Origin of the sequence: Hydrogenophaga taeniospiralis (assembly GCF_020510445.1) — a bacterium.
Taxonomy (GTDB): domain Bacteria; phylum Pseudomonadota; class Gammaproteobacteria; order Burkholderiales; family Burkholderiaceae_C; genus Hydrogenophaga.
Window position 1 is genome coordinate 1,782,137 of sequence record NZ_JAHBAG010000001.1, and the last position, 55,301, is coordinate 1,837,437.

Annotated in this window: 53 protein-coding genes and 2 tRNA genes (2 of these 55 running past the window's edge); 31 read left to right on the top strand and 24 right to left on the bottom strand. The window is 68.7% G+C overall.

The features are described 5' to 3' along the window. The 7 genes from miaB to KIH07_RS08590 all read right to left on the bottom strand — a co-directional run. Nucleotides 1-182, bottom strand: the 5' portion of a protein-coding gene (gene miaB, locus KIH07_RS08560) for a tRNA (N6-isopentenyl adenosine(37)-C2)-methylthiotransferase MiaB (RefSeq protein WP_226491569.1). The gene continues 1,156 nt to the left of window position 1, outside the view; 182 of the gene's 1,338 nt are visible here — the first part of the coding sequence; its start codon is at nt 180-182; its stop codon lies beyond the left edge, outside the window. A gap of 119 nt (nt 183-301) precedes the next feature. Further along, nucleotides 302-682, bottom strand: a complete 381-nt coding sequence (locus tag KIH07_RS08565; protein ID WP_226491570.1) for a hypothetical protein — start codon at nt 680-682, stop codon at nt 302-304. Between the two features lie 116 nt (nt 683-798). Continuing rightward, on the bottom strand, nt 799-1,425 hold the full coding sequence (locus tag KIH07_RS08570) for a class I SAM-dependent methyltransferase (protein WP_226491571.1): 627 nt from the start codon (nt 1,423-1,425) through the stop codon (nt 799-801). A gap of 68 nt (nt 1,426-1,493) precedes the next feature. After that, nucleotides 1,494-2,054: a YaeQ family protein gene (locus KIH07_RS08575; RefSeq protein ID WP_226491572.1), complete on the bottom strand. Its 561-nt coding sequence runs from the start codon at nt 2,052-2,054 to the stop codon at nt 1,494-1,496. A gap of 96 nt (nt 2,055-2,150) precedes the next feature. Further along, a tRNA-Met gene (locus tag KIH07_RS08580) sits at nt 2,151-2,227 on the bottom strand. 65 nt (nt 2,228-2,292) lie between these two features. Continuing rightward, complete coding sequence (locus tag KIH07_RS08585) at nt 2,293-2,709, bottom strand: high-potential iron-sulfur protein (protein WP_413465722.1); 417 nt, start codon at nt 2,707-2,709, stop codon at nt 2,293-2,295. Between the two features lie 150 nt (nt 2,710-2,859). Further along, nucleotides 2,860-3,648 carry an enoyl-CoA hydratase gene (locus tag KIH07_RS08590; RefSeq protein ID WP_226491573.1) on the bottom strand — a complete coding sequence of 263 codons (789 nt, stop codon included), beginning with the start codon at nt 3,646-3,648 and terminating at the stop codon, nt 2,860-2,862. A gap of 175 nt (nt 3,649-3,823) precedes the next feature. On the opposite strand from KIH07_RS08590, the gene KIH07_RS08595 reads away from it, so the two are divergent. The 4 genes from KIH07_RS08595 to KIH07_RS08610 all read left to right on the top strand — a co-directional run bounded on the left by KIH07_RS08595 (nt 3,824) and on the right by KIH07_RS08610 (nt 7,052). Continuing rightward, nucleotides 3,824-4,630: an enoyl-CoA hydratase-related protein gene (locus KIH07_RS08595; RefSeq protein ID WP_226491574.1), complete on the top strand. Its 807-nt coding sequence runs from the start codon at nt 3,824-3,826 to the stop codon at nt 4,628-4,630. A 6-nt stretch (nt 4,631-4,636) separates the two neighbouring features. Continuing rightward, a complete protein-coding gene (gene paaI / locus KIH07_RS08600; protein WP_226491575.1) occupies nt 4,637-5,077 on the top strand; it encodes a hydroxyphenylacetyl-CoA thioesterase PaaI in 441 nt (146 codons plus the stop codon). Then, the gene (paaK, locus tag KIH07_RS08605; RefSeq protein ID WP_226491576.1) at nt 5,074-6,369 is read left to right on the top strand and encodes a phenylacetate--CoA ligase PaaK; all 1,296 of its coding nucleotides are present in this window, start codon (nt 5,074-5,076) and stop codon (nt 6,367-6,369) included. Before paaI ends, paaK begins: the two co-directional genes overlap by 4 nt. Nucleotides 6,370-6,503: 134 nt before the next feature. Next, nucleotides 6,504-7,052: a hypothetical protein gene (locus KIH07_RS08610; RefSeq protein WP_226491577.1), complete on the top strand. Its 549-nt coding sequence runs from the start codon at nt 6,504-6,506 to the stop codon at nt 7,050-7,052. Nucleotides 7,053-7,060: 8 nt separating this feature from the next. On the opposite strand, the gene KIH07_RS08615 is transcribed toward KIH07_RS08610, so the two are convergent. Genes KIH07_RS08615 through KIH07_RS08630 form a run of 4 tightly spaced genes read right to left on the bottom strand, consistent with a single transcriptional unit; the run spans nt 7,061 to nt 11,425 of the window. Next, nucleotides 7,061-8,974: a M61 family metallopeptidase gene (locus KIH07_RS08615; protein ID WP_413465723.1), complete on the bottom strand. Its 1,914-nt coding sequence runs from the start codon at nt 8,972-8,974 to the stop codon at nt 7,061-7,063. Continuing rightward, a complete protein-coding gene (locus KIH07_RS08620; RefSeq protein ID WP_226491578.1) occupies nt 8,971-9,459 on the bottom strand; it encodes a DUF3429 domain-containing protein in 489 nt (162 codons plus the stop codon). The genes KIH07_RS08615 and KIH07_RS08620 overlap by 4 nt, the downstream gene beginning before the upstream one ends. Nucleotides 9,460-9,476: 17 nt before the next feature. Next, the gene (locus KIH07_RS08625; RefSeq protein WP_226491579.1) at nt 9,477-10,190 is read right to left on the bottom strand and encodes a DsbC family protein; all 714 of its coding nucleotides are present in this window, start codon (nt 10,188-10,190) and stop codon (nt 9,477-9,479) included. A 50-nt stretch (nt 10,191-10,240) separates the two neighbouring features. Beyond that, complete coding sequence (locus KIH07_RS08630; protein WP_226491580.1) at nt 10,241-11,425, bottom strand: FAD-dependent monooxygenase; 1,185 nt, start codon at nt 11,423-11,425, stop codon at nt 10,241-10,243. 84 nt (nt 11,426-11,509) lie between these two features. Here KIH07_RS08630 and KIH07_RS08635 point away from each other — a divergent pair, with 84 nt between their 5' ends. The 3 genes from KIH07_RS08635 (at nt 11,510) to KIH07_RS08645 (ending at nt 14,415) form a co-directional block, all read left to right on the top strand. After that, the gene (locus tag KIH07_RS08635; RefSeq protein WP_226491581.1) at nt 11,510-12,403 is read left to right on the top strand and encodes an MOSC domain-containing protein; all 894 of its coding nucleotides are present in this window, start codon (nt 11,510-11,512) and stop codon (nt 12,401-12,403) included. A 138-nt stretch (nt 12,404-12,541) separates the two neighbouring features. Continuing rightward, entirely contained in the window at nt 12,542-13,633 is a 1,092-nt protein-coding gene (gene ychF, locus KIH07_RS08640) for a redox-regulated ATPase YchF (RefSeq protein WP_226491582.1), read from the top strand. Nucleotides 13,634-13,641: 8 nt separating this feature from the next. Beyond that, nucleotides 13,642-14,415, top strand: coding sequence for an RNA pseudouridine synthase (locus KIH07_RS08645; protein WP_226491583.1), 774 nt, complete (start codon nt 13,642-13,644; stop codon nt 14,413-14,415). Here the strand turns inward: KIH07_RS08645 and KIH07_RS08650 are convergent. Together KIH07_RS08650 and KIH07_RS08655 are read right to left on the bottom strand one after the other, a co-directional pair. Continuing rightward, complete coding sequence (locus KIH07_RS08650; protein WP_226491584.1) at nt 14,400-15,572, bottom strand: MFS transporter; 1,173 nt, start codon at nt 15,570-15,572, stop codon at nt 14,400-14,402. The two genes, KIH07_RS08645 and KIH07_RS08650, sit on opposite strands and share 16 nt — an antisense overlap. A gap of 59 nt (nt 15,573-15,631) precedes the next feature. After that, entirely contained in the window at nt 15,632-16,111 is a 480-nt protein-coding gene (locus KIH07_RS08655) for a YqaA family protein (RefSeq protein ID WP_226491585.1), read from the bottom strand. Nucleotides 16,112-16,259: 148 nt separating this feature from the next. Between KIH07_RS08655 and dusB the strand changes: the two genes are divergently transcribed. The 3 genes from dusB (at nt 16,260) to purH (ending at nt 19,302) form a co-directional block, all read left to right on the top strand. Then, on the top strand, nt 16,260-17,300 hold the full coding sequence (gene dusB, locus KIH07_RS08660) for a tRNA dihydrouridine synthase DusB (protein ID WP_226491586.1): 1,041 nt from the start codon (nt 16,260-16,262) through the stop codon (nt 17,298-17,300). Further along, a complete protein-coding gene (locus KIH07_RS08665; protein ID WP_226491587.1) occupies nt 17,297-17,533 on the top strand; it encodes a helix-turn-helix domain-containing protein in 237 nt (78 codons plus the stop codon). The genes dusB and KIH07_RS08665 overlap by 4 nt, the downstream gene beginning before the upstream one ends. A 170-nt stretch (nt 17,534-17,703) precedes the next feature. Next, nucleotides 17,704-19,302 carry a bifunctional phosphoribosylaminoimidazolecarboxamide formyltransferase/IMP cyclohydrolase gene (gene purH, locus KIH07_RS08670; RefSeq protein ID WP_226491588.1) on the top strand — a complete coding sequence of 533 codons (1,599 nt, stop codon included), beginning with the start codon at nt 17,704-17,706 and terminating at the stop codon, nt 19,300-19,302. 598 nt (nt 19,303-19,900) lie between these two features. Here purH and hemL read toward each other — a convergent pair. Both hemL and thiD read right to left on the bottom strand, forming a co-directional pair. Further along, on the bottom strand, nt 19,901-21,202 hold the full coding sequence (gene hemL, locus KIH07_RS08675; protein ID WP_226491589.1) for a glutamate-1-semialdehyde 2,1-aminomutase: 1,302 nt from the start codon (nt 21,200-21,202) through the stop codon (nt 19,901-19,903). Nucleotides 21,203-21,215: 13 nt separating this feature from the next. Beyond that, a complete protein-coding gene (thiD, locus tag KIH07_RS08680; RefSeq protein WP_226491590.1) occupies nt 21,216-22,157 on the bottom strand; it encodes a bifunctional hydroxymethylpyrimidine kinase/phosphomethylpyrimidine kinase in 942 nt (313 codons plus the stop codon). Nucleotides 22,158-22,299: 142 nt separating this feature from the next. Here thiD and KIH07_RS08685 point away from each other — a divergent pair, with 142 nt between their 5' ends. The 6 genes from KIH07_RS08685 (at nt 22,300) to KIH07_RS08710 (ending at nt 32,493) form a co-directional block, all read left to right on the top strand. Then, nucleotides 22,300-22,473, top strand: coding sequence for a rubredoxin (locus KIH07_RS08685; protein ID WP_084235834.1), 174 nt, complete (start codon nt 22,300-22,302; stop codon nt 22,471-22,473). Nucleotides 22,474-22,543: 70 nt separating this feature from the next. Continuing rightward, nucleotides 22,544-22,939, top strand: a complete 396-nt coding sequence (locus KIH07_RS08690; protein ID WP_068167268.1) for a response regulator — start codon at nt 22,544-22,546, stop codon at nt 22,937-22,939. Further along, entirely contained in the window at nt 22,939-23,304 is a 366-nt protein-coding gene (locus KIH07_RS08695; protein WP_226491591.1) for a response regulator, read from the top strand. Before KIH07_RS08690 ends, KIH07_RS08695 begins: the two co-directional genes overlap by 1 nt. 45 nt (nt 23,305-23,349) lie before the next feature. Continuing rightward, complete coding sequence (locus KIH07_RS08700; RefSeq protein WP_226491592.1) at nt 23,350-23,886, top strand: chemotaxis protein CheW; 537 nt, start codon at nt 23,350-23,352, stop codon at nt 23,884-23,886. Between the two features lie 63 nt (nt 23,887-23,949). Next, nucleotides 23,950-26,235 (top strand): methyl-accepting chemotaxis protein, encoded by a 2,286-nt coding sequence (locus KIH07_RS08705; RefSeq protein ID WP_226491593.1) that lies wholly within the window; start codon nt 23,950-23,952, stop codon nt 26,233-26,235. Between the two features lie 39 nt (nt 26,236-26,274). After that, nucleotides 26,275-32,493: an Hpt domain-containing protein gene (locus KIH07_RS08710; protein WP_226491594.1), complete on the top strand. Its 6,219-nt coding sequence runs from the start codon at nt 26,275-26,277 to the stop codon at nt 32,491-32,493. A 106-nt stretch (nt 32,494-32,599) separates the two neighbouring features. Here KIH07_RS08710 and KIH07_RS08715 read toward each other — a convergent pair whose 3' ends face one another. Continuing rightward, nucleotides 32,600-34,120 carry a cryptochrome/photolyase family protein gene (locus tag KIH07_RS08715; protein WP_226491595.1) on the bottom strand — a complete coding sequence of 507 codons (1,521 nt, stop codon included), beginning with the start codon at nt 34,118-34,120 and terminating at the stop codon, nt 32,600-32,602. 64 nt (nt 34,121-34,184) lie between these two features. Between KIH07_RS08715 and KIH07_RS08720 the strand changes: the two genes are divergently transcribed. From KIH07_RS08720 to KIH07_RS08745, 6 genes are read left to right on the top strand one after another with little or no spacing between them, the layout of a single operon-like run. Further along, complete coding sequence (locus KIH07_RS08720; protein ID WP_226491596.1) at nt 34,185-34,775, top strand: YqgE/AlgH family protein; 591 nt, start codon at nt 34,185-34,187, stop codon at nt 34,773-34,775. Continuing rightward, the gene (ruvX, locus tag KIH07_RS08725; RefSeq protein WP_226491597.1) at nt 34,772-35,173 is read left to right on the top strand and encodes a Holliday junction resolvase RuvX; all 402 of its coding nucleotides are present in this window, start codon (nt 34,772-34,774) and stop codon (nt 35,171-35,173) included. The genes KIH07_RS08720 and ruvX overlap by 4 nt, the downstream gene beginning before the upstream one ends. Continuing rightward, nucleotides 35,170-35,685, top strand: a complete 516-nt coding sequence (gene pyrR, locus KIH07_RS08730) for a bifunctional pyr operon transcriptional regulator/uracil phosphoribosyltransferase PyrR (protein ID WP_226491598.1) — start codon at nt 35,170-35,172, stop codon at nt 35,683-35,685. Before ruvX ends, pyrR begins: the two co-directional genes overlap by 4 nt. Then, nucleotides 35,682-36,644, top strand: a complete 963-nt coding sequence (locus tag KIH07_RS08735; protein WP_226494657.1) for an aspartate carbamoyltransferase catalytic subunit — start codon at nt 35,682-35,684, stop codon at nt 36,642-36,644. Before pyrR ends, KIH07_RS08735 begins: the two co-directional genes overlap by 4 nt. A gap of 10 nt (nt 36,645-36,654) precedes the next feature. Then, nucleotides 36,655-37,992, top strand: coding sequence for a dihydroorotase (locus KIH07_RS08740; RefSeq protein ID WP_226491599.1), 1,338 nt, complete (start codon nt 36,655-36,657; stop codon nt 37,990-37,992). Next, nucleotides 37,989-38,741, top strand: a complete 753-nt coding sequence (locus KIH07_RS08745; RefSeq protein WP_226491600.1) for a lysophospholipid acyltransferase family protein — start codon at nt 37,989-37,991, stop codon at nt 38,739-38,741. The genes KIH07_RS08740 and KIH07_RS08745 overlap by 4 nt, the downstream gene beginning before the upstream one ends. Nucleotides 38,742-38,765: 24 nt before the next feature. Here KIH07_RS08745 and KIH07_RS08750 read toward each other — a convergent pair whose 3' ends face one another. Continuing rightward, nucleotides 38,766-39,419: a glutathione S-transferase family protein gene (locus tag KIH07_RS08750; protein ID WP_226491601.1), complete on the bottom strand. Its 654-nt coding sequence runs from the start codon at nt 39,417-39,419 to the stop codon at nt 38,766-38,768. A gap of 141 nt (nt 39,420-39,560) precedes the next feature. On the opposite strand from KIH07_RS08750, the gene KIH07_RS08755 reads away from it, so the two are divergent. The 6 genes from KIH07_RS08755 to KIH07_RS08780 all read left to right on the top strand — a co-directional run bounded on the left by KIH07_RS08755 (nt 39,561) and on the right by KIH07_RS08780 (nt 42,652). Next, nucleotides 39,561-39,947, top strand: coding sequence for a DUF2946 domain-containing protein (locus tag KIH07_RS08755; RefSeq protein WP_226491602.1), 387 nt, complete (start codon nt 39,561-39,563; stop codon nt 39,945-39,947). A 65-nt stretch (nt 39,948-40,012) separates the two neighbouring features. Next, a complete protein-coding gene (locus KIH07_RS08760; protein WP_226491603.1) occupies nt 40,013-40,672 on the top strand; it encodes an SCO family protein in 660 nt (219 codons plus the stop codon). A 55-nt stretch (nt 40,673-40,727) separates the two neighbouring features. Continuing rightward, on the top strand, nt 40,728-41,204 hold the full coding sequence (locus tag KIH07_RS08765) for a copper chaperone PCu(A)C (RefSeq protein WP_226491604.1): 477 nt from the start codon (nt 40,728-40,730) through the stop codon (nt 41,202-41,204). Nucleotides 41,205-41,251: 47 nt separating this feature from the next. Then, nucleotides 41,252-41,641, top strand: coding sequence for a DUF2946 family protein (locus KIH07_RS08770; RefSeq protein WP_226491605.1), 390 nt, complete (start codon nt 41,252-41,254; stop codon nt 41,639-41,641). An 85-nt stretch (nt 41,642-41,726) separates the two neighbouring features. Continuing rightward, the gene (locus KIH07_RS08775; RefSeq protein WP_226491606.1) at nt 41,727-42,380 is read left to right on the top strand and encodes a hypothetical protein; all 654 of its coding nucleotides are present in this window, start codon (nt 41,727-41,729) and stop codon (nt 42,378-42,380) included. Nucleotides 42,381-42,451: 71 nt separating this feature from the next. Further along, nucleotides 42,452-42,652: a hypothetical protein gene (locus tag KIH07_RS08780; RefSeq protein ID WP_226491607.1), complete on the top strand. Its 201-nt coding sequence runs from the start codon at nt 42,452-42,454 to the stop codon at nt 42,650-42,652. Nucleotides 42,653-42,750: 98 nt separating this feature from the next. Here the strand turns inward: KIH07_RS08780 and KIH07_RS08785 are convergent, their stop codons facing one another. Then, complete coding sequence (locus KIH07_RS08785) at nt 42,751-43,875, bottom strand: ABC transporter ATP-binding protein (RefSeq protein ID WP_226491608.1); 1,125 nt, start codon at nt 43,873-43,875, stop codon at nt 42,751-42,753. Nucleotides 43,876-44,026: 151 nt separating this feature from the next. On the opposite strand from KIH07_RS08785, the gene KIH07_RS08790 reads away from it, so the two are divergent. Then, nucleotides 44,027-45,634 carry an ABC transporter permease gene (locus KIH07_RS08790; RefSeq protein ID WP_226491609.1) on the top strand — a complete coding sequence of 536 codons (1,608 nt, stop codon included), beginning with the start codon at nt 44,027-44,029 and terminating at the stop codon, nt 45,632-45,634. 43 nt (nt 45,635-45,677) lie between these two features. Here the strand turns inward: KIH07_RS08790 and KIH07_RS08795 are convergent, their stop codons facing one another. Continuing rightward, nucleotides 45,678-46,106, bottom strand: a complete 429-nt coding sequence (locus tag KIH07_RS08795) for a VOC family protein (RefSeq protein ID WP_226491610.1) — start codon at nt 46,104-46,106, stop codon at nt 45,678-45,680. A gap of 257 nt (nt 46,107-46,363) precedes the next feature. On the opposite strand from KIH07_RS08795, the gene KIH07_RS08800 reads away from it, so the two are divergent. Beyond that, nucleotides 46,364-46,804, top strand: a complete 441-nt coding sequence (locus KIH07_RS08800; protein ID WP_068167234.1) for a nucleoside deaminase — start codon at nt 46,364-46,366, stop codon at nt 46,802-46,804. 67 nt (nt 46,805-46,871) lie between these two features. On the opposite strand, the gene KIH07_RS08805 is transcribed toward KIH07_RS08800, so the two are convergent. Beyond that, nucleotides 46,872-46,946, bottom strand: a tRNA-Arg gene (locus tag KIH07_RS08805). A gap of 43 nt (nt 46,947-46,989) precedes the next feature. Next, the gene (locus KIH07_RS08810) at nt 46,990-47,925 is read right to left on the bottom strand and encodes a LysR substrate-binding domain-containing protein (RefSeq protein ID WP_226491611.1); all 936 of its coding nucleotides are present in this window, start codon (nt 47,923-47,925) and stop codon (nt 46,990-46,992) included. Nucleotides 47,926-48,063: 138 nt separating this feature from the next. Between KIH07_RS08810 and KIH07_RS08815 the strand changes: the two genes are divergently transcribed. Next, nucleotides 48,064-48,708, top strand: a complete 645-nt coding sequence (locus KIH07_RS08815) for an FMN-dependent NADH-azoreductase (RefSeq protein WP_226491612.1) — start codon at nt 48,064-48,066, stop codon at nt 48,706-48,708. Between the two features lie 5 nt (nt 48,709-48,713). Here KIH07_RS08815 and KIH07_RS25340 read toward each other — a convergent pair whose 3' ends face one another. The 3 genes in view from KIH07_RS25340 to KIH07_RS08835 are tightly spaced (at most 16 nt apart) and all read right to left on the bottom strand, a layout consistent with a single transcriptional unit that may run on beyond the window. Continuing rightward, nucleotides 48,714-52,961, bottom strand: coding sequence for a translocation/assembly module TamB domain-containing protein (locus tag KIH07_RS25340; RefSeq protein WP_264181822.1), 4,248 nt, complete (start codon nt 52,959-52,961; stop codon nt 48,714-48,716). Between the two features lie 16 nt (nt 52,962-52,977). Beyond that, nucleotides 52,978-55,038: an autotransporter assembly complex protein TamA gene (locus tag KIH07_RS08830; RefSeq protein ID WP_226491613.1), complete on the bottom strand. Its 2,061-nt coding sequence runs from the start codon at nt 55,036-55,038 to the stop codon at nt 52,978-52,980. Between the two features lie 7 nt (nt 55,039-55,045). Then, nucleotides 55,046-55,301, bottom strand: the 3' portion of a protein-coding gene (locus KIH07_RS08835; RefSeq protein WP_226491614.1) for a vWA domain-containing protein. The gene runs 932 nt beyond the window's last position; 256 of the gene's 1,188 nt are visible here — the last part of the coding sequence; its start codon lies beyond the right edge, outside the window; the stop codon is at nt 55,046-55,048.

Sequence of the window (55,301 nt, forward strand, 5' to 3'; positions counted from 1 at the left end):
GAAAACACCTTTTCCTGCGCCTTCTCGCGCACCGAGCAGGTGTTGAACAGGATCAGGTCGGCTTCTTCGACGTCCTGGGTCTGCTCGTAGCCCTGGGCCGCGCCCAGCACGTCGGCCATCTTGTCCGAGTCGTACTCGTTCATCTGGCAGCCGAAGGTTTTGATGAAGACTTTTTTGCTCATGGGAATCGGGGCTCCGAAAGGGGCGTGCGGGCTCTGGCACACCGGTCGGTGGGGAGCGGGGGTGTCGGTGTGACGGCGGCGCTGGCGCTGGGGCGGGTCCGGGCGCGGACCCACGGGCTTCAGTTCTTGAGGTCGGCGGCCGTGGGTCGTTTTTCCTCGGCCTCGGCGGCGGTCAGGATCCAGACCTCGTGCACCAGGCCATGGGGCTCACGCAGGTAGTTCACGGTCAGTTCCTGCTTCACCAGCGAACCCGACATCACCAGCATGTTGTTGGTGCCGCGGATGCGCGCGCCGGGCGAGAGTTGCGCGGGCTGGCCGTCGAGCGTGATGACGGGCGGTTGTGCCACCACCATGACGCCGCGCAGGGCCTGGGGTGGGAACGGGCGCTGTCCGGCGGTCTGTGCCTGGGCGGCGCCGGCCCACAGGCCGAGCGTGAGCAGGCACAGGGCCAGCACCGTGGGGCGCCGGCTGGGGGCTGAGAGGGCATTGCAGCGGTTCATGGTGTAGATCCAGAGGCTGTGGGGCTGAAGCGGGGGGGCCAACCGGGGTTGGAAGGGCCGCATTGTCTCATGCGGCCCGAGCCGCCGCGAGTCCCTGTCGCCTGGGCCGGAGCCGCTCAAAGCACCGGTTTGTACATCAGGGCCACGTTGGGCGCCGGGATCTCGCAGGCCCAGCCGTGGTGCTCGGCCAGCCAGCGCAGCGTGGCCTCGCGGTAGAACACCACGTGGGTCGGGTCGCGCCGGTAGTGCCATTGGGCAAAACGCGCGTCATCGGTCTGGAAACGCGTCATCAGCCCGAGCCAGCCGCCGGGCCTGAGCAGGCGGTTCAGGCGGAGGAATTCGTCGGCCGGGTGGTGGAAGTGCTCGGCCACCTCGGTGCAGGTGATGAAGTCGTAGCGCTGTGCCAGCGCCCCGGCGTCCGGCTGGAAAAACGGGTCGTACAAGGCCACCGCGTGGCCGGCCTCGCGCAACATGCCGGCCAGCGCCGGGCCGGGGCCACAGCCATAGTCCAGGCCGCTCTGCGCCGGCGGCAGGCGCTGCAGCAGCGGGGTGGCCAGCTGTGCCAGATGGCGCCGGTAGCCCGGGTCCTGCGCATCGTTGTGGTGCCGCCGGTATTCGGCCAGCTCGGCCTCGGCGCTGGGTCGCTGGTCCGGTCGCACGAAGGTGCAGTGGCAGTGCTCGCAGCGCCGGTAGTGCCGCCCGCCGACTTCCAGGAACGCTCGGCTGCCGGGGGCTGTGCACACCGGGCACGGCAGGCTGGCCGGTTCGGTGTCGACCGGGGCCGGGCGTGTCGCGCGTTGGCCGGCGGGCGTCACTTCCAGCGCAGCGGCTCGATGTGCACGCTGCCCAGCGTGCTGCTGAGGGTGAGCGCGCCCTCCTGCACCGTGGCCTGCAGCTGCATGCTGCGCTCGGCCATGCCCGCCAGGGCGGGCGCCACTTCGGTGGGCAGGCGCCAGACCTGCAGCTTGTCCAGCCGGGTCAGCTTGGTTTCGATGCCGCGCCACCACACGTCGGCCGCCGGGCCGAAGGCGTAGACGAACACCGCGTCGGCCTTGCTGCAGGCCTTGGCCATGGGTTTGTCTTCGGGCTGGCCCACTTCGATCCAGATGCGCTTGCGGCCGGTGAAATCGGTCAGTGACACGTCCGGGTCGTCCGGGTCCGACAGACCGGCGCCGAAAGTCAGGGTGCCGTCGCCGTGGCAGGTGTCCTGCAGTTCGTGGGCGTGGATGGCCAGCGCCACCAGCCGCACCATCATGCGTTCGTCGGTCTCGCTCGGGTGGCGGGCCAGGGTGAGCGCATGGTCGGCGTAGTAGCCGTGGTCGATGTCGGCGATCTGCAGGTGCGCCTTGAAGATGGTGGATTTGATGGCCATGGGTGAGAAGGGTAACCCCGCGCTGCGCCTCCGCGCGGGTGGCGGCCCGGCAACGAAAAAAGCGGGTTCCGTTGCCGGAACCCGCTTCTGAAATGCTGGTGGCGATAGGTGGACTTGAACCACCGACATCAGCATTATGAATGCTGCGCTCTAACCAACTGAGCTATATCGCCAACGAGGTCGGCATTGTAGCCCAATTCGGAGCCCGAAAAATCGCCGGGGCGGGCCGCGTGCGCGGTCAGGCCGGTTTTTTCACATAGGACGAGCACCAGCCCTGGGCGGCGACCTGTTTGCCCGGGAACAGCGGGCAAGGTCCGGCGTCCGCGCCGGCCGTGCCCTGGTACAGCGCGCAGTTGGAGCAGGTCTGGTCGGCGGCGTGTTTGGGGTACTTGGTCTTGTCGGCACGGGCGGTGTCCACGACGTAGCCCAGTGCCACGGCCGCGGCGTCGGCCTCGTCGAGCATCGGGCCGGCCCCGGCTTCGGGCGGGGTGGCTGGTACGGGCTCCTCCTGGGGCGCCATCGGCGCTGCGGGAGGGGCGGCTGGCGCCGCCTCGGGCGTGGCGGCGGGTGGCGGCGTGGCCTGGTCCGAACAGGCCGCGGCCAGCACGGCTCCTGAAGCGGGAATCATGAACATGAATCGGCGGCGCGTGGTCATGGGGCATCTCCTTGTTGGGATCGGCCGGGATGCACGCCCCATGCTCAGACCCCATCGGTCATCGCTTGCCAAGGGCGTGGAGCCGAAGCTTCTTATAAGTCCATGCCGCCGGGCGGCTTGTTACAGCCTGTGTGATGCCCGACAAGACGCTCACTGGTGCCGGAACGCCGCCTTGCGCTTGTTCACGAACGCGTCCATGCCTTCCTTCTGGTCGTCGGTGGCGAACAGCGCGTGGAACATCCGGCGTTCGAACATCACGCCGTCGGCCAAGCCGCCCTCGAAGGCGCGGTTCACGCATTCCTTGGCGGCCATCACGCTGGGCTGCGAGAACTCGCAGATCATGAGCGCGGCGCCCAGGGCTTCGTCCATCAGCTTGTCCAGCGGCACCACGCGGCTCACCAGCCCGGCGCGCTCGGCTTCGGTGGCGTCCATCATGCGGCCGGTCAGGGCCATGTCCATGGCCTTGCTCTTGCCCACCGCGCGCGGCAGGCGCTGCGTGCCGCCGGCGCCGGGGATGATGCCCAGCTTGATCTCGGGCTGGCCGAATTTCGCGTTGTCGGCGGCGATGATGAAGTCGCACATCATGGCCAGCTCGCAGCCGCCGCCCAGCGCGAAGCCGCTCACCGCCGCGATCACCGGCTTGCGGATGCTGCGGATGGTTTCCCAGTTGCGGGTGATGTAGTCGCCCTTGTAGACGTCGGCGAAGCTGTACTTGGCCATGGCGCCGATGTCGGCACCGGCGGCGAAGGCCTTTTCGCTGCCGGTCACGATCATGCAGCCGATGGCTTCGTCGCCGTCAAACGCCTTGAGCGCGGCGCCCAGTTCGTTCATCAGCTGGTCGTTGAGCGCGTTGAGCTGCTTGGGGCGGTTCAGCGTGACGATGCCCACGCGGCCTTGCGTGCTTACGGTGATCAGTTCGGGGGTTGTGGTGTCGCTCATGGTGTTTCCTCGGGTGGTGTGTGATGATTGACGTAAACGTCAACTATAGCGGGCCGTCCGATGCCGGGCCATCCAAGGGAAAACATTAACCGACCGATGGGTCGGTTAATGGTAGATTGCCGTTCCAGGCCAACCACGAGCGCTGCGGAACGACGGCGCCAGGAGACAGACACCCATGAACATCCCCGCCGCGGGCAGCACCGTGCTCTATGAAGAGCGTGGCGCCGTCGCTCTGATCACCCTGAACCGCCCCGACGCTCTCAACAGCTTCACGCGCCAGATGCACCACGATCTGTGGGCCGCGCTGGACCGGGCGGAGGCCCATCCGCTCGTGCGCGCGCTGGTGCTCACCGGCGCCGGCCGCGGCTTCTGTGCCGGGGCCGACCTGGCCGAGTTCGATTTCGAGCCGGGGCCGGACCTCGTGAAACGCGCCGACCCCGGCCCGGTGATCGATCAGGCCTTCAACCCCACGGCGCGGCGCATCCAGTCGCTGCGCATGCCGGTGATCGCGGCGGTGAACGGCGTGGCTGCAGGGGCCGGCGCCTCGCTGGCCATGACCTGCGACATCGCCATCGCCGCGCCGGGCGCGAGCTTCATCCAGGCGTTCAGCAAGATCGGCCTGATCCCGGACGCGGGCGGCAGCTGGTTCCTGGTGGAGCGGCTGGGCCTGGCGCGCGCCATGGCGCTGGCCATGACGGGCGACAAGCTGCCCGCCGCCCAGGCGAAAGAGTGGGGAATGATCTGGGACGTGCAGGACGACCCGCTGGCCGCCGCCATGGCCCTGGCCGAAAAACTGGCCACGATGCCGACCAAGGCCCTCGTCGCCACCCGCGCCCTGTTGCGCGACGCCGGCACCCGCACACTGAACCAGCAGCTCGACGTGGAGCGCGACACCCAGTCGGCCCTGGGCGCCACGCACGACTACATCGAAGGCGTGATGGCGTTTCGCCAGAAGCGCCCGGCGCAATTCAAGGGGGAGTGAATGCGCATGACGCCGCAAGAACGCGCCGCCAAGGTCGGTGAAACCATGTTCGCGGCCGACGTGGCGACGCGCGAAACCATGGGCATCGAGATCCTGAGCGTGATGCCCGGCCGCGCCGTGCTGCGCATGGCCGTCAAGCCGCTGCACCTCAATGGCCACCGGATCTGCCACGGCGGCTTCATTTTCACCCTGGCCGACACCACCTTCGCCTACGCCTGCAACAGCCACAACCGGAACGCGGTGGCGGCGGGCTGCAGCATCGAGTTCCTCAGGCCAGGCCACGAGGGCGACGTGCTGACCTGCGAGGGCGTGGAGCAGACGCTGCAGGGCCGGCACGGCATCTACGACATGAAGGTCCGCAACCAGAAGGGTGAGGTGATCGCGATGTTCAGAGGCAAGAGCGCCGTCATCCCCGGCGCCATCTTTCCGGAAGAGGAGGGTGCATGAACCACTTCCCGCTCGAACCCATCGAAAAGGCCAGCATTGACGAACTGCGCGCGCTGCAGCTCAAGCGCCTTCAGGCCACGCTGCGCCACGCCTACGCAAACTCGGCTGTTTACAAGGCCAAGTTCGACGCCGCCGGGGTGCACCCGGACGATTGCCGCACGCTGGCCGACCTCGCGAAGTTTCCGTTCACCACCAAGAAGGACCTGCGCGACAGCTACCCCTTCGGCATGTTCGCCGTGCCGCGCGAGCAGTGCGCGCGCATCCATGCGTCCAGCGGCACCACCGGCAAACCGACCGTGGTGGGCTACACACTGAAAGACATCGACACCTGGTCTGGTGTGGTGGCGCGCAGCATCCGCGCCAGCGGCGCGCGGCCGGGCGACATGGTGCACGTGAGCTACGGCTACGGCCTGTTCACCGGGGGCCTGGGCGCGCACTACGGCGCCGAGAAGCTGGGCCTGACGGTGGTGCCCTTCGGCGGCGGCCAGACCGAGCGCCAGGTGCAGCTGATGCAGGACTTCCGGCCCGACATCATCATGGTCACGCCCAGCTACATGCTGGCCATCGCCGACGAGTTCGAGCGCCAGGGACTGAACCCGCGCGAGAGCAGCCTGCGCATCGGCATCTTCGGCGCCGAACCCTGGACCAACGACATGCGGGTGGCGATCGAGGCCCGCATGGGCATCGACGCGGTGGACATCTACGGCCTGTCGGAAGTGATGGGGCCGGGCGTGGCCAACGAATGCGTGGAAACCAAGGACGGCCCGACGATCTGGGAAGACCACTTCTACCCCGAGATCATCCACCCCGAGACCGGCGAACCCGTGGCCGACGGCGAGATGGGCGAGCTGGTCTTCACCAGCCTGACCAAGGAAGCGCTGCCCATCATCCGCTACCGCACGCGCGACCTCACCCGCCTGCTGCCGGGCACGGCACGCACCATGCGCCGCATGGAGAAGATCACCGGCCGCAGCGACGACATGATGATCGTGCGCGGTGTCAACGTGTTCCCGACCCAGATCGAGGAACTGATCCTCAAACGGCCCGAGCTCAGCGCGCACTACCAGTGCGTGCTGACCCGCGAAGGCCCTATGGACAGCCTGACCGTGCTGGTGGAGACGCAACCCGGCCTGGACCCGGCGAGCATCGAGGCGAGAGCGGCCGCCAAACGGCTGCAGCACGAGGTGAAGGTGTTCGTGGGCAGCCATGTGGAGGTCGAGTTGCGGCCCGAGGGTGGCGTGGAGCGCAGCCAGGGCAAGGCCAAGCGGGTGCTGGACCTGCGCGGGCGGTAGGACGAAATACCTCCCGCCGTGCCCGGCGCGGCGTGTCCGCAACAATTCCCTTCAAAAGTCCGGCCGCTCGGGGCTAACCCGGTTGGCAGCGCGCGCCTGCGGGCCTACATTGCGCAGGCAATCAATGGGAATCCATGGACAACAACACCCTGCTCGCCAAGACAGACAAGGGCCGTGAGGCCCTGGCTGCGCGCTCGCCCGAACTCGGGCCGAAGCTGCGCACGGTGCTGATCATGGTCGATGGCAAGAAGAGCGTGGCCGAACTGGGCAAGTTCGGCGGCGCGCTGGCCGTGCTCGAGCAGCTGGAGGCGGGTGGCTGGGTGCTCGAGGTGGATGCCAGCGGTCAACCGGTGGAGCGCGCCTCGGCCTCGGCCGAGGCGGTTACGGAGCCGGCCGCAGCGGCCACGGCCGAGGAGGTGGCGCCCGCCGTGGCGTCGGCACCCGCGGCCCCGGCCCCGCAGACCCTGCCGTATTCCGAGGCTCGGCGCATGGTGGTGCGTTACATCAACGACCAGCTCGGCCCCATGGGCGAGCTCACCGCCATCCGTGTCGAGGGTTGCAAGAGCCCGGCCGATCTGCAGGCCCTGCTGCCACGCATCCGGGACGCGCTGAGCAACTACCGCAACGCGGCCGCGGTGCAGCGTTTCGACCAGGAACTCGTGCCCCTGTTGCCCAAGCACTGAGTGCTTGATCAGCGCCCGAGCAAGCCGGCCACGGGCGCCAGCCATTGCGCCAGACGCGCCGCGTCGCCCACGCCCAGCCGCACGGCCTGGGTCGGGGCGGGCCATTCCAGCGGGCAGCGCAGCAGGCGTTTGTCGCGCGAGACCAGCGCCACCAGCTGCGTCCGCTGACCCCGCAACAGGTTGACCTCGTCGAGCTTGTGGACGCGCCAGGCTTCGGCGGCGGCACCGCGGCGGGGTGCCGCGAATTCCACGCCCAGCCATTCGTCTCCGGCGGCCATGCCCGCGGTTTCGGCGGCGCCACCGCGCAGCACGGTCTTGAGGGTGAGGCCGCCGGCCTCGCTCACACGCAGGCCCAGCTGTTGCGCCAGCGGGGCTTTGTCCTGCGTCGCTTTGGCGCCCTGGGCCTGCAGCAGGTCGACCGTGGGCAGGTCATCCGTGCCGTGCACCCAGTGGGCGATCTCTTCTTTGAAGCTGCGCCGCCCCAGTTGCTGCAGCACCCGCAGCACGTCGGCTTCGCGCAGCGGGCCACCTTTGCAACGCGCCCAGAGCGCGCGCATCACCGCGTCCAGCGTGGTGTGGCCCTCGGCGCGCAGGGTCAGGTCCAGGCAGAGCGCCACGAGCGAGCCCTTGGTGTAGTAGCTCACCGTGGCGTTGGCGGTGTTTTCGTTGACCCGGTAGTACTTCACCCAGGCGTCGAAGCTGGCCTGGGCCACGCTTTGCACCAGGCGTCCGGGCGTCTGCTGGACCTGGTTGATGGTCTTGGTCAGCAGCTGCAGGTAGGTGTTGTCGTCGATCAGGCCCGCGCGGCGCAGGATCAGGTCGTCGTAATAGCTGGTGAAGCCTTCGAAAAACCACAACAGCTCGGTGTAGTTCTCGCCGGTGTAGTCGTAGCGCTTGAACTCGGCCGGGCGCAGGCGCTTGACGTTCCAGGTGTGGAAATACTCGTGGCTGATCAGGCCCAGCAGCGTGGTGTAGCCATCGGTGGCTTTCAGCGGCGCGGGTTTGTCGGTGGGGGGCGCAGGCGTTTCGCCGCCGGGTCGCCCCGAGGCGGCGCGTGGCGGTTCGCTGACTTTGGGGAGATCGGCCCGCTGGCAGATCAGCGCGGTGGAGTTGCGGTGTTCCAGCCCGCCGTACCCGTCGTCGCTGGCGTACAGCATGAACACGTAGCTCTGGAACGGTGGCGTGGGGGCATCGCCGTGCCAGAACGCCATCTGTTCCTCACAGATCCGGCGTGTGTCGCGCAGCAGGCGATCGCCGTCCATCCAGGCGCCGGCGCCGCTGACGACGAAGCGGTGGGGCACGCCGTGGGCGGTGAACTCGCCGCTCCAGAAATGACCCAGCGTCACCGGGCAGTCGGCCAGCTCGTCGTAGTTTTGCGCGCGGTAGTGGCCAAAGCCGTCGCCGTCCACGCTGTGGGGGGGCAGCCCGGTGGCCACCTGCCAGCCGGGCGTGGCCGGGCTGCACACCAGCTCCAGCGCCTGCGGCTGGTCTTCCTGGCCGAGCACCCGCAGGCACAGGCTGGTGGCGTTGAAAAAGCCCCGGGTACTGTCCAGAAAGGCGGTGCGCACCGAGTGGTCGAAAGCGTAGACCTGGTAGCGCAGCACCAGCGCCTCGTCGGGGCGGGCCTCGACCTGCCAGGTGTGTTTGTCGAGCTGGCGCATGGGCACCGGCTCACCGCCCTGGGTCGCTTCCAGGCTCTGCAGGTGTTGTGCGAACTCGCGCACCAGATAGCTGCCCGGTATCCACACCGGCAGGCTCAGCCGCTGCTTGGGCGCGGGGCGGTCGATATTGAGCGTGACTGCGAACAGGTGGGCCTGGGTGCTGTGCACTTCCACCCGGTGGTGCACCCCGGGGCTGGGCTGGGCCGGTGCGCTCGCGCGGGAAGAGCGAGAGGCGCTTGTTGGGTTGGTTTTTTTGCTCACAGGGCTCCTGCGCCAATGAAACAGCCGAGGGAGGCCACGGCCGAGAGCCGGAACCTCAGGGTGAGCCAGCGCTGCAGACCGGCCCGGGCGTACAGCCGGCGGTCCACCAGATAACACAGCACGAACAGCAAACCGAGCCAGGCCAGACCGGCGAACGGGGGCATCAGCAGGCCCGGCCAGGCCAGCAGCGAGGGCACGATGCCCCATAGGAAATGGTGGCGCTGGGCATGGTACGGGCGCTCGGCAGCCGCGGGCTGGCCTGCCCGGAGGCCGGCCAGCCAGCCCATGCCCCAGTGAATCCCGCCCAGAAACGAGACGATCAGCCCCGCATACGCGGCCAGTGCGATGGCGACCCAGGTTTGCAGTTCCGGCGTCACCAGCCAGAGCAGGGCCGCCAGCAGCACAAAGGGGATCAGCCCCGCGTGGCCCAGGGTCCGGACGAGCGCGGTGTCATGCGGGTCGTCCAGTCCGGCGCGGTCGGTCATGGGGCGGCGGCGTGGGATCAGGGTTTGGCTTCGGCCAGGAGCTTCTCGATGCGGTCGGCTCCGATGGCGCCGGGCACCCGCGAGCCGTCGGCAAAGATGATGGTGGGCGTGCCGGTGACGCGGGCCTTTTTGCCGAACTCGAAGTTGCGCGCCACGGCGGAGGCGTCGCACTTGGCCGTGGGCGGGGTCACGTCGTTCACCATCCAGTCGATGAAGGTCTTGCCCTTGTCCTTGGCGCACCAGATGTTGCGCGACTTCTCGCCCGAGTCCGCGCTCAGGATGGGGTACAGCAGCACGTGCACGGTCACGTTGTCGATCTTGATCAGGTCGCGCTCGAAGCGTTTGCAGTAGCCGCAGTTGGGGTCTTCGAACACGGCCATCTGGCGCTTGCCGTTGCCGCGCACGATGGTGAAGGCGTCTTTCAGCGGCAGGTCCTTGAAGGCGATCGCGGTGAGTTTTTCCACGCGTTGCTCGGTCAGGTCCACGCGGGCCTTGGTGTCGATCATGGTGCCCTGGAGCACGAAGTTGCCTTCGGCGTCGGTGTAGAACAGTTCGCTGTGGTTGATGCGCACTTCGTACAGGCCCTCCATCGGCGTCTTGCGGACCTCGTCGATCTTCGGCAGGTTGGGCAGGCGCTCGGCCAGGTTCTTGCGGATGGTGGCTTCCTGCGCCAGCGCGCCCAGCGAGAGGGTGGTGATGAGCGCGAGCAGGAGGGTTTTGAGGGGTTTCATGGTGTGGCCCGTGGGCGTTGAAGGGTCAAAAAAAGTGGTGGGGCAGGCTTTCAGCCCGCCTGCCCCATGGCCTGGCGGGCCAGCCAGTGCTTCAGCGGGCCCAGGCGGTCCACGCCCTGCATGCCCCAGTTGCGCAGGGACTGGATGCGGCTGTCGGTCTGGGCGAACAGGCCAAACAGACCGTCGGTCACCCAGGCCATGGCGTTCACATCGGCCTGCCGCGCGCGCTCGTAGCGCCGCAGCAGCTTCAGGTCGCCCAGCTCGCGCCAGTACTCGCGCTCGTGCAGCACGCGGGCCAACTCGGCGGCGTCGGCCAGGCCGACGTTGAGTCCTTGTCCGGCCAGCGGGTGCATGGCGTGGGCCGCGTCACCGGCCAACGCCACACCGCCTTGGGCGGTGCGGGCGATCCAGCGGGTGGCGCGGGCCAACTCCAATGGCCAGGCCTGGGCCGGGCTTTCCAGCTGCATCTCGCCCAGGGCCTGCCCACAACGTTCCTGCACCGCCTGCGCCAGGGCGTCCGGGGCAGCCGCCAGCCAGGCATCGGCCTGCTGTGTTTCCAATGACCAGACCAGCGCCACGGAGTTCCCCTGCGCGCCACCCAGCGGCAACAAAGCCATGATTTCGCCGTTGCGGAACCACTGGCGGGCCACGCCGCCGTGCGGTCGGGCGCAGCGCAGCCGGGTGGCCAGGGCCTTGTGGGGGTAGGGTCGCACCTCGAATTCCATGCCGAGCTCGGCGCGGGTCGCGCTGCGTTTGCCTTCGCAGATCACCGTGAGCGCGGCGGGCGGGGCCTCGCTCAGGCATTCGATGCCACCCTGGAAATGCACCGCGTGGGCCAGCCGCTGCTCCAGCGCCGGCACGTCCACGATCCAGGTCAGGGCGTCCGTGCCCTGGTCGGCGGCGCCAAAGCGCAGTTCGCCGTGGCCGTCGCCAAACACCTCCATGCCGGTCACCGGCGTGATCGCGGGCGGGGCGTCGGCCACGCTGGCGCCAGCGGGCGCGAGCGCATCCTCGGGCCATGCGCGCACCGAGCGCAGCAGATCGCGCGCGGCGGCGTTGAGCGCATAGGCCCGCACGTCGCCGCCGCCGGTGGCCGGGCGCGACGGGGCACCGACCAGCGCCACCCGCAGGCGGTCGCGCGCCAGCAACAGGGCCAGGGTGTGTCCGACCACGCCACCGCCTCGGATGGTCACGTCAAAACGCCGGTGCGTGGAACGGGGGGAAGCTTGCGACATGGCTGGATTTTAGGAGCAGGGCACAATCTGGCCCCGCGATGGCGGCGCAATGCCCTTGCCGCCCCGACAACCCTGGGTCCCGCCATGATCGACACCTCTCCACCGGCCGATGTCCAGGCCACCATCGAACAGCTCTGGATCTACCCGATCAAGTCCTGTGCCGGGATTTCGCTCACCGAGGCCGAACTCACCGAGACCGGGCTGGCCTACGACCGCTCCTGGATGGTGGTGGACGCCCAGGGCGATTTCGTCACCCAGCGCGAACTGCCGCGCATGGCGCTGATCCAGCCGGCCTTCAAGCTGGGCCAACTGGTGCTGCGCGCGCCCGGCATGCTGGCGTTGCACCTGGCGCTGGACGCGGCCGAGTCGCCGTTGCGCGTGCGGGTGTGGGGCGACACGGTGGACGCCTACGACATGGGCGAGGTGGCAGCGCAGTGGTTCAGCGACTTCCTGGGGCCGGACGCGCCGGCCGGTCTGAAACGCCTGCGCCTGGCGCGTTTCGACCCCGAGGTGCGCCGCCTGTGCAGCCTGAAATGGACCGGCGGGCGCGAGGCCGTCACGCAGTTCGCCGATGGTTTTGGTCTGCTGGTGACCAGCAGCGCCTCGCTGGTCGAGCTCAATGCCCGGCTGGCGCAGGCCGGCCACGCGACGGTGGACGGGCGGCGCTTCCGGCCCAACATCGTGCTCGGTGGCCTGGAGGCGCACGACGAAGACCGGGTCGGCCCGATGCACATCACCACCGCCGAGGGTGTGGCGGTGATCGAAACCGTGAAGCCCTGCGCGCGTTGTCCGATCCCCAACATCGATCCCGCCACCGCCGTCTCCAGCCCGGCGGTGGGCGACGCGCTGCAGACCTACCGCCAGGACCCGCGCATGGACGGCGCCATCACCTTCGGCATGAACGCCATTCCGCTCGAAGGCCACGGCCAATGGCTGCGCGTGGGGCAGGCGGTGCGGGCCGACTGGCGCTTCGACTGAGGTTTTTGCCGGCCAGCGCGCCGCGCTCCGGTCGGGTGCGCAACGGGGCTCCACCACCGGGCCGCTTCTGGCCGGCGAGGCGCGCGACGGCCCGCCCTTTAAAATCCTGGGTTTCCCCCAGAATCTGAAAGCCCCGCCATGAGCCTCCAATGCGGCATCGTGGGCCTGCCCAACGTCGGCAAGTCCACCCTTTTCAACGCGCTGACCAAAGCCGGCATCGCCGCCGAGAACTACCCCTTCTGCACCATCGAGCCCAACACCGGCGTGGTGGAGGTGCCCGATCCGCGGCTGGCGCAGCTGTCGGAGATCGTCAAGCCCGAGCGCGTGGTGCCGGCCATCGTCGAGTTCGTGGACATCGCCGGCCTGGTGGCCGGGGCCAGCACGGGTGAAGGCCTGGGCAACAAGTTTCTCGCGCACATCCGCGAAACCGACGCCATCGTCAACGTGGTGCGCTGCTTCGAAGACGACAACGTGATCCACGTCGCCAACAAGGTGGACCCGATCGCCGACATCGAGGTGATCCAGACCGAACTCTGTCTGGCCGATCTGGCCTCGGTGGAAAAAGCCATCCACCGCGTGAGCAAGACCGCGCGGTCGGGCGACAAGGAGTCGATCAAGCAGCTCGCCATTCTGGAAAAATGCCAGACCGCGCTGAACGACACCCAGCCGGTGCGCACCATCGACTTCAGCAAGGAAGAGCAGGCGCAGCTCAAGCAGTTCTTCCTGATCACGGCCAAACCCGCCATGTTCGTGGCCAACGTGTCGGAAGACGGTTTCGAGAACAACCCGTTCCTGGACCGCCTGCGCGCCTTCGCCGAGAAACAGAACGCGCCCGTGGTGGCCATCTGCGCCAAGATTGAGGCCGAACTCTCCGAGATGGACGACGCCGACCGGCTGGAATTCCTCAAGGAGCTGGGTCAGGACGAACCTGGCCTGAACCGCCTGATCCGCGCGGCCTACAAGCTGCTGGGTCTGCAGACCTACTTCACCGCCGGTGTGAAGGAAGTGCGCGCCTGGACCATCCACGTCGGCGACACCGGCCCGCAGGCGGCCGGCGTGATCCACACCGATTTCGAGAAGGGCTACATCCGCGCCCAGACCATCGCCTTCGACGACTTCATCGCCTACAAGGGCGAGCAGGGCGCGAAGGATGCCGGCAAGATGCGCGCCGAAGGCAAGGACTACGTTGTCAAGGATGGCGACGTGATGAACTTCCTGTTCTCGTCCTGAACGCGCCCATGTCCGACACCGGCCGGTCCGAACCCCAACGCCTGGCCAAACGCCTGGCCGCCCAACTGCCCTGTTCGCGCAGCGACGCCGAGCGCTACATCGCCGGGGGCTGGGTGCGCGTGGACGGCGTGGTGGTCGAAGAGCCCATGGCGCGGGTGCACGACGGCCAGACCGTGGCGCTGGACCCCAAGGCCAAGCTGGAATCGCTCGACTCCGTGACGCTGATCTGGCACAAGCCCGCGGGCCGGGCGCTGCCGGATGGCTCGCCGCTGCCCGATGCGCTGGCGGCCGAGCTGTTCACCAGCCAGAACCGGTTCAAGGGCGACCGGTCGGGCGTGCGCCCGCTCAAGGCCCACCGCCACAAGCTGCTACCGGTGGCGCCCTTGTCCACCCCCATGAGCGGCCTGATGGTGTTCACCCAGAACCCTGGCGTGGCGCGCAAGATCTCGGACGAATCGGCGCAACTCGAACACGAGTGGCTGGTCGAGGTCGCGGCCGATCCCGAACTCGACGACGAAGCCCGGCGCGAGGCGGTGTTGAAGTCGATCGGCAAGGCCCTGTTTTTCGACGGCTGGAGCCTGCCTTCGGCGCGCGCGAGCTGGCAGAGCGAACACCGCCTGCGCCTGGCCATCAAGGGCACGCGGCCGGGCCAGGTGGAGCACCTGTGTGAACGGGCGGGCCTGCAACTGGTGGCGGTTCGGCGCCTGCGCATGGGCCGGGTCGCGCTCGCGGGGTTGCCTGTGGGCGAGTGGCGCTACCTGCTGGGTTACGAACGTTTTTGAAATCGGCTGGCCCAGACGCTCAGGGCCATCGCGAGGATCAGCACCACCAGCCCCACCTGGTGCAGGCGCAGCATGTGCCCTTGCGCGATCAGGAGGCCGCCCAGCGCGGCGCCCAGCGCCTGTCCACCGTACATGGCGGAGGTGTTGAGCGCGACCGTGGCCGGGGCCAGTGCCGGCGAGAGGTGGACCAGTCGGGCCTGCTGCGCCGAGTTGCAGGCGAAACAGCCCAGCGCCCAGGGCACCAGCACCAGCGCCTGTTGCCAGACGCCCGCTCGACCCAGCGGCCAGAACAGCAGGCTCAGCACCATGGCACCGAGCGTGAGCAACACGGCGCGCGCTGCGCCGATGCGGTCGATCCAGCGCGAAAGACCCACGTTGCCGGCCAGGCCAAAGGCGCCGAACCACAGGAACATCAGCGAGAGCGCTGCGCCGCCCAGGCCGAGGGTCTGGAGGAAATACGGTGCGAAGTAGGAAAACAACGCGAACTGGCCAAAGGCCGAGAGCAGCGTGACACCCACGGCGAGCATGAGCGACGCCGAGCCCAGGGCCTGCCCCCAGGCCTGGCGCGACAGCGCCGCCGGGCGGATGCCGTCGGGCATTTCGCGCCACACCCATGTGGCGCTGACCAGCGACATCAGGGCCACCAGACCAAAGGCCCAGCGCCAGCCCAGCGTGCCGCCGATCCAGGCCGACAGCGGCATGCCCATGACGGACGCCACCGACCAGCCGAGGAAGACAAAGGTGATGGCGCGCCCGCGCTGGTGGGGCGGCACCAGCAGACCCACGCTGGCGGCGGCCTGTGGGGTGAAGACGGCGGGCGCGATCACCGCGAGCACCCGCAGCGGCAACAGCGTGGCGTAGTTCGGGGCCAGCGCGCAGATGCCGGTCAGCAGGGCGTACCAGAGCAGCGAGAGCGTGAGCAGGCGCCGGCGGTCCCAGCCCGCCACGAGGGTGGCGAAGGCGGGTGCGCCCAGACCCATGAGGATGGCGGCTGCGGTGATGAGTTGACCGGCCTGCGGAATCGACACATTCAACGAGGCGCTGATGTCGTTGAGCGTGCCCGGCACCACCATGACGCCGGTGCCGATCACGAAGTTGCCCAGCATCAGGGCCCACAGGGCGCGGGGCAGGGGGGCTTCGGTGGGCGGACGGGTCATGGGTGTGGTGCGGCAGGGACAGGCGCAGTATCGACGCGATCGCGCCGGGAGCGCACGGCTCAGAGTCCCCCGGGGAACACCCAGACCAGGGCGACGGTCATGGTCAGGTAGCGCGCGAACTTGCCCACCGCCATCCAGGCCAGGCACGGCCAGAACGGCAGCTTGAGCCAGCCCGCAACGGCGCACAGCGGGTCGCCGACGCCGGGCAGCCACGACAGCAGGCAGGCCTTGGGGCCGAAGCGTTCCAGCCAGTCCACGGCGCGCAGGTGGGTGGGCGTGCCGTGGCGTGCTCTGTCCACCGCCTTGTGCGCGCCGTAACCCATCCACCAGCTCACCGCGCCACCCAGGGTATTGCCCGCTGTGGCCACCACAATGGCGGGCCAGAACAACTCCGGGTTGAGTTTGATGAGGGCGAACACCGCGGGTTCGGACCCCAGCGGCAGCAGCGTGGCCGAGACGAACGCCACCACGAAAATCGTGCCCAGACCGACTTCGGGCAGGGCCAGCAGGTGCAGCAGGGACAGGAGCCAGTCGGGCATGAAGCGGGTGTGAAAGCGGCCGGCGCCGCGGTGGGGCGAGAGGATATCGCCTGCTGAAAAAACAGGCAGATACAATGCCCTTCCTTCCTGCCCGGAAAAGTCCGGCGCGCGGGCTTCCACCGCAGTTCCACCCGATTCTCCCACCGCCATGCAACTGGGTCCGTACACCCTGCCCAATGCCCTGTTCGTCGCGCCCATGGCGGGGGTGACGGACCGGCCGTTTCGCAAGCTCTGCAAACGGCTCGGGGCGGGCTACGCGGTGAGCGAAATGGTGACTTCGCGCCCGGACCTGCAGGACAGTCTGAAGACCTCGCGCCGCGCCGACCACAGCGGCGAGCCCGGGCCCATCGCGGTGCAGATCGCCGGCACCGACGCGGCCATGATGGCCGACGCCGCGCGCTACAACATCGACCGCGGCGCGCAGATCATCGACATCAACATGGGCTGCCCGGCCAAGAAGGTCTGCAACAAATGGGCCGGTTCTGCGTTGATGCAGGACGAGACCCTGGCGCTGGAGATCGTGCAAGCCGTGGTGGCCGCCGCCGCGCCGCACGGTGTGCCGGTCACCCTCAAGATGCGCACCGGCTGGTGTGTCAACGGCCGGAACGCGCCGACCATCGCGCTGGCCGCTGAAGCCGCCGGGGTGCAGATGCTCACCGTGCATGGCCGCACCCGCGAACAGGGCTACAAGGGCGAAGCCGAACACGACACCGTGGCCCACATCAAGAGCCGGGTGCGCATCCCGGTGGTGGCCAACGGCGACATCACCAACCCGCAGAAGGCGCGCGAGGTGCTGCAGCGCACCGGCGCCGACGCGATCATGATCGGCCGTGCCGCGCAGGGCCGGCCCTGGATCTTCCGCGAGATCGCGCACTATCTGGCCACCGGTGAAGAACTGCCGCCGCCCGACCTGCTGGAGGTCAAGGCCTGGCTGCTCGATCACCTGGAAGACCACTACAGCCTGTACGGCGAATTCACCGGCGTGCGCAGCGCGCGCAAGCACCTGGGCTGGTACGCGCAGGCGCTGCCCTTGCCCAGCGGCGCGGCCGCGCTGTTCCGCGGGCACATCAACACCCTGGCGAGCGCGCAGGCACAACTGGCCTGCGTGCGCGACAGCTTCGATGCCTGGGCCGCCGCCGGAACCGACGAGACAACCCCCCAAGAAGAAAACTGGAAACTGGCCGCATGAGCAACCACAACCTGCACGACTGTGTTCGTGCCAGCCTGGAAGACTATTTCCGCGATCTCAACGGCACTGACCCGGCCGGCCTGCACGACATGCTGGTCAAGGCGGTCGAAAAGCCCTTGCTCGAAGTCGTGATGCAGCAGTCGCAGAACAACCAGTCGCGCGCCGCGCAATGGCTGGGCCTGAACCGCAACACCCTGCGCAAGAAGCTGCTGGAGCACAAGCTGATTGATTGATTGCGAAACACCCCCGCAGCGCTTTGCGCTACCCCCTCAAGGGGGCAACACCAGCGGCCCGGCGAAGCCGGTTCCGCGGTGTTCCCCGGTTGGGGCTGTTGCAAGCGGTGCGGGGCACGCTCCGGTGTGATGTAAAACCGATTTGAAACTTCCCCCACCCAAAGCTCCCTATGCGCGCACTCATCTCCGTCTCCGACAAGACCGGCATCGTCGAACTGGCCCAGACCCTGCACGGCCTGGGCGTGTCCCTCATCTCCACCGGCGGTACCGCCAAGCTGCTGGCCGACAAGGGCCTGCCGGTCACCGAAGTGGCCGAAGTCACGGCCTTTCCCGAGATGCTGGACGGCCGCGTCAAGACCCTGCACCCCAAGGTGCACGGCGGCCTGCTGGCGCGCCGCGATGTGCCCGAGCACATGGCGGCCTTGAAGACGCACGGCATCGACACCATCGACCTGCTGATCGTCAACCTCTACCCGTTCGAGGCCACCGTGGCCAAGCCAGGCTGCACGCTGGAAGACGCGATCGAGAACATCGACATCGGCGGCCCGGCCATGGTGCGCAGCGCGGCCAAGAACTGGAAGGACGTGGGCGTGGTGACCGACGCCAGCCAATACGCCGCCGTGGTGGCCGAACTCAAGGCCAGCGGAAAACTCAGCGACAAGCTGCGTTTTGAACTGTCCGTGGCCGCGTTCAACCGGATCGCCCAATACGACGGCGCGATCAGCGACTACCTCTCCAGCGTGAAGTTCGAAGAAGACAAGCTGGGCGAGTCCTACGTGCCCGAGCGTGCCCTGTTCGCCGGCCAGTCCAACGGCCATTTCATCAAGGTGCAGGACCTGCGCTACGGTGAAAACAGCCACCAGCAGGCCGCGCTGTACCGCGACCTCTACCCCGCGCCCGGCTCGCTGGTGACGGGCGTGCAACTGCAGGGCAAGGAACTGAGCTACAACAACATCGCCGACGCCGATGCGGCCTGGGAATGCGTCAAGAGCTTTGACACCCCGGCCTGCGTGATCGTCAAGCACGCGAACCCCTGCGGCGTGGCCGTGGGAGCCAACGCTTTTGAAGCCTATTCCAAGGCCTTCCAGACCGACCCCACCAGCGCCTTCGGCGGCATCATCGCCTTCAACCGCCCGGTGGACAAAGCCGCGGCCGAGGCCGTGAGCAAGCAGTTCGTGGAGGTGCTGATGGCGCCCGACTTCAGTGCCGACGCACTGGAGATCTTCAAGGCCAAGGTCAATGTGCGTCTGATGAAGATCGCCTTGCCCGCCGGCGGCAAGACCGACTGGGAGCAGGGCCGCAACGCCATCGAGTCCAAGCGTGTGGGGTCGGGCCTGCTGCTGCAGACCGCCGACAACCACGAACTGGCACTGGCCGATCTGAAGGTGGTGACCGTCAAACAACCGACGCCCGAAGAACTGCAGGACCTGATGTTCGCGTGGAAGGTGGCGAAATTCGTGAAGTCCAATGCCATCGTGTTCTGCAAGAACGGCATGACCATGGGCGTGGGCGCCGGCCAGATGAGCCGCCTGGATTCGGCCCGCATCGCCAGCATCAAGGCCGAACACGCCCAGCTGAGCCTGCAGGGCACGGCCGTGGCGAGCGACGCCTTCTTCCCGTTCCGCGACGGTCTGGACGTGGTGGTGGACGCGGGCGCGACCTGCGTCATCCAGCCCGGCGGCTCGATGCGCGATCAGGAAGTGATCGACGCGGCCAACGAGCGTGGTGTGGTGATGGTCTATTCGGGCGTGCGCCACTTCCGTCATTGAACCATCGGGCGCTTCGTGAGAAGTGCCTTGCTCCCTCTCCCCCTGGGAGAGGGTTGGGGTGAGGGCTCTTCGGAGTCCTTTTCTTTTTCTGCGGCGGTTTCTCAAGTGTGGGGCTTCTCGCCTGCACGGTGGGAGGGCAGGGGGTCGGGGCATCCGCTCTCCGGCTCACCTCGCGGGCGACTGTTCCGGTCTGCTTCTGTTTCTTCGTGAACGCCGGAGGGGCGCTCGATGTCTGGGGCAACCGCGAATGGAGCCTGCGACCGGACTGCCCCAACCCCCTGCCCCGCTGACGGGTGGGTGCGTCAACAGAAAATACCTTGGGGTGCCGGGACGGGTGTTTGCGGGAGTGCCCACGCGCATTTGAAGGTGGGTGGTGCGGGCTGACGGGCGCAGGCTCCATTCGCGGTTGCCACTGAGCCGGCGTGCCGGCGGCGCCGTTGACGAACCCATGTTGGCGCACCAGAAGCCGCCGCCCGCGAGGTGAGCCGGAGAACGGCAGCTCCACCATCCACCTGGCGCTAGGTATTGGCGAGAAACGCAACGATTCCAAAGAAAACGGCCGGACAAAGCCGGCCGTTTGGAGGCAGCGCAAAAGCGCTTATTTCCCCAGCAGCTTGAACACGTCCCGCGCCGCCGCCACGGTGTCCGCAATGTCCTGCGCGGTGTGCGCCGCGCTCACGAACCCGGCTTCGTACAGCGCCGGGGCGATGTACACGCCGCGGTCCAGCAGGCCGTGGAACAGGGTGTTGAAACGCGGGCCGTCGGTGGTCATGACCTTGGCGTAGTTCTGCGGCAGTTGATCGAACAGGAAGAAGCCGAACATGCCGCCCTGACTGTCGCCGCACAGGGTCACGCCTTCGGCCGCAGCGGCGGAGGTCAGGCCACTCACCAGCGACTGCGTGGTCGCTGAGAGCGCCTCATAGAAGCCCGGTTTCTGGATTTCCTTCAGCGTGGCCAGACCGCAGGCCGTGGCCACCGGGTTGCCGCTCAGCGTGCCGGCCTGGTAGACACCGCCCAGCGGAGCGAGCTGTTCCATCACCGCGCGCTTGGCGCCAAAGGCGGCCAGCGGCATGCCGCCACCGATCACCTTGCCCATCACCGTCATGTCGGGCTCGAAGCCGGGGATCAGTTGGGCGTACACGCTCTGTGCGCCACCGAGCGCGACGCGAAAGCCCGTCATCACCTCGTCGAACGCCAGCAGCGCGCCGTGCTGCGTGCAGAGTTCGCGGCAACGCTTCATGAAGGGCACGCTCGCGCGCACGAAATTCATGTTGCCGGCGATCGGTTCGATGATCAGGCAGGCCACATCAGGGCCGTGTTCGGTGAACGCGGCTTCGAGTTGTTCGACGTTGTTGTATTCGAGAACGATGGTGTGCTGCACCACCTCGGGCGGCACGCCGGCGCTGGTCGGGTTGCCAAACGTGGCGAGGCCCGAACCGGCTTTCACCAGCAGCGCGTCGGCATGGCCGTGGTAGCAGCCTTCGAACTTGATGATCTTCTTGCGGCCGGTGGCACCGCGCGCCAGGCGGATCGTGCTCATGCCGGCTTCGGTGCCCGAACTCACCAGTCGCACCATGTCGATGCTGGGCACGAGTTTGATGATCTCTTCGGCCAGCTCCACCTCGCGCTCGGTCGGCGCGCCGTAGGAGAAACCTTCCAGCACGGCCTTCTGCACCGCTTCCAGCACGGCCGGGTGGCCATGGCCCAGGATCATCGGGCCCCAGGAGCCGATGTAGTCGATGTACTTCTGGCCGTTGGCGTCCCAGAAATACGCGCCCTGGGCGCGCTGCACGAAGCGGGGCGTGCCGCCCACGGCGCGGAAGGCGCGCACGGGCGAGTTCACGCCGCCGGGGATCAGCGCTTTGGCGCGGTCAAACAGTTCTTGGTTGCGGTCGGTCATGGTTGGGGGAGATTCAATGTCTGGTGGTGTCCAGCGGAAAATCATCGACGTCGAGCGTGCTGTCGGGGGAGGGGTCTCCCGCCTGGCCTTCGCCCTCTTCGTCGTCTTCGTGGGCCCAGAACAGACGATCGGGCACGGCGTGGCCCATGCCGGGCTGGAAGCCCGCGTCCAGGCACTGATCGAGGTAGGTCAGCGCCTCGGCGCAGGCCGCCTGCAGGTCGGCCCCCCCGGCGATCAGGGCGCACAGCGCGGCGGACAAGGTGTCGCCAGCGCCACTGAAGGTGGCTTCAAAGCGTTCGTAACGGGCCGAGGCCAGCACCGTTTCCGGTGAGGCCAGGTGGCTCTCCAGATACTGGTCGGCGGCGTTGAAGCCGGTCACCAGCGTGTAGGGCACGCCGTGCACGGCGGCCGCACGGGCGACCTCGCGGGCATTGGGCGGGCGGTCGCCTTCCCACTCCGGCAGCAGCCATCGGCACAGCGTGCTGTGGTTGCCAACCAACACGGTGGTCTGCGGCAGCAACAGTTCAACGCAGGCGTCCAGGTAGGTTTCGATGGCCAGTTCGTCCCACCACGACAGGTCGGGCATGTAAGCCACCACGGGCACTTCCGCATAGTCGGTGGTGATGCCGGCGATCGCGCTGAGGTTCTCCGGACTGCCCACGAAGCCGACCTTGAACGCCTGCACCGGCACATCTTCCAGCGAGCAGCGTGCCTGGTCGGTGACGGCCTCCTCATCGAGGGCGATGTGGTCGTGGATTTCGCTGGTGTCGCGCACATAGACACCCGTCACCACGGGAAGCACATGGGCCGATGCGCTGGACATGGCCGTGATGTCGGCGCTCAGGCCGCCTGCCCCGCTGGGATCGTTGGCGTTGAACACCATCACGCAGGGCAGGCTGGTTTCGCCCAGGGCCTCAAGCGAGGTGGGCGTGGAGGTGTCAGGGGTGTCGGGCATGAGGGTGGTGTGGGGTCAGGGCCGGGTGCTGATGCAGGATCGGCGGTCCGCGCACATGGGGAAAACCAGCGGCTGATGGCCTGAGGAGGCCTCATGGGGCTCGATACAATGATTGCATTCTATGACAATGGCCCCTATAACCATGAGCGAAACCAAGACTTGGATGTGCCTGATCTGCGGCTGGATCTACGACGAAGCTGCTGGCGCTCCCGAGCATGGTGTCGCACCGGGAACGCCCTGGTCGCAGGTGCCCATGAACTGGACCTGCCCGGAGTGTGGCGCACGCAAGGAAGATTTTGAAATGGTGCAGATCTGAGGTCGACCATGCCGTGGCACAACAGTTGCGTGTGCCCAAGCCCTGACACCCTAACTGGAGCGACACAACCGTGAGCACGACACCCGCGCTGAAAGTCCTGGTGGTGGATGACAGCAATACCATTCGCCGCAGTGCGGAGATCTTCCTCAAGCAGGGCGGGCATGAAGTCCTGCTGGCTGATGACGGCTTCGACGCACTGGCCAAAATCAACGATTACCAGCCCGATCTGGTGTTCTGCGACATCCTCATGCCGCGGCTGGATGGCTACCAGACCTGTGCCATCATCAAGCGCAACGCCCGCTTCGCGAGCATTCCTGTGGTGATGCTGTCTTCCAAAGACGGCGTGTTCGACAAGGCTCGCGGACGCATGGTCGGTTCCCAGGACTACCTCACCAAACCCTTCACCAAAGACCAGTTGCTGCACGCGGTGCAGCAGTTCGGCGCCCACCTCACCGGAGCTGCATGATGCCCATACATAAAGTGCTTGTTGTTGATGATTCCAAGACCGAGTTGATGGTTTTGTCGGACCTGTTGATCAAAAACGGCTACAGCGTGCGCACCGCCGAGAATGCCGAAGAGGCCTTTCGTCGGCTCGGCGAGGAAAAGCCGGAACTGATTCTGATGGACGTGGTGATGCCCGGTCAGAATGGTTTTCAGTTGACCCGGGCGATCGCGCGGGACCCGCAGTATTCCCACATCCCCATCATCATGTGCACCAGCAAGAACCAGGAGACCGATCGTGTCTGGGGCATGCGTCAGGGTGCTCGTGACTACGTCACCAAGCCGGTGAATACCGAAGAGCTGATTTCCAAGATTCGGGCGCTGGGTTAAGCGCCAGGCTCGACACCACCGCACGCGCCCCGAACCTTACCCAGCATGGCCACCAACCGACAGTCACTCAAGGATCTGCAGGAACGACTGGCGCAACGTCTGTCTGCCGCGAAAACCGAAGCTGCGACAGCCTCCTGGCTGGCCGTGGAAGCGGGCGGGCAGCGCTACCTGATACCGCTGGTCCAGGCGGGCGAGATTTTCCCCTGGTCCCCCATTCAGTCCGTGCCTTACACCAAGCCCTGGTACGCCGGGGTGGCCAGCCTGCGGGGTGGCCTGCACGGTGTGGTGGATCTGGCGCGTTTGCTGAACCGGTCGCTCGCGCCTGCCACCAGTGGGGACCGCGTGTCTTCCGAATCGCGGCTGGTCAGTCTGCATGCTGCGCTGGGTGTCAATGCCGTGCTCTGGATCGATCGCCTGCTGGGCCTGCGCAACCCGGCCATGTTCAGTGCGCTGGGGTCCAACCCCGAGAATGCTCCCGCTTATTTCACCCGTTGTCTGATCGACCACCAGGGCCAGCTGTGGCAGGAGCTTGATCTTCAGGCCTTGGCGGGTGAGTCCGAATTTTTGGCCATCGCCGCCTGATGGCCGAACGCCGTCGGCCAATACCGGTTTCCCGTATGTTGTTTTCTGTTGGAAGGTTTTCTCATGGCCATGCTTGATCGATTCCAGGGACTGTTCAAGAAAAAAGCTGGTGATGAACCCGAACCCGACCTGGGCGATTCCATCGACCAGGACATCGCCGATCTGGCCGCCGCACGGCTCGCGCCGGACTCTGCGGCGGGTGACCTCCCAGAAAGCCGGCTTCCGGACGACGACAACCCTTCCGATGCGGGGATGGTGTCGCTGCCCTTGCTGGGCCGTCGCCTGGCCGAACAGCACCAGCGAACCCTGGCCACCTTGCTGGCGTTTGGCCTGGTGGTGTTGGGCGCGGTGACATTCTTTGTGCTGAATCAAACCCAGAACCTGAGTGTGCAGGTGGCTGCCACCGGTGACGCGCTGATGCAGTCGCAACGATTGGCCAAAAGCGCGTCACAGGCCTTGATCGGCAGTGCATCGGCTTTCCCGGAAGTGGATCAAAGTGCCGAGGTGCTGTTTGACAACGTTGCTGCGCTTCGTTTGGGTGCCAGCGGAGAACATGGCGCAGGCGACAGTCATGCCCATGGCGCGGATCTTGTCCCGCTGGCGGCCGAACTCCAGCCGCAGTTGAGTGAACTCACCCCGGTGGTGCAGCGTGCGCACGACAACGCCGCCGCCATTCTCGCGCAGCAGAAGATCCTGACCCAGGTGGGCGACGCCCTGCGCACGATCAACCGGCAGTCTTCCGACCTGCTGGAAATCGCCGAAACCGTCTCGTCCCTCAAGCTGCAGCAAAACGCGCCAGCGGCCGAAATTTCGGCGTCTGGCCAGCTGGTGATGTTGACCCAGCGTATCGGCAAGTCGGCCAACGAATTCCTGACCATGGAGGGTGTGAGCCCTGAGGCGGTGTTCCTGTTGGGCAAGGACTTGAACACCTTCAAGGAAATCGCCGACGGCTTGCTCAAGGGCAGTGAGGAGTTGCGCCTTGCCGCCGCCAAGGACGAACAGGTGCGTGAACGGCTGGAAGCCCTGCTGGCCATGTACGAACAGACCCGCACCGAAGCCGGCGCGATTCTGGGCAACCTGCAGGGCCTGGTGTCGGCCCGGGAGGCGCAGGCCGGCATCATTGCCGATAGCGAACCTTTGCGATTGGCATTGGGCAAGCTCCAGGCGAGCCTGTCTTCCCGCTCCGGTTTGGGCGGCGCAGAAATCGCCGTCTTGCTGCTGTCTGCGGTCTTTGCGCTGGGTTGTGCGGGTGGTCTGGCCTATGTGCAGCTGCAGGACAGCCGTCAGCGCCAACGGGTGGCTGAGCGTCAGCGCCAGGCGGCCGAGTCGCTGGAGCAGGATGCCAAGCGCGTGAACGACGCCAACCAGGCGGCCATTCTCCGGTTGATGAACGAACTGCAGACGGTGGCCGAAGGCGACCTGACGCAGGAAGCGACCGTGACCGAGGACATCACCGGCGCCATCGCCGACTCGGTGAACTACACGGTGGAAGAGCTGCGTTCGCTGGTGGGCAACGTACAGGCCACGGCCACCCGGGTGGCGCAGACCACGTCCGCGGTGGAAAGCACCTCGACCGAGCTGCTGGCTGCGTCCACCGAGCAACTGCGTGAGATTCGTGAAACCGGCCAGTCCGTGCTGGACATGGCACAACGCATCAACCAGGTGTCGGGACAGGCGCAGGAATCGGCCTCGGTGGCGCGGACTTCTCTGCAAGCCGCTGAATCGGGTCTGCAGGCCGTGCAGGACGCGATCGGCGGTATGAACGCCATCCGCGACCAGATCCAGGAAACCTCCAAGCGCATCAAGCGGCTGGGTGAGTCTTCGCAGGAGATTGGTGAAATCACCGAACTGATCTCGGACATTACCGAACAGACCAACGTGCTGGCCCTGAACGCCGCCATCCAGGCGGCTTCCGCCGGTGAAGCCGGTCGGGGCTTCTCGGTGGTGGCCGAGGAAGTGCAGCGACTGGCCGAACGGTCGGCCGACGCCACGCGCCAGATCGCGGCGCTGGTGAAGGCGATTCAGACCGACACCCAGGACGCGGTGGCCGCCATGGAGCGCTCCACCCAGGGTGTGGTCGAAGGAGCCAAGCTGTCCGACAACGCCGGTACCGCGCTGTCCGAAATCGACCGCGTGTCTCGGCGATTGGCCGAACTGATTGAGCAGATCTCCAGTGCCACGTCACGCGAAGCCGAGTCGGCCAACGAGGTGGCCGGCAACATCCAGCACATTTTTGCCGTGACCGAGCAGACCGGTGAAGGCACGCGTTCGACGGCCCAGCAGGTGCGTGAACTCTCCGCCATGGCCGAAGAACTGCGTCAGTCCGTGTCGCGGTTCAAGATCGCCTGAGAGCCCTCCCGCGTCTGTGCACCAACCTGACTGATGATCATGCTCGACACCACCGCCGACAGTTTGCAGACGGATGCCCCGCTCGCCGACCTCGGTCCGCTGGCCTGGGTGTTCGACGAGTTGCGCAAGTCGCTCGACGCGGCCAACAAGGCCATCAAGCGCTTCGTGCGCGAGACGGAACGATCCCGCAGCGACGACCTGGAGGCGGTGGACCCGGGTTCGCTGCGGATCGCCCGCCAGCAGCTGCACCAGGCGGTCGGTGCCCTGGAAATGGTGGGCCTGCTTGCGCCGGCCCAGGTGTTGCGGGCGATGGAAGCCGCGGTGCAACGTTTCGTGCAGCGTCCCCAGGTGTGCAACGATGAGGCCGCGGGCAAGGTCGAACGGGCCAGTTTCGCCCTGATCGAATACCTGGAGGCGGTGCTCAACAACAAACCGGTCCAGCCTGTGGCGCTGTTTGCACAGTACCGGGAGGTTCAGGAACTGGCTGGCGCAGAGCGTGTGCACCCTGCCGATCTGTGGCCTTTCGATCAGCGTAGTGTGGTGGTCGAGGCCCCGAAGGGCGCGTCCGCGTCGCAGTGCGATGCCCCCCAGCGCCTGTTGTTCGACCGGCTGGTGTTGCTGGTGGTCAAGACCCAGAGCCCCGCCGCCGCACAGCAACTGGCCAGACTCAGCGGGGGGCTGTCCGCCGGCGCCACCGAGGCCCGGGTGCGGACTTTCTGGAGCGTGGCCGCGGCCTATTTCGAGGCCCTGTCCCAGCGCCTGTTGCCGGTGGATGTGTATGTCAAGCGGGCGGCTTCGCGCATCCTGCTGCAGTTCGCCACGCTCGCCCGGGGTCAGAACCAGGTGTCCGAGACCCTGTTGCACGACCTGCTGTTTTTCTGTGCCCAGGCTGATGGCGCCACGCCAGGCAAAGCGCCTCACCTCGTGGCGGTGCGTGAGGCATTTGATCTGGGCGCGACCAAGCCGGTGGACTACCACCTGGCGACGCTGGGGCGTTTTGACCCGGCGCTGTTGACCCAGGCACGCAAGCGCATCCATGCCGCGAAAGAAGCCTGGTCGCTCTTTTCGGGTGGGGATGCGAGCCGGGCCCGCCAGGTGGCCGACCAGTTTGGTCTGGTGGGCGATTCCCTGCTCAAGCTCCATCCGGCCAGCACCGTGCTGGCGCAGGCCTTGTTCAAGACGGCCGAACAGTCGGCGCGCGATGCCGGCGGCGTCAGGCCCGAACTGGCCATGGAGGTGGCGACCACCACCCTGTACCTGGAAGCTGCTTTTGAGGATTTCGACCCCAACGACAGCGAAATGACCGAGCGCACCCAGGCACTGGCCGCGCGTCTGGAGAGCGTGTTGGCGGGTGCGCCCGCGCAACCGCTGGACGCCTGGATGGAGCAACTCTACCGCCGCGTGAGCGATCGCCAGACCATGGGCAGTGTGGTGGGCGAGCTCAAGGTGTCGCTGGGCGAGGCTGAAAAGTCGTTGGACCAGTTCTTCCGCACCCCCCACGAAAAGGGCGGGTTGCACGTGGCGGTGTCGCAGCTCGCGCAGATGCGTGGCGTGCTTTCGGTGCTCGGGTTGGAGCAGGCGGTGCAGACGGTGGCGCGGATGCGGGCCACGGTGGACCAGATCCTGGACACCGAGGTGGACGAGACCATGGCCCGCGAAGCCGGAACCTTCCAGCAGTTGGGCAACAACCTCAGCGCGTTGAGCTTCCTGGTGGACATGCTCAACTACCAGCCAGCGCTGGCCAAGAAGCTGTTTGTGTTTGACGAGGCCAAGGGCGAGCTGTTGCCGCTCATGGGTCGTACGCTCAGTTCCGAGGCTTCCAAGCCACCGGCCCATCAAGATGCCCAGGCCATCAATGCCGAGGTGCAGCGGGTGGTCGACGGTGTGCAGGAGGGGGTGGCCCTGGTCGATCTCAGCCAGCAGCTCGACACGCTGGCCACGCAAGCCTCGCTGGCCGAACAGCCCGGGGTGGCACGCGCCGCGCGCGACGCGGCCCAGGCGGTGGTCAGTGACAGCGCCAGCGCCGGCGCACAGGCGCTGGTGGACCTGTCGCAGGCATCCGCTCCCGTGGCAGCTCCGGTGCCCAACGCCCTGATGGCCGAGGACAACGAAGAAGACGATCTGCTCGACATCTTCCTGGAAGAAGCCCGCGAGGTCGTGTCCAACGGACTCGATGCGGTGAGACATCTGCAGGTGGATCCCGCCGATCTGGAGCACCTCACCACGCTGCGGCGCGCATTCCACACGCTCAAGGGCAGCTCACGCATGGTGGGCCTGAACGAGTTCGGCGAAGCGGCGTGGGCCATGGAACAGATGCTCAATGCCGTGCTGGCCGAGCAGCGTGGAGCCCATGCCGACATGCTCCGGCTGGCGGGTGAGGCGATGGCCGCGTTCTCCCGTTGGGTGCAGGACATCGCGGACCGGCGCGACACCCATTGGAGCGCAGGGCCGTTCCGTGCCAGCGCCGAAACCTGGCGCAACCAGGCGCAATACCTGGCACTGGCGTTGCCGCAGGCCGTGCAACGCGTCGAATCCGACGGGATGGCCGAACCTGCCTCCGCAGCGACCGTGGTCGAGACCGCTTCCGCCATCGACGAGATCGCACTGCCCGAGCTGGCTCAAGCCGAAACCCTGGCTGAGGCGATGAACCTGGATGGCACGTCGCACCAACCCTCCGAGGGGCAGACGCCCGCGGGTGTTGAAGGCTTGGTGCCCGCGTCTGCGGAAGTCGATTTTGCCGACGCCGCGCCGTTCGCGGATGCCCCCACGCTGGATGCCGATCGACCGAACGCCGACGCGTCAGGTGACGCCCCTCTGCCATCCATGTTCGAAGAGATCGACTTCGACAGTCTGATGGCCGCGTCGTCCAGCGCGCAAGCCGAGGCCGCCCCTGTGGTGGTCACGGACGACCCGGATCTTGAGGTGGAGCCGGCCCCGGTTGATCCTGCTCCCCTCCCGTCACCCTCGTCCGATGAGGTGTCGGCCCTGTTTGACGGTCTCTCTCTGGATCTGGACACCGAAACCGGCCCTTCGCAAGAGGTCGAGTCCATCACGCTCGACGCCGACTTCGATCTGGACACCCGCGACGCGCCGCAAGCACAGGCCGAGCCGGTGTCTGATGATGCCGGGCTGGCTGTCGTTCAGGAGGAGGCTCCCCCGATGCCCGAGGCTGAAGCCCATGCGGAAATGCCGCCCGATGGCCTGCAGCCACCGGTGGTGGATGAGGGCGCGGAACCCCAGGTCGTCGAGACGGTTGAGGAGTCCTTTCCGGGTGCTTCAGACGAACAGATCCGGGTCATTGGGGACCTGCGCATCGGTATCAAGCTGTACAACGTCTACCTCAATGAGGCCGACGAGTGGTCGCGCCGCCTGTGCACCGAACTGGCCGAGTGGGCGCTGGAGCGCCACCAGCCGGTGCCGGACCAGGCCGAGGCACTGGCGCATTCGCTGGCCGGCAGTTCGGCCACCGTGGGCTTCCAGTCGCTGTCCGACATCGCCCGCGCGCTGGAGCACGCGATCGAGTCGATCGGCCTGCACCAGCAAGCAGGCTGGGCCGCCAGCGCCGAACAGGCGCAGCTGTTCGTTGACGCTTCCGAAGACATTCGCCGGCTGTTGCACCAGTTCGCGGCCGGTTTCCTCAAGGAGCCCACCCCCGAGCTGATGGCAGCGCTCTACCGCGTCGTGCACGAGCCTGTACCTGAGGGATTGCCCCCCGAAGTGCCCGAGGCGCAGTCCGATCCGCTTTTTGAGGCCCCGCCGACGAACACACCCACCCCGATGCAGGCGCCTGCCGGCGTTGAAGTGGCCGCGTTCAGCGAACCCAGCACCGGTTTCGGTGGCCTGCACGAATCGACCGGTCCCGCTGCGGGCCCGGTGCAGGACATCGACGACGATATCGATGCCCTGGACACGATCGACGTCGATCTTTTTCCGATCTTTGCCGACGAGGCGCTCGAACTGTTGCCTCGGCTCGGCGGCGCCTTGCGCCAGTGGGTGGCGCGCCCCGACAACGGCAGCGCACGCTCCGAAGTGTTGCGCAATCTGCACACCCTCAAAGGCAGCGCCCGCCTGGCCGGTGCGCTGCGCCTGGGAGAGATGGCGCACCGCATGGAGACGGCGGCCGAGCGTTTGGGGTCCGACGTCGAACGCAGTGCCGACCTTGAGCCGCTGCAGAGCGCGTTCGACGCGATCAGCGCCCGTTTTGACGTGCTGCGTCGCACCGACGCCGAACCGCAGGATGTGATTCAGCGGGCGCCCGAACAGGCGCCGCCCGATGAGACGGGTGACGCGGTGCCCGAAGCCGCTCCGATGGCGTTGCCCATTGACGCCGCGCCCACGGGTCCCGCGGAGGGACTGGCCGGGATGACCCTGCCGCAGGTGCCGGCGCTGTTGCAGGCGCGGGCCGGAGCTGCCGTGCGTGTGCGGCCGGAGCTGCTCGACCGGCTGGTCAACCAGACCGGCGAGGTCATGATCACCCGCTCGCGCATGGAGTCCGAACTCGTGACCTTGCGCGGCTCGCTCAAGGACCTCACGGGCAACCTGGACCGTCTGCGCGGTCAGCTGCGCGACATCGAACTGCAGGCCGAGACCCAGATGCAGTCGCGCCTGGCTCAAGCACGCGACGCCGACCAGTCCTTCGACCCGCTCGAATTCGACCGTTTCACCCGGGTTCAGGAACTCACGCGCATGATGGCCGAGTCGGTCAACGACGTGGCCACCGTGCAGCGCAACCTGCAACGCGCGGTGGAGGCCACCGAAGACAGCCTGGTGGCCCAGGCGCGCCAGACCCGCGAACTGCAGCGCGACTTGCTGCGCACCCGCATGGTGGAGTTCGAAGGCATTTCCGAGCGCCTGTACCGCGTGGTGCGACAGGCGTCCAAGGAGACCGGCAAGCAGGTGCGGCTGGACATCGTGGGCGGCAACATCGAAATGGACCGCGGCGTGCTCGACCGGATGACCGCCGCGTTTGAGCACTTGCTGCGCAACAGCGTGGTGCACGGCATCGAACCGACCGAAACCCGGTTGGCGCTGGGCAAAGCGGCCGAAGGCCACATCGAGATTCACCTGGCCCAGGAACTCAACGACGTGTCGGTGGTGTTCCGTGACGACGGCGCCGGGCTTGACCTGGCCCGCCTGCGCGAAAAAGGCGTGGCCCAGGGGCTGGTGCCTGCCGGCACGCAGCTCAGCGACGACGAAGCCGCCCACCTGGTCTTCACACCCGGCCTGAGCACGGCGAGCGAGATCACATCGCTGGCGGGCCGGGGTGTCGGCATGGACGTGGTGCGCAACGACGTGGTGGCGCTCGGCGGCCGCATCGAGACCAGCACCCGCGCCGGCCAGGGCACCAGCTTCAAGCTGGTGCTGCCCCTGACCACCGCGGTGACGCAGGTGGTGATGGTGCGCGCTGGCGGGCTCACCTTTGGCGTGCCCTCCAACCTGGTGCAGGTGGTGCGCCGTCTCTCCAGCACCGAGCTGGGCGAGGCTTATGCCAAGGGCAGCCTGACGGTGGCGGGCGAAGAGGTGCCGTTCTACTGGGCCGGTGCCCTGTTGCAGTCTTCCGCGCAGTCGCAGGAGACCAAGGGTCGCACGCTGCCGGTGGTGATCTTCCGAAGCGCGGCGCAGCGCGTGGCCATGCACGTGGACCAGGTGCTGGGCAACCAGGAAGTGGTGGTCAAGAACCTCGGGCCGCAGCTCTCGCGTCTGCCCGGTCTGGCCGGCATGTCGGTGCTGGCCTCGGGCGCCGTGGCACTGATCTACAACCCGGTGGCCCTGGCGACGGTGTACGGCACCCAGGTCCATGAGTGGATCGCCCAGCAGCAGCGCCAGACCCCACAGGTGGTGGGCGAGACCTCGACCCCCGTGGACGCGGCGCTCAGCGCCGTGCCGCTGGTGCTGGTGGTGGACGACTCGATCACCGTGCGTCGGGTGACCCAGCGTTTGCTGCAGCGCGAAGGCTACCGCGTCTCGATGGCCGCCGATGGTCTGCAGGCATTGGAACGCCTGCAGCAGGAACGCCCCACCGTGGTGTTGTCCGACATCGAAATGCCGCGCATGGACGGTTTCGACCTCGTGCGCAACATCCGCAGCGACCCGCGCCTGTCCGATCTGCCGGTGATCATGATCACCTCGCGCATTGCGGAGAAACACCGCGAACACGCGCGCGAACTGGGTGTGGATCACTACCTGGGCAAGCCATACTCCGAAGACGAGCTGCTGGCGCTGATCGCGCACTACACGCAGATCGCTGCCGAAGCCTGATGGGCTGATCCTCCCAAGGTGGATCAGCCCCCTCAGGGGGCCGCGACCCGCGCAGCGGCGGAGCGTGGGGGGCCGACGATCCACCGCCGGGCCGCCCCAAGGTGGATCAGCCCCCTCGGGGGGCAGCGACCCGCGCAGCGGCAGAGCGTGGGGGTTCTTTTTTCTTCACCACCGCATACCGCAGCAGCGTGCGCTCGCGCGCCTCGGCGTGATCGACCACCGGCAGCGGATAGGTCTTGCCCAGCTCCACGCCCGCGGCGGACAACTCCAGCTCGCGGGCCTGCCAGGGCGCGTGGATGGCCGCATCGGGCAGTTCGGTGAGCTGCGGCAGATAGCGCCGGATGAACTTGCCCTGGGGATCAAAACGCTCGCTCTGCGTGACGGGGTTGAAGATGCGGAACCAGGGTTGCGCGTCGCAGCCGCTGGAGCTGGCCCACTGCCAGCCGCCGTTGTTGGCGGCGAGGTCGAAGTCGATCAGGTGTTCGGCGAAATAGCGCTCGCCCCAGCGCCAGTCCAGCCCCAAGTCCTTCACCAGAAAACTCGCGACCACCATGCGCAGCCGGTTGTGCATGTAGCCGGTCTGGTTGATCTGCGCCATGGCCGCATCCACCAGGGGGTAACCGGTGCGGCCCTCGCACCAGGTGGCGAACAGTTCCTTCGCATGTTTGCCACGCTCAAACCGGATGTGGTCGTATTCGGGTTTGAACGCCCGGTCCGCCACCTGCGGGAAATTGGCCAGCAGCTGGTGGTAGAAGTCGCGCCATATCAGCTCCGAGAGCCAGGTGCTCGCCCCGGCGATCCCCTGCAGATGCATCCGGTGGGCCACCGAAACCACCCGCCGCACGGAGAGGGTGCCAAAGCGCAGGTGCACGCTCAGGTAGCTGGGCCCTTTGACGGCGGGGAAGTCGCGCGCCTGGTCGTAGCGGTCGATGCGCTGCAGGAAATCGCTGAACAGCTGACGCGCACCGCTGGACCCGGTGGGCACGGGCAGTTGCGCGAGGTTGGTGGTCTCGAAGTCCAGGTCCGACAGGCGCGGCACCGGCACCGCCCACTCGGGCGGCACGGGCGCGAGCGCCCCGGCGTAGCGCGCCACCGGGTAGGCCTTGAGGTGGAACGGATCAAGCTGCTTGAGCCACGCATTCTTGTAGGGCGTGAACACGCCAAACGGGTGGCCGGCCTGGGTCAGCAGCTCGCGCCGCTCGAAGATCACGTGGTCCTTGTGGCTGTGCAACAGGATGCCGGCGTGGGCCAGATCGCCAAACACCTGGGCGTCGCGCGCCAGCGCCGCCGGATCGTCGTCGTGGTTGCCGAACACGGCCTGGACCTGCAGCCGCCAGGCCAGCGCGGGGATGGCCTGGCGGGCCTGGCCGTGCAGCACGATCAGGCCGACGCCTTGCGCGCCGTTGGCCTGCCCTAGGGTGCGCAGGTCCGCGTCGAGCTCGACCAGCGACTCGCGGATGAACTCGACGCGCCGGTCGGCCCGGGGCAGGGTGTCCAGAATGTCGGTGTCGAAGACGAAGACACACCAGACCTGGCGGCACACCTTGAGCGCGTGGTACAGCGCCGCGTTGTCCTCGCAGCGCAGATCGCGACGGAACCACATCAGGCCTTTGTCGTAGGTGTTCATGGCGGTGGACGGGGGCGGGCCTGCACGACCGGGCGCTGCGGGGGCAGCGGCTTAAAATCAACGCATGTCCGCTGATTTTGCCCCCATCAACCTGACCAATCATTTCCTGATTGCGATGCCAAGCCTCAGCGACGAGCTTTTTGCCCGCAGCGTGGTGTTCATGTGCGAGCACAGCGAACGAGGGGCCCTGGGGCTGGTGATCAACAAACCCAGCGACATCCTGCTGCCCAGGCTGTTTGAAAAAGTCGACCTGCCCATGGGGCGCGACGACCTGGCCCTGCTGCCGGTGTTCCAGGGCGGTCCGGTGCAGACCGAGCGGGGCTTCGTGCTGCACGAAGCCGTGGAAGGCGGGGCCGGCGAATCGGTCTACGCCTCCACGCTGTCCATTCCCGGGGGGCTGGAGATGACCACCTCCAAGGACGTGCTCGAAGCCATGTCCTCGGGTGCCGGTCCGCGCAAGGTGTTCGTCACGCTGGGTTATGCGTCCTGGGGGCAGGGTCAGCTCGAATCCGAGATCACCGAAAACAGCTGGCTCACGGTCGAAGCCGACCCGAGCCTGATTTTTGACGTGCCGGTCTCCGAGCGTTACGTGCGCGCCATGGCCCTGCTGGGCCTGCAGCCCTGGATGCTCTCGCCCGACGCGGGCCACGCATGACGGACGACGCCTCCGCTTGCCAGACCTTCATGGCGTTTGACTATGGCCTCAAGCGCACGGGCGTGGCCAGCGGCAACCGCCTCACACGCACCGCCACGCCGCAGGCCACGATCGCTGCCGAGGGCGATGCCCGTTTCGCGCAGATCAGCCTGCGGCTCAAGGAGTGGGAGCCCGACGCCCTGGTGGTGGGCGTGCCTTTTCATCCCGATGGTGCCGCGCACGAGAACACCGCGCGGGCACGGAAATTCGCGCGCCAGCTGCGAGGTCGTTATGGCCTGCCGGTGTTCGAGGTGGACGAGCGTTACAGCACGACCGAAGCACACGCCCTGGGCGCCAAAGACGCCGACGCCGCGTCGGCCTGCATCATCCTGGAACAGTTTTTGAGGAGCCTGCCTTGAGTGCATTGCAACTGGACGCCGAACTACTCTACAAAACCCTGCTTCAGGGCGTCAAAGGCCTGATCGCGGTGACTCCGCAGCCGCTGCACCTCGCCGGCGTCACCTCCGGCGGCGCCTGGCTGGCCGAGCGTCTGCAGCGCGACCTGGGCCTGCCCGGGAGCGTCGGCGTGATCTCGTCCAGCATGCACCGCGACGACTTCGCGCAGCGTGGCCTGGCCATCAGCGCTCAGACCGTGCTGCCGTTCGAAGTCGATGGCGCCCACGTGGTGCTGGTCGACGACGTGCTCTACACCGGGCGCACGCTGCGCGCCGTGATCAACGAACTGTTCGACTACGGCCGCCCGGCCAGCGTGCAACTCGCGGTGCTGGTGGACCGGGGCGGGCGCGAACTGCCGATCGAAGCCAAGGTCTGCGCGGCCACCGTCGCATTGCCCGTGACGCAGACGCTCGAACTCGCGCGCAGCGACGACGGGCGTCTGAGCTTCGTGGTGGAAAACAAGAAGGAAGCCTGAACGTGGCACGCAACCCCCAACTCAACAAAAACGGCGAACTCATCCATCTGCTCTCCACCGAGGGCCTCTCGCGCGACATCCTCACCCAGATCCTGGACACCGCGGCCAACTTCGTCAGCGTCAGCAGCCGCGACGTGAAGAAGGTGCCGCTGCTGCGGGGCAAGAGCGTGTTCAACCTGTTCTTCGAGAACAGCACCCGCACCCGCACCACCTTCGAGATCGCGGCCACGCGCCTGTCGGCCGACGTGATCAACCTCGACATCGCGCGCAGCTCCACCGCCAAGGGCGAGTCGCTGCTCGACACCATCGCCAACCTCTCCGCGATGGCGGCCGACATCTTCGTGGTGCGCCACAGCGAGTCGGGCGCGCCCTACCTGATCGCGCAACACGTGGCACCGCACGTGCACGTGGTCAACGCTGGCGACGGCCGCCACGCCCACCCCACCCAGGGCCTGCTGGACATGTACACCATCCGGCACTACAAGAAAGACTTCACCCAGCTCTCGGTGGCCATCGTGGGCGACGTGCTGCACTCGCGCGTGGCGCGCTCCGACATCCACGCCCTCACCACGCTGGGTTGCCCCGACGTGCGCGTGGTGGGCCCACGCACCCTGGTGCCCGGCGATCTTTCGCAGATGGGCGTGCGCGTGTGCCACACGCTGGAAGAGGGCATCAAGGACTGCGACGTGGTGATCACCCTGCGGCTGCAGAACGAGCGCATGAGCGGCGCCCTGCTGCCGTCGAGCCAGGAGTATTTCAAGAGCTTCGGCCTGACCACCGAGCGCCTGCGCTGGGCCAAGCCCGACGCCATCGTGATGCACCCGGGCCCGATCAACCGCGGCGTCGAGATCGACTCCGCCGTGGTCGACGGGCCACAGAGCGTGATCCTGCCCCAGGTCACTTTTGGCATCGCGGTGCGCATGGCGGTGATGGGCATCGTGGCCAGCCACGACGCATGAGGACACACACATGAAAATCCTGATTCAGAACGGCCGTGTCATGGACCCGGCCACCGGCCGCGACGAGATGGCCGACGTGGCGATCGCCGCCGGTCGCATCATCGCCATCGGCAACGTGGCCGCCGACTTCCACCCCAACCGCACGATCGACGCCACCGGTTGCGTGGTCGCGCCCGGTCTGGTGGACCTGGCGGTGCGCCTGCGCGAACCCGGGCAGGAGCACGCGGGCATGCTGGAGAGCGAGATGGCCGCGGCGGTGACCGGGGGCGTGACCTCGCTGGTCTGCCCACCCGATACCGAACCCGTGCTCGACGAACCCGGCCTGGTGGACATGCTCAAGTTCCGCGCCGAGAAGCTGCACCAGTCGCGCGTGTTCCCGCTGGGCGCGCTCACGCGCGGCCTGCAGGGTGAGGTGCTCACCGAGATGGCCGAGCTCACCGAGTCGGGCTGCATCGGCTTTGGCCAGGCCGAGGTGCCCATCGTCAACCACCAGGTGCTGCAGCGTGCGCTGCAGTACGCCGCCACCTTCGGTTTCACGGTGTGGCTGCGTCCGCAGGATTTCTGGCTCGGCAAGGGCGTGGCCGCCAGCGGCCCGCTGGCCACGCGCATGGGCCTGGCCGGCGTGCCGGTGATGGCCGAGACGATTGCGCTGCACACGCTGTTCGAGCTGCTGCGCGCGGTGCACGGCAAAGGCAGCGAAGCGCGTGTGCACCTGTGCCGCATCAGCAGCGCCGCCGGTCTGGCCCTGGTGCGCCAGGCCAAGGCCGAGGGGTTGCCGGTGAGCTGCGACGTGAGCGTGCACAACCTGCACCTGACCGACGTGGACATCGGCTACTACGACAGCCGGCTGCGCTTGCAGCCGCCGGTGCGCCAGCAGCGCGACCGCGATGCCCTGCGCGCCGGTCTGGCCGACGGCACCATCGACGCCCTGGTGTCCGACCACAACCCGGTCGACAGCGACGCCAAGACGCTGCCGTTCGCCGAGGCCGAACCCGGCGCCACCGCCGTGGAACTGCTGCTCGGCCTGGCCTGCAAGTGGGCGCAGCAGGACGGCCTGGGCCTGATGCAGGCGCTCGCCGTGCTCACCACCGGCCCGCAGGCGGTGCTGGGCAGCAGCCTGGGCACGCTGGCGCACAGCGTGGGCCGGTTGGCGGTGGGTGGCCAGGCCGACCTCTGCGTCTTCGACCCCAACGCCAGCTGGCGCGTGGAGCCCACGGGCCTGCGCAGCCAGGGCAAACACACGCCGTTCGAAGGCCATGAAATGCCGGTGCGCGTGCGCGCCACCCTGGTGGGTGGGCAGGTGGCCCACGAGGCGGCCCGCGCCGCCGCGGTCCACGCGCTGGCGTGAGCGTCGCCCGCGTGTCCCCGCTGGTGGCCGCGTGGCGCGCGGTGCGGGCGCTGGTGCACGTATTGGGCGGGTTGTGGACCATCCGCAGCGAGTTCGGGCGGCTCACGCCCGCGCAGTGCGAGTTGCTGGTGCGCGAATGGTCGCGCCAGATGCTGCGCATCATGGGCGTGGAGCTGGTGGTGCGCGGCACGCCGCCCGCGCGCGGCCCGGTGCTGCTGGTGGCCAACCACGTCTCCTGGCTCGACATCCTGGTGATGAACGCGGCCCAGCCCGCGCGCTTCATCTCCAAGGCCGACGTGAAACACTGGCCGGTGCTGGGTGCGCTCATCACCGGGGTGGGCACGCTCTACATCGAGCGCGAGAGCCGGCGCGACGCCATGCGCGTGGTGCACCAGATGGCCGAACGCCTGCGTGCCCAAGACACCATCGCCGTGTTTCCCGAAGGCACCACGGGCGACGGCCGTGCGCTGTTGCCGTTCCATGCCAACCTGTTCCAGGCGGCGATCTCGGCCAATGCGCCGGTGCTGCCGGTGGCGCTGGCTTTTGTCGACGGCGCCAGCGGACAACGCAGCGACGCCCCCCTGTTCATCGGCGACACCACCTTGCTGGCCTCCCTCTGGAGCACCTTGCGCGCCAGCGGCCTGCAGGCGGTGGTGCACTACGGCGAACCCCAGCGTTTTCAGGGGCGCGACCGGCGCACCTGGGCGCAGGACATGCGCGCCGAGGTGGCTCGCCTGCTCGGCCTCTGAGCCGCCACCGGAGCTCGAAGCGGTTCAGGCTTTGGCGGCGCGGGCGCGCTGCAGCATCAGCTCGGTGCTGGTCTTGCGATCGGCGTTCACCCGCTGCACCGCAGGCCGTTCACCGAGGCGCTTGAGGTAGTCGCGCACCGGCAGATCGGCCAGGTGGTCGCGGCCGTAGATGATCCTGGTGGCGCTGCTGACCAGCGGCAGGTGGACCGCGGCGGCGACGTCGGCCAGGGTGAACTTCTCTCCGGCGATGAAGGGCGAGAACATGGCCAGCTTGGCGAACGCGGCGACGTTCTTCTCCAGTTGCTGGCCCACCTTTTCCTTGGCCGCGTCGCTCACCTGGCCGCCAAAGAAGGCCTCGGGGTAGAGGTTGCGCGCCACGAGTTCCAGGTGCAGCTCGATGAAGCGCAGCAGCTCGCGCACCTTGGCCGCCGCGAAGGCGTCGCCGGGCAGGAGCGGGTGCTGGGGGTAGGTGTCTTCCAGGTATTCCAGGATCACCGTGGACTCGCACATCGGGCCCCGCTCGGTGAGCAGGTAGGGCACCTTGCCCAGCGGGCTGGCGGCCTTGTCGGTCTCGCCCACCCAGGCCAGCACCTCTTCAAACGGCACACCCTTTTCGAGCAGGGCGAGCTTGACCTTGTTGTAATAGTTGCTGGCGGCGAAGCCACAAAGCTTGAGCATGGGTTGTCTCCGGGTGGGGCCTGTTGGCAGCGGGTTTTGAGGCCCTGCATGGTATCGGCCGCCGGTGGCCACCGGGCGTCGCGCAGGCAACAGCGATTTGCCGAGCCGGGGCGTGGCGTGGCGGGCTGCTAAACTGCGCCGATGCCGTTCGCCCGCGCCCACCGCCGTTTCACCGCCTGGCTGGCCATGCTCGCCATGGTGCTGGGCGCGCTGGCGCCCACCGTGGCGCAGGCGGTCGTGGCCTCTTCGGCGCACGACGGCTGGGTGCAGGTGTGCAGCGTCAGCGGCATGGTGTGGGTCCAGACCGATGCCGACCCGGCTTCCGGTGACGACAACCCCATGGCGTCCGGCACCATGGATTGCCCCTGGTGCAGCCTGCATGGCGGCGCAGCCGGGCTGCCGCCGGTGTCGGCGCACGCCGAGCCGCTGCGGCCGCAGGCCCAGCCGCTCCCGGTCTATTTCCACGCCGCCGCGCTGCGCGGCACCTGGGCCCCCGGCCTGGCCCGCGCGCCCCCGCTCTCCGCCTGAACCCACCACGGTTGCACACCCCGTTCGTGGGTGCTGCGTGTGTTCCCTGATGTTCAGGAGGCCCCATGCCTCGTTTTCCTGTCTCTCGTGCGGGTGCGCCCGCCGACCCCCGCCGCCGTGCGGCCACCCTGTGGCTGGGCGGGTTGGCCCTGGGCACGGGCGGCCTGCTCGCCGGTTGTGACCAGACACCCCTGGGCGCGCCGGCCCCGGTGTTCAAGGGCATCGACATCACCGGCGCCGCCTATGGGCGCCAGTTCGCGCTGACCGATTTCAACGGCCAACCGCGCACCCTGGCCGACTACCGCGGCCAGGTGGTGATGCTGTATTTCGGCTTCGTGCAGTGCCCCGATGTGTGCCCCACGGCACTCACGCGGGCCGCCGCCGTGAAGCAGCAACTCGGCGCCGACGCCGCGCAGCTGCAGGTGATCTTCGTCACCGTGGACCCGGAGCGCGACACGCCCGAGCTGCTGCGCGACTACATGGCCGCGTTCGACCCCTCGTTCATGGCGCTCACGGGCAGCCCGGCGCAGATCAAGGCCGTGGCCGACGAATTCCGGGTCTATTACAAGAAGGTCCCGACCGGCAGCACCTACACCATGGACCACACCGCGCTGAGCTACCTGTTCGACCGCGAAGGCCGCATCCGCGTGGTGCTGCGCCACGAACAGACGGCCGACGACTACACCGCCGACATCCGGCAACTGCTGGCCCAGACGCCGGCCTGAAGCTTGCCCTTCTTTCCTTTTCTCTCAACCTTTCTCAACACAACAGGAGTTCCCCATGAAAAAACTGCTCATCGCTTCGCTGCTCGCCGTCACCGCCGGTGCCTGGGCACAGACCACGGTCAAGGTCGAAGACGCCTGGGTGCGCGGCACCGTGGCCACGCAAAAGGCCTCGGGCGCCTTCATGCGCCTCACGCCCTCGGCCAACGCCCGTCTGGTGGCGGTCGAGTCGCCCGTGGCCGGTGTGGTGGAAATCCACGAAATGGCGATGGACAACGACGTCATGAAGATGCGCCAGGTCCCCGGTCTGGAGCTGGCCGCTGGCCGCACCACGGAGCTCAAGCCCGGGGGCCTTCACGTGATGCTGATGGACCTGAAACAGCCGCTCAAGGGCGGCGAGAGCGTGCCCCTCACCCTGGTGTTCGAAGACGCCGCCAAGCAGCGCTTCACGCAGGACATCAAGGCGCCCGTGACCGCGCTGGGCGGCGGCAATGCGGCCATGCCCATGAAGCCGGGCATGGAGCACAAGCACTGAGCCTCGACGGTCTGCGCCGAGTCGCCTTCGTCTGATCCGAAAAACCCATGCCGGTCCGCCCGATGCGCCTGCTTGCGCGCGCCCTGCTGGGCGCGATGCTGCTGGCCGCGCTCGCGCCGGCCATCTCGCGCACGCTGGCCTTCACGCGCGGGGTGGGCGACTGGGTGGAAATCTGCACCCCCAGCGGGATGCGCTGGGTGCAGCTGCGGGCCCCCACCCCGCAAGGCGCCGCGGCCGATGCCGACGATCTGGCCCACGCGCTGGATTTCTGTGGCCATTGCAGCCTGGCGGCCGAACGGTTTGCGCCGCTGATCCCGAGTCTACCGGCCGTGGCGGTCCTGCCCGGCCAGCGTTCCCCACCCGGGTACATCGCCCGTGCCGCGCTGTCCTGCGCAGCGCCTCACCCCGCCGCGCGCGGTCCCCCGCTCCTGGTCTGACCCACCGGCCTCCCGTTGTGGAGGCCCCCGTCTTGCCGCCGCTGCACGCCATCGGCGGCCGGTTCGTCAGTTTCAGGAGCCCCTCATGACCCCCTCCGTCCGTCCGGACGCGCGCGCCTTTGCGAAGGCCGAGTCCGTTTTTCTCGCCGGTGAAACCGGCCCCGTGTGGCGCGTGGTTGAAGGCGTCGTTCGCCTCGACCGCGACAGCGGTCCGATCCGCCAGCCGGTGCAGCTTGCCCTGCCGGGCGATCTGATCGGCATCGATGCCCTGTGCGAGCGGCGCTACCAGTTCAGCGCCACCGCCTTCACCGCCTGCCGTCTGGTGCCCGTGCCGCTGGGCGCCAGCGGTCCGCGCGTGCCGCTGCTGCAGCAAGCCCTGCTGCAGCACCAGGACCGCAGCGAAGACATGACCGCCCTGCGCACCGGCAGCGTGCCGCAGCGCATCACCCACCTGCTGTGCCTGATGGGCCTGGAGTGGCGGCCCGACGGGAGGGCGTTGGGTGGTGAGGCCGATGCCATCCGCGACGCCTTGCCCACCCTGCGCGAGGTGGCGCAGGTGGTCGATGCGAAGACCGAGACCGTGTGCCGTGCGTTGGCGCAACTGTTGCCCCCGCGCAGCCGCAAGAGCGGACCGGTGCGCGCCGTGCGCGACTGGTCGAGCACCGCCCCCGGGCGCCTGGCCACGGCCTGGGCGGCCCACGCGGCACCGCCCATCTGCTGCAGGACATCCCCGGCGTGAGCCTCGACGGCGCCGGGGGCGTGTCCAGCCTGCCCTCGGCGGCGGCATCCTGGCCGAGGCGCGCGCCAAACATGGGTGAAAGCGACCGCCTGCGCGCGGGCACGGATCTGCAGCGCTACCGCATCAACGACTGGTGGACGCCCACGGGCGGCGCCTGCGTCGGCCAGGGCACCACGATGAGCAAACCCATGCTGCCCAACCACCCGCAGTGGGGCACGGCCGTGCCGGGCATGGGCCGCACGGTGTACGCGGGCGTGAACCTGAAGTTCTGAGCTTGCCGTGCGGTTGAGGAGGGCGCCGCGAGTGCGCCGTCCTCAACGTGCCACCCGGGTGGGTGCTGCCCGCAGCCGCAGCGGACCGCCGAACCCGATCAGAGGAGGGTGTCGGCGACCGGCCTCTTGGCGCCCGGCGCGGGTGGCGAGGTGGCGCCGGCGCCGCGCGCGAACGTGACCACGTGGTCCACCTCGGCGCGGATGCCGATCCACTCGCCCACCGCGTGGTTGTGGTGCGAGGGCACGTGGGTCATCAGCACCTCGCCACTGGCCAGGCGCAGGGTGTAGAGAAATTCGGAGCCGCGAAACGCCTTGCGGATGATCTGCGCCTTGGCCGGCGCGCCGTCGTCGTGCACGATGTCGTCGGCGCGCAGCAGCACGTCGCACAGCCCCGCCTCGTAGGCGCTGGGCAGCGGGCATTCGTCCACGTCGTGCAGCGCGCCCAGCGGCGTCTGCACCGACACCTCGGTGCCCACCAGCTGGATCTGCGCCGGCGCGAACACCCCGTGGCCGATGAACTCGGCCACAAAGCGCGTGGCCGGGCGGTGGTAGAGCGCGTAGGCGTCGTCCCACTGGTGCAGATGGCCCTCGTGCATGACGCCGATCACGTCGCCAATGGCAAAGGCTTCGAGCTGGTCGTGCGTGACGAACAGGGCGGTGGCGCCCGCGGCCTTCAGGATGCCGCGCACCTCGTGCGCCAGGCGCTCGCGCAGGTCCACGTCGAGGTTGGAAAACGGCTCGTCCAGCAGCAGCAGGCGCGGGCGCGGCGCCAGCGCGCGGGCCAGCGCCACACGCTGCTGCTGCCCGCCCGAGAGTTCGTGCGGAAAGCGGCGCTGCAGGCCGTCCAGCCCCACCAGCTGGAGCACCTCGGCCACGCGGGCCTCGCGTTCGGCGCGTGGCAGGCGGTCGATGCCGAAGGCCACGTTGCGGCCCACGTCCAGGTGCGGAAACAGCGCGTAGTCCTGGAACACCATGCCAATGCGGCGCTGCTCGGCCGGCATGTGGCGCTGGCCGTCGCTCACGGTCTCGCCTTCGAGCGTGATGCTGCCGCTGCTGGCGCGCTCCAGCCCGGCCACGGCGCGCAGCAGCGTGGTCTTGCCGCAGCCCGAAGGGCCGATCAGCACGCCGATGTCGCCGGCACGCAGGCCCAGCGACACGCCGTCCACCGCCGCTTGCGGCTGGTCGGCGTAGTGCACACGCAGTTGCGAGACGTTCAGGAACATGGCACTGATTGTAGATAACTACAATTCTCATTTGTGTTGATGCGCGTCAATGTCCGACCCTGGTCCTGTGGCGTGTGGGCCGTGCCATCATCCACGCGTTGTTTGCGCCCATTACCCCCGTCCGTTTCCTCACCCACCTCCATTGCCCTTCATGCTGCGCTGGCTGGCCCCGACCCTGTTGCTCCTGCTGGCCCTGGCGCTGACGCTGCCCGTGCTCGCGCTCGGGGCGTCCTGGCTGCAGTTCGACGCCGTGGCGCGCGATGTGCTCAGCCAGATGGCGCAGACCGTGCTGCCGGAGTACGCGCTCACCACGCTGCTGCTGTGCGTGAGCGTCGCGGTGGGCGTGGCCGTGGTGGGCATGACCACCGCCAGCGCGGTCACCCTGTTCGACTTCCCCGGCCGGCGCTTCTTTGAATGGGCGCTGCTGCTGCCCCTGGCCATGCCGGCCTACGTGGTCGCTTACGCCTACACCGACTTCCTCCAGTTCAGCGGCCCGCTGCAGGTGGGCCTGCGCGAAGGTTTCGGCCTGAGCGGGCGGGTGTTCCCCGAAATCCGCAACACGCCCGGTGCGGTCTGGGTGTTCACCTTTTCGCTCTACCCCTATGTGTACCTGCTGGCGCGTACCGCGCTGGCCGAACGCGCTGCCCAGCTGATGGAAGCGGCGCGCCTGCTCGGCGCACCGCTGGCCCGGCGCATCCGCGAGGTGGCGCTGCCGCTGGCGCGCCCGGCCGTGGCCGCTGGCGTGGCGCTCGCGCTCATGGAAACCCTGGCCGACTTCGGCGTGGCCAGCTACTTCGGCATCCAGACCTTCACCGCCGGCATCTACAAAGCCTGGCTCTCCATGGACAACCGCCTGGCCGCCGCGCAGCTGGCCACCGTGCTGCTCGCCACCGTGGCCCTGCTGCTCTGGCTGGAGCGCCGCGCCCAGCACCGCATGCGCTTTGCCTCGCTGCGCGGCCAGCGCGCAGGCAGCGCCGAGGCGCAGCCGGTGCGCCTGCGCGGCGGTCGCGCGGTGCTGGCCGTGGTGGCCTGCGGCCTGCCCATCCTGTTCGGGTTCGTCCTGCCCGTGCTCTTCATGCTGCGCCCGCTCATCGGCGGCTGGGACGAACTGCCCTGGACCATGTTCGTGCAGTGGTCGCGCAACAGCGTCTGGCTCGCCGGCCTGAGCGCCGCGCTGGCCACCTTCATCGCGCTGGCGCTGGCGTTCGCGCTGCGCGCGCGACCCGGCGTGGTCACGCGCGGCGTGGTGCAGCTCGCCAGCCTGGGCTACGCGGTGCCGGGCGCGGTGATCGTGGTCGGCATCCTGCTGCCGGTGGGTTGGGTGCAGATGGTCCGGCCCGAGACCAGCGTGGGCTACTTCGTCACCGCCACCGTGCTGGGCATCGTCTGGGCCTACCTGGTGCGTTTCACCGCGGTGGCGCTGCAGTCGGTGCAGAGCGGCTACGCCCGCATCCCCGGCAGCCTGGACGACTCGGCCCGCATGCTCGGCACCACCGGCGCCGGCCTGGCCGCGCGCGTGCACTGGCCGCTGCTCAAGCGCTCCACCGCCGCCGCCCTGCTGCTGGTGTTCGTGGACGTCATGAAGGAACTGCCCGCCACGCTGGTGCTGCGCCCCTTCAACAGCGACACCCTGGCCGTGGTGACCTACCAGCTCGCACGCGACGAGCGCCTGGGCGAAGCCGCCTTGCCCGCGCTCACGCTGGTGCTGGTGGGGCTGGTGCCCGTGATTCTGTTGAGCCGGACGCTGCGGGCGCGGTAGGGCGCTTCGGCGCCAGGGATCGGTCCGCAGGATCCCATCGCCGTCAGGTCGGCCGCATCTCCTTCGGCCCCCCGTTCACCGCCCAGGCCGTGCCAAACCGGTCGGTCAGCATGCCGAAGGTGGCGGCCCAGAAGGTGGCGGCCAGGGGCATCTGTACGGTGCCGCCTTGGGCGAGGGCGTTGAACACGCGTTCGGCGTCGGCCACGCCGGGGTAGGTCAGCGCCATCATCACGCCCTTCATGCCATCGAAGGGCATGCCGGGCGGTGTGTCGCCGGCCATCAGGGCGAAGTCGGGGTGCGCCAGGTAGGCGTGCATGATCTTGTCGGCGTGTTCGGGCGGCACCGGGTCGCCGTCGGGCATCTGCCCGAACGTGATCAGGGCTTCGAGCTTGGCGTCGAGCACCTTGGCGTAGAACGCCATGGCTTCGGCGCAGTCGCCGTCGAAGGACAGGTAGGCACACAGCTGTGGCATGGGTTTCCTTTCAAGGGTGGTTTCGGGGTCGTGCATGGGAACGACGGACCAGACCCGCGGTTTTCGACACGAGCCCGGTGCGCGCCGACGAGCGGTCGGCCGGGTTCGGCGGTGCACCGGGTGGCCGTACTGGGGCCATCGCCGATTTTTCTGGCCGCGCGTGGAGTGCTCGCCACATCGCGGTGGTCGGTGCGGACACAATCTCCCCGACAGCAGGCGTTTCGTTTTCAACCCACGACCCAGGAAGGACAGAAGACATGGACCCGTTTCTGCAAGCCGCGATCGACGAAGCCCAGGCCGGCCGGGATGAGGGCGGCATTCCCATCGGCTCGGTCATCGTGCACCAGGGCAAGATCATCGGGCGCGGTCACAACCGCCGCGTGCAGCAGGGCAGCGCGATCCTGCACGGCGAGATGGACGCCTTTGAAAACGCGGGCCGCCAGAGCGCGCAGGTCTACCGCGAGTCGGTGCTCTACACCACGCTCTCGCCGTGCCCCATGTGCAGCGGCGCCATCCTGCTGTATGGCATTCCAAAGGTGGTGATCGGCGAAAACCAGACCTTCATGGGCGACGAGGACCTGCTGCGCAGCCGGGGAGTGGCGGTGGAGGTCCGTCAGGACCCGACCTGCGTGGGCCTGATGCGCGATTTCATCGCCGCCCAGCCGCAGCTCTGGAACGAGGACATCGGCGAGCCCTGAGCGGGCCGGTGGGCGCCCATCGCCGCCGACCGGGTGCGGCGCTTGGCGAATGGCGGCTCTGGGGTGGTGGTGCGGCCAGTAGGAATCGAACCTACATCTGGCCCTTAGGAGGGGCCCGTTCTATCCATTGAACTATGGCCGCAGGGAACGGCGCATTGTAAAGGGGGTCCGCGCGGGCCTCTGGCTCACGGCACCTGCCCGGGGGTTTCGCTGCCCAGCAGGCTGCTGTGGGTGGGCACGTGTTCGCCCAGAAAATCGAGGAAGCAGCGCACGGCGGGGGTGAGGCCGCGGCGCGAGGGGAACACCGCGTGCACCAGGCCGCGCGGCGTCTGCCAGTCGGGCAGCAGCCGGACCAGCCGGCCCTGGCGCAGATCGTCTTCGCACATGTAGCTGGGCAGCCAGCACATGCCGGTGCCGGCGAGCGCGGCCACGTGCAGCGTGAGCAGATCGTCGGCCACGTAGCGCGGGGTGTGCTGCAGGATGGTCTGGCGCCCGTCCGGCCCCGTCAGGGGGATGCTGGCGCGGCCGTCGGTGGTGGACATGGCCATGCTGTCGAGCCGGCTCAGTTCGTCCAGCGTGGTGGGCGTGCCCTGGCGGGCCAGCAGGGCGGGGCTGGCCACCAGCAAGGGTTCGTCGTCGCCCAGGCGCTTGATCACCAGGCTGCCGCTGTCGTCCAGCGAGGTGCGCACGCGCAGCGCCACGTCCACGCCTTCTTCCACCAGATTCACCACGCGGTTGCTCACCAGCATTTCCACGCGTACCAGCGGGTAACGCGCCAGGAAGTCGGGCATCAGCTCGGCCAGCACCGTCTGCGCCAGCGTGACCGGGCAGGCCACGCGGAGGGTGCCGCACGGTTCGGTCTGCACCTGGGCCACGGTGTCGGCCGCGGCCTGGGCCGATTCGCGCAGCGCCTGGCAGTGGCGCAGGTAGGCCTCGCCGACCTCGGTGAGCGAGAGCTTGCGCGTGGTGCGCTGCAGCAGTCGCACACCCAGCTGCGCCTCCAGACCGGCCACGCGGCGCGACAGCCGCGACTTGGGCAGGCCCAGCGCCCGCCCGGCCGCCGCGAAGCCACCGCGCTCCACGACTTCGGCGAAATACAGCATGTCGTTCAGGTCCTGCATGGCGCTCTTTCCGATTGATTGTCCTGATTATGGAACGATGAATCTCATAAACACCGACTTATCAGTGAATCGATACAAAAAGACAATCTATCCACCGCCACGTCACGTGGTTCCTCTTTCCGCTTTCAGGAGATCACCATGCAACTGCTGCACATCGATTCCGCCATCACCGGCGAACAGTCCGTTTCCCGCCAGCTCAGCGCCCGCACCGTGGCCGCCTGGGTCGCCACCCACCCCGGCACGCGGGTGCAGCACCTGGACCTGGCCGCCGACGTGGTGCCCCACCTGGGTGCCGACGCGCTGGGCTTCCGCACCGGTCAGGCTGCCGAAACCGCGATCCAGCGTGAAGAAAACGCGCTGTCCGAAGCGCTGGTGAGCCAGTTCCTGGCCGCCGACGTGATCGTGATCGGCGCGCCGCTCTACAACTTCTCGGTGCCCAGCCAGCTCAAGGCCTGGATCGACCGCGTGGCCCAGATCGGCCGCACCTTCAAGTACACCGAAACCGGCCCGGTGGGCCTGGCCGGCGGCAAGACGGTGATCGTGGCCATCACGCGCGGCGGCGTGTATTCGACCAGCGAAGCCGGTCGCGCCATGGAACACCAGGAGAGCTACCTGCAGACCGTGTTCGGCTTCCTGGGCATCACCGATGTGCGCTTTGTGCGCGCCGAAGGCGTGGCCATGGGCCCGGACGCCAAGGCCCAAGCCCTGGCCACGGCCGAGAGCGAGATCCAGAGCCACACCGCGGTGGCGGCCAACCAGGCCGCCTTGGCCGAAGCGGCCTGATGGGGTCAATCGAATCTTTGGGTGAAGATCAGATCCAGCGCGTTTTCTTCGCCCGCGCGGGCGCGCAGCGTCAGGCGGCGTGACAGGTCGTAGAACATGGACACCGTGCCCATGGCGCCGGCCAGGCTGCGTTCGTAGGTCAGGTACAGCTGGCTCGACAGGCGCTTGCCCATCGTGACTGCGGACGCGGTGGTGCTGCCGTTGCTGGCCGTGCCTTCGCCCCGGTAGCTCAGTTCGTCCAGCCCGAGGGCGCTGGCCAGGCGGCTGTCGAGCCCGCCTTCGTTGCCCGCTAGCAGGGCCAGCGCGGCCTGCTGCAGCACGGCGGCTTCGGCGCCGGCGCCGCTGGCCGGGCGGCCCAGCACCAGCCAGGCGAGTTTTTCGCTGTCCGGCAGTTCCGGCGTGCTGATCAGGCGCACGCGCGGCGTCTGCGCGCTGCCGCTGATCTGCACGCCCACGCGCTGGCTGTCGTCGCGCGCCTGCGGGCGCACCGCGACGATGTCGAGCGTGGGGTTGTCGTAGGGCCCGGTGAAGCGCAGCACGCCGGTTTCGATGGCGAGCCGCTGGCCGTAGGCGCGGTAGGTGCCGTTGACGGCGCGCACTTCGCCCAGCACGCGCGGCTCGGGCTGCGTGGGCGTGGCGCGCACCTGCAGCTGGCCGCTCAGGCGGGACTGCAGGCCGCGGCCGCGCACCTCGAACTGCTCGCCCAGATCCAGATCGACCAGCACATCGGGCTGCACGCGCTGAGCGTCGTCGGTCGTCGGTGGGGGCAGGTTGCGCCCGCCGCGCACCACCACGTCGGCGCCCAGCGAGGGGGTGAGTTCGTCGGGCAGGATGAAGAGCGCCGAATCGGCGGTGAGCCGGCCGCGGATGTTGAGCAGCGGGCCGGCGAGCTGGGCCGTGATCTGGCCCGAGAGGGTGAGCCGGCGGTCGGCCCGGGTGGATACGCGCAGTTTGGTGGCGGTGGCCTGCAGGTCGATGAAGGTCTGGCGGCGCCCGCCGGGCTCCACCGCGCGCCACTGGGCCACGCCGGTGGCGTCCAGCGCGCCACCCACTTCGGCGCCGCGCGGGCCCTGCAGGTGGAAGCGTTCGATGGTGACGCGGTCGCCCGTGAGCGTGGCGCGCAGCTGGCCGTTGGAGAACGAGAACCCGTCCACCACCGAGCGCAGCGCCAACTGGTCGGCCTGCAGCGTGCCGTTCCACTGCGGCACAGCGCGCGTGCCGCCGATCGTGGCGCTGGCCTGCAGGGTGCCGCGCATGCGCCAGCCCGGTGGCGCCAGCGCCGACCACACGCCCACCTCAGGCAGTTGCGCGCTGAGCGTGCCGCGCAGGGGCGCGCCGGCGGGCCACCAGCGGTCGAGCGCGCTGACGCCCGGGGTGGCGTCGGGGTTGGCGGCGAGTTCGGTGTCAAGGCTTGCGCTGGCCTGGCCCAGGCGCTCGCTGTCCCAGCGCAGGCGGGCCTGCACCGTGCGGCCCTGGGCGCTCAGGCTCAGACTCGCCTCGCGCACGCCGGCCTGCACCCGCTGGGCAGCGCTCCGGCCGGTGCCTGTGGGGGCACTGGCGTTGTTGTTGCCGCTGGTCTGCACCGAGAGGTCGCCGCCGGTGCGCTGCAGCCGGGCCGACAGACGCAGTGGCGTGCCGGCCTGGGCGGGCAGCAGCAGGTCCCAGTCGCCGTCGAACAGCAGGTCGCCCGCCACGCCGGCCTGGGTGATCGGGCCGCTGCTCTGGCCCTCGGCGGTGGCCAGCGCGTCCACCCAGGACAGCGGCAGACCGCGCAATTGCCCCTTGCTCTGGAACGCGCCGGCCTGCCAGCTCAGGCTGTCCCAGGCGAGCGTGAGCGGACGGGGGGCGATGGGCGCGGCGGCGCGGGCGCTGGCCGTGGTGGGCGCACCCGCCACCGCGCGCACGCTGGGCAACAGCTGCAACTGGCCGGCAGCGGCCTGCAGGGCCAGGTCGGCGGCGCCGGTCTGCATGGCCAGCGACAGGGGGGCGCTGCTGTCGAGCGTCCAGTCCACCACGCGGTCGGGCCGTGAGGCGTCGCTGGCCTTCAGCCGCAGCGTGCGCAGGTCGAGCAGGGTGGACGCGGGGGCGCTCGCCGTGGCCCGGGTGTGGCGCAGGCGGCCCTGGGTGTCGAGCACCCCGCGCCACGGCGCCTGCGCCGCTTCGCCCCGGAGCTGCAGCGCCAGATCGGTCAGGGGGCCGCTGGCCTGTAGGCGCAGCTGGCGCACCTGCCAGGGGGTGTCGCCCGCCGCATCGAGCTGGGGCAGGTCCAGCGAGGCCTCCAGCTTCAGCGGCACCGGGCGGCTGGCGCTTGCGCCGCCAGTCGAGGCCGGTGGGACCGGGTAGCCGAGCTCGGCCAGGCCGCCTTGCCAGCGCGCCGCGAGCCGGGCCTGGCCGCTCAGCGCCAGCTCGCGCAGCGTGGGCTGTTGCGCCAGCCACTCGGCCACACGCGGGCCGATCACCGGCAGCGTGTCCAGCCCGCGCAGCCAGGCCAGCAACTGGCGGGCTTCATCGACCCGCAGGGCCAGATCGCCCCGGCCATCGGCGTGCGCCAGGGCGCCGTCGAAGCGACCGCTGGCGCCCGGCAGCCGCAGCGTGGCCTGGCCGGTGAAGGCCTTGGCCGTGAGGTCCACCCGGCCCTGGGCGCTGGCGCGGGCCTGCGCGGCGTCGAGCACGGCTTCGGTGAATTCGAATACGCCGCCCGTGCCGCCCGGGCTGGTCGGCGCGGCGGGGGTCCAGCGGCCTTTCAGTTTCGCTTCGTTCAGGCGCAGGCCGGGTGGGGCCTTGGCGGGTCGGCCGGGCGAGGACAGGACGCGCGCGTCCAGATCGATCGCCGCCGGGGCCGGGCCGCCAGTGCCGCCAGCTGCGGCGGGCGCGGCGGTGCGGGCGCTGAGCGTGGCGTCGAGCGCGGTGGTGGCCAGCGTGCTCCACAGCTGCGCCGGGTCCAGGTTGCGGGCCTGCAGCTCGCCTTGCCATTGCGCTGGCCCGGCGGCGCCCGCGGGCTGGAATGTGCCGCTGGCCTGCACCCGGGCACGCCCGATCTGTGCCACCAGCTCGGGCAGCAGCCAGCGCTCGCCGCGCTGTTCCAGGCGGGCCTGCAGGCTTTGCAACGGCAGGCGCTGCTGGTCCCAGGGGCCGCTGTTGGCGTTGCTCAGGTCCACCCGGGCCAGCCAGGCCTGGCCGTCGGGTTGTGCGTGCACCGTGCCGCTGAGCGCCGTGGCCGGGGCCTGCGGCCAGAGCGTGGCCAGGTCGAGCCGGTGGGCGGTGGCGTCTAGGGCCTGCAGCGGTTGGGTGGCCCAGGGCATCACGCGGGCGGTGGCGGCGAGGGTGGGCGTGTCGCCGGGGGCGGGGCTGGAGGGCGCTGGTGGCGTGGCACCGGGTGCGGCGGGCGGCCCGGGCCGCACGTCCGCCGTCACGTCCAGGGTGGCGTCGCGGCCGGCCAGCGTGCCTGTGGCGGCGGCGGTGGCCTGCAGCGCCAGGCGGGCCGAGCCGCCGGGCAGCTCGGTCAGCACCGTGCCCTGGGCGCTCAACACCAGTGGCATCGGGGCCTGCGCGCCGAGCAGGGCCTGCAGGCGGTAGCGGCCCTGCGCCAGTTGCAGCGAATCGACGCTGAGCTGGTGGGTCTGCCGCACGCCGGGCCGCTCACCCAGCGCGGTCCGGTCGCCGGCCTGGGCGTCGCCGTAGCGGTAGCGGCCCTGGAGGGTGTCGAGCGCGAGCGGGGTCGCGCCTTCATAGGTGAAGCGGCCGACCGACCAGGCCAGCGACACCGGCAGGGGCAGCGCGAGCGACTGCACCGGTTCGCCCGGGGGCGTGGGCGCGCGCTGGTCGCGCACTTCCAGCCGTTCGATGGCGAGTTCCTGCAGATGCACGCCGCGCCCGAGCAGGGCGTCGGTCCACAGGCGCGGGTTCCAGTGCAGGCGCACGCCGTGGGCCTGCACCTCCAGGCCGTTGAACGTCCAGCGCAGGCGCCCGATGGCGCCGCCATGGTGCAGGCTGCCCACGGCGCCTTCGGTTTCGAGTTGCCCCAGGGTGTCGGCGCGCTCGGCCAGCCAGTCCTGCGCCCAGCCCAGGGTCTGGCCGAGCGAGCCGGGGCTGGCGGCCCAGAGCCACAGCGCCAGCACCGCGGCCGCCAGCAGCGCGACCGGTGCGCCCAGCAACCACAGCAGCAGCCAGCGCAGGCCGCGCCAGCGCCTGGGTGCCGTCGCGCGCGGGGCTTCGCCGGGCGGGGCGGGGGGCGGGGTCTGGTCGCTGTCCATCGGTGGGCTCGGGGGCTCAGAACGTGAAGCCGACGTTGAAGTGCAGGCGCAGGGCCTTGGGCTTCACGCCGTAGGCCAGGTCCAGCTGCAGCGGGCCGACCGGGCTGTTGTAGCGCACGCCGGCGCCCACGCCCCATTGCGGCGGGCGCAGCTCGCCCGGCTCGTTGGCCACGGCACCGGCGTCCACGAACACCACGCTTTCCCAGGGGGTGCGCACGCCGTCGCGCCAGATCGGGCGCTGCCACTCGACGCTGGCCACCGCCAAATAGCGCCCGGGCGAGACCCCGCCGTCGGCCTGGGGGATGCCGATGTCGCGCAGGCCGTAGCCGCGCACGCTGGTGTCGCCGCCGGTGAGGTAGAGCAGGGTTTCCGGTATGCCGGCGTCCTTGCGCGCCCACAGTGCGCCGCCTTCCAGGCGCAGCGCCAGCCGGCCGGCCTGGCCGGTCTCGTCGTCGCTGGGGCGGGCCACGCCCAGCGGCGGCGCACCGCGGCGCACCAGGCCCTCCAGCGAATTGGCCAGGGCGGACACGCCCGAGTCGATGGGCCAGTAGCTCAGCCAGCGGGTGTGCAGCCGCACGAAGGGGCGGCGCGGGCTCTCCAGCGTGGTGCCCACGCCGATCTCCATGCCCAGGCCGTTGCCGGTCTTGGGCAGGGGCATGCTGTCGAAGCGGCGGCGCGTCCAGGCGTAGTTGACGCTGAGGGCCGATTCCGCGTGGGTGGTTTCCGGGCTGCCGAGCACGGCGTTTTCCGCGCGTGCGCGCTCGAACTGCAGGAAGTAACTGCGGTCCAGCGGGGTGCTGTCCTGCGAGCGGCCCGCGCGCAGGCGCTGGCTGGTGGTGGTGTCGAAGCCGTCGATCTGGCGCGCCATCTGGGCGCTGGCGATCCAGCGCCAGCCCTGGCTGTCCACCGGCGCGCTCCACTGGCTGCTGAGCAACTGGTCTTCGCGCTCCAGCTGCAGCTTGTTCACCGACTGCCAGCCCAGGCCGGGCACGCGGTGGTGGGTGTACTCGGCCGAGAGGCGCGCGCCGTTGTCGGTGCTGCCGCCCACACCGAGCACCAGCTTTTGCCGCGGGCTCTCGCGCAGTTGCACCACCACCGGCGCGGTGCCGTCCTGCAGGTGGTCGGTGTCGACGAACACGAACACCGAGTCGTAGGAGCCGGCCGCGGCGATGCGCTGCTGCGCGTCCTGCAGCTGGTCCAGGTCGTAGTCGCTGCCGGGCCTGAGGCCGGAGAGGTGCACCAGGTGTTCGACCGTGGCGGCCTCGTAGCGCTCGGCGCCTTCCACGCGCACCTCGCCCACCCGCAGGGGCGCGCCCGAGTCCAGCTCCACGCTCAGGCGCGCGCTGTGGGTCTTGGGGTCGATGTCGGCCAGGCTGTTGGCCACGCGCCCCGTGGGGTAGCGGCGGGCGGTGAGCGCGCGCAGCACGTTCGTCTTGGCGCTGCTCCAATCGGCCTGGGTGAAGCTCTGGCCGGGTTTGAGCGTCCAGGCGCGGGTGACGGCCTCGCGCTGCGCCGTGGCCTGCGGGTTGTTGGCGATGTCGCCCAGGAAATAGAGGTCGGCCGACTCGACCCGGGTGATCGGGCCCGGGTCGACCCGGATGCGCACCGTGCCCAGCGGGGTGGGGCCGGTGGCGGCAGGCTCGTCGATGTGGATCTCTGGCGCGAAATGGCCCAGCGTGCCCAGCAGGTTGCCCAGGTCGTCGGGCGTCTTGCCCAGCAACCGGTCCAGCTCGCTGGCGTCCAGGTCGCGCAGCGTGCGAAAGCGCATCAGCTCCATGTGGCGCAGCAGAAAGTCGCGCAGCTCGTCGTTGCCGGCCTGCAGGTCGACGTCGAAGCGCGGCGGCGCCGGGGCACGCGTGCGCGGGGTGCGGCGGATCGACGAGGGCGCGAGTGTCTCCACGGCAGCGTCGTCGGTGGCCTCCTGGGCGGCCTCGGGGGTGGGGGTGCCGTTGGCGGGCGCGGGCTCCGGCGGGGGGGTGGCCTGGGCCAGCGCCCAGAGGGGAAGCAGGACCACCGTGCCCACCAGCCACAGGGGCGGTCGCGCCCATCCTGCGCGGCGCAGGAATGGAGATTTCATGCGGTGTTTATTTCGACAACAGTCTCATGGCATCTTCCAGGCCCTTCAAGGTCAGCGGGTACATGCGCTGGCCCATCAGTTGCTGGACAACGCTGATGCTCTGTCGATACTGCCACACGCCCTGCGGTTCGGGGTTGATCCAGGCGAATTTCGGGAAAGCATTTGTGAGCCGCTGCAACCACTCCGCGCCGGCCTCTTCGTTGTTGTATTCCACGCTGCCGCCGGGCTGCAGGATCTCGTAGGGGCTCATGGTCGCGTCGCCC

Coding starts and splice junctions, on each gene's coding strand:
- KIH07_RS08790 (WP_226491609.1), top strand. CDS start 44,027: ATGCTGCGCTGGCTGGCCCCGACCCTGTTGCTCCTGCTGGCCCTGGCG.
- KIH07_RS08795 (WP_226491610.1), bottom strand. CDS start 46,106: ATGCCACAGCTGTGTGCCTACCTGTCCTTCGACGGCGACTGCGCCGAA.
- KIH07_RS08590 (WP_226491573.1), bottom strand. CDS start 3,648: ATGAGCGACACCACAACCCCCGAACTGATCACCGTAAGCACGCAAGGC.
- KIH07_RS08720 (WP_226491596.1), top strand. CDS start 34,185: ATGTCCGCTGATTTTGCCCCCATCAACCTGACCAATCATTTCCTGATT.
- ychF (WP_226491582.1), top strand. CDS start 12,542: ATGAGCCTCCAATGCGGCATCGTGGGCCTGCCCAACGTCGGCAAGTCC.
- KIH07_RS08765 (WP_226491604.1), top strand. CDS start 40,728: ATGAAAAAACTGCTCATCGCTTCGCTGCTCGCCGTCACCGCCGGTGCC.
- KIH07_RS08830 (WP_226491613.1), bottom strand. CDS start 55,038: ATGAAATCTCCATTCCTGCGCCGCGCAGGATGGGCGCGACCGCCCCTG.
- purH (WP_226491588.1), top strand. CDS start 17,704: ATGCGCGCACTCATCTCCGTCTCCGACAAGACCGGCATCGTCGAACTG.
- KIH07_RS25340 (WP_264181822.1), bottom strand. CDS start 52,961: ATGGACAGCGACCAGACCCCGCCCCCCGCCCCGCCCGGCGAAGCCCCG.
- KIH07_RS08630 (WP_226491580.1), bottom strand. CDS start 11,425: ATGTCGCAAGCTTCCCCCCGTTCCACGCACCGGCGTTTTGACGTGACC.
- KIH07_RS08810 (WP_226491611.1), bottom strand. CDS start 47,925: ATGCAGGACCTGAACGACATGCTGTATTTCGCCGAAGTCGTGGAGCGC.
- KIH07_RS08585 (WP_413465722.1), bottom strand. CDS start 2,709: ATGACCACGCGCCGCCGATTCATGTTCATGATTCCCGCTTCAGGAGCC.
- KIH07_RS08655 (WP_226491585.1), bottom strand. CDS start 16,111: ATGCCCGACTGGCTCCTGTCCCTGCTGCACCTGCTGGCCCTGCCCGAA.
- KIH07_RS08610 (WP_226491577.1), top strand. CDS start 6,504: ATGGACAACAACACCCTGCTCGCCAAGACAGACAAGGGCCGTGAGGCC.
- KIH07_RS08780 (WP_226491607.1), top strand. CDS start 42,452: ATGGGTGAAAGCGACCGCCTGCGCGCGGGCACGGATCTGCAGCGCTAC.
- KIH07_RS08650 (WP_226491584.1), bottom strand. CDS start 15,572: ATGACCCGTCCGCCCACCGAAGCCCCCCTGCCCCGCGCCCTGTGGGCC.
- KIH07_RS08685 (WP_084235834.1), top strand. CDS start 22,300: ATGAGCGAAACCAAGACTTGGATGTGCCTGATCTGCGGCTGGATCTAC.
- KIH07_RS08800 (WP_068167234.1), top strand. CDS start 46,364: ATGGACCCGTTTCTGCAAGCCGCGATCGACGAAGCCCAGGCCGGCCGG.
- KIH07_RS08715 (WP_226491595.1), bottom strand. CDS start 34,120: ATGAACACCTACGACAAAGGCCTGATGTGGTTCCGTCGCGATCTGCGC.
- KIH07_RS08750 (WP_226491601.1), bottom strand. CDS start 39,419: ATGCTCAAGCTTTGTGGCTTCGCCGCCAGCAACTATTACAACAAGGTC.
- paaI (WP_226491575.1), top strand. CDS start 4,637: ATGACGCCGCAAGAACGCGCCGCCAAGGTCGGTGAAACCATGTTCGCG.
- KIH07_RS08565 (WP_226491570.1), bottom strand. CDS start 682: ATGAACCGCTGCAATGCCCTCTCAGCCCCCAGCCGGCGCCCCACGGTG.
- KIH07_RS08695 (WP_226491591.1), top strand. CDS start 22,939: ATGCCCATACATAAAGTGCTTGTTGTTGATGATTCCAAGACCGAGTTG.
- dusB (WP_226491586.1), top strand. CDS start 16,260: ATGCAACTGGGTCCGTACACCCTGCCCAATGCCCTGTTCGTCGCGCCC.
- KIH07_RS08760 (WP_226491603.1), top strand. CDS start 40,013: ATGCCTCGTTTTCCTGTCTCTCGTGCGGGTGCGCCCGCCGACCCCCGC.
- KIH07_RS08755 (WP_226491602.1), top strand. CDS start 39,561: ATGCCGTTCGCCCGCGCCCACCGCCGTTTCACCGCCTGGCTGGCCATG.
- KIH07_RS08705 (WP_226491593.1), top strand. CDS start 23,950: ATGGCCATGCTTGATCGATTCCAGGGACTGTTCAAGAAAAAAGCTGGT.
- ruvX (WP_226491597.1), top strand. CDS start 34,772: ATGACGGACGACGCCTCCGCTTGCCAGACCTTCATGGCGTTTGACTAT.
- KIH07_RS08620 (WP_226491578.1), bottom strand. CDS start 9,459: ATGACCGACCGCGCCGGACTGGACGACCCGCATGACACCGCGCTCGTC.
- KIH07_RS08665 (WP_226491587.1), top strand. CDS start 17,297: ATGAGCAACCACAACCTGCACGACTGTGTTCGTGCCAGCCTGGAAGAC.
- KIH07_RS08740 (WP_226491599.1), top strand. CDS start 36,655: ATGAAAATCCTGATTCAGAACGGCCGTGTCATGGACCCGGCCACCGGC.
- KIH07_RS08645 (WP_226491583.1), top strand. CDS start 13,642: ATGTCCGACACCGGCCGGTCCGAACCCCAACGCCTGGCCAAACGCCTG.
- paaK (WP_226491576.1), top strand. CDS start 5,074: ATGAACCACTTCCCGCTCGAACCCATCGAAAAGGCCAGCATTGACGAA.
- KIH07_RS08770 (WP_226491605.1), top strand. CDS start 41,252: ATGCCGGTCCGCCCGATGCGCCTGCTTGCGCGCGCCCTGCTGGGCGCG.
- KIH07_RS08710 (WP_226491594.1), top strand. CDS start 26,275: ATGCTCGACACCACCGCCGACAGTTTGCAGACGGATGCCCCGCTCGCC.
- thiD (WP_226491590.1), bottom strand. CDS start 22,157: ATGCCCGACACCCCTGACACCTCCACGCCCACCTCGCTTGAGGCCCTG.
- KIH07_RS08815 (WP_226491612.1), top strand. CDS start 48,064: ATGCAACTGCTGCACATCGATTCCGCCATCACCGGCGAACAGTCCGTT.
- KIH07_RS08625 (WP_226491579.1), bottom strand. CDS start 10,190: ATGAAACCCCTCAAAACCCTCCTGCTCGCGCTCATCACCACCCTCTCG.
- KIH07_RS08785 (WP_226491608.1), bottom strand. CDS start 43,875: ATGTTCCTGAACGTCTCGCAACTGCGTGTGCACTACGCCGACCAGCCG.
- hemL (WP_226491589.1), bottom strand. CDS start 21,202: ATGACCGACCGCAACCAAGAACTGTTTGACCGCGCCAAAGCGCTGATC.
- KIH07_RS08775 (WP_226491606.1), top strand. CDS start 41,727: ATGACCCCCTCCGTCCGTCCGGACGCGCGCGCCTTTGCGAAGGCCGAG.
- KIH07_RS08635 (WP_226491581.1), top strand. CDS start 11,510: ATGATCGACACCTCTCCACCGGCCGATGTCCAGGCCACCATCGAACAG.
- KIH07_RS08700 (WP_226491592.1), top strand. CDS start 23,350: ATGGCCACCAACCGACAGTCACTCAAGGATCTGCAGGAACGACTGGCG.
- KIH07_RS08575 (WP_226491572.1), bottom strand. CDS start 2,054: ATGGCCATCAAATCCACCATCTTCAAGGCGCACCTGCAGATCGCCGAC.
- KIH07_RS08595 (WP_226491574.1), top strand. CDS start 3,824: ATGAACATCCCCGCCGCGGGCAGCACCGTGCTCTATGAAGAGCGTGGC.